63 protein-coding genes (2 of these 63 cut by a window edge) are annotated in these 55068 nt (G+C 61.1%); 20 read left to right on the top strand and 43 right to left on the bottom strand.

Going from position 1 to position 55068, the window contains the following annotated elements; all coding sequences use genetic code 11:
* The 3 genes from HWX91_RS21045 to HWX91_RS21055 all read left to right on the top strand — a co-directional run.
* On the top strand, positions 1-388 hold the final stretch of the coding sequence (locus tag HWX91_RS21045) for an enoyl-CoA hydratase/isomerase family protein (protein ID WP_042276147.1). The gene continues 431 nt to the left of window position 1, outside the view; only the last 388 of its 819 coding nucleotides appear in the window; its start codon lies off the left edge, out of view; its stop codon occupies positions 386-388.
* 200 nt (positions 389-588) lie between these two features.
* A complete protein-coding gene (locus HWX91_RS21050) occupies positions 589-1914 on the top strand; it encodes an epoxide hydrolase family protein (protein WP_028198723.1) in 1326 nt (441 codons plus the stop codon).
* A gap of 74 nt (positions 1915-1988) precedes the next feature.
* Positions 1989-2495, top strand: coding sequence for a MaoC family dehydratase (locus tag HWX91_RS21055; protein ID WP_063778817.1), 507 nt, complete (start codon positions 1989-1991; stop codon positions 2493-2495).
* Positions 2496-2523: 28 nt separating this feature from the next.
* On the opposite strand, the gene HWX91_RS21060 is transcribed toward HWX91_RS21055, so the two are convergent.
* The 3 genes from HWX91_RS21060 to HWX91_RS21070 form a co-directional block, all read right to left on the bottom strand.
* Positions 2524-2940: an organic hydroperoxide resistance protein gene (locus HWX91_RS21060; protein ID WP_028198724.1), complete on the bottom strand. Its 417-nt coding sequence runs from the start codon at positions 2938-2940 to the stop codon at positions 2524-2526.
* 121 nt (positions 2941-3061) lie between these two features.
* Entirely contained in the window at positions 3062-3298 is a 237-nt protein-coding gene (locus tag HWX91_RS21065) for a DUF4148 domain-containing protein (RefSeq protein ID WP_028198725.1), read from the bottom strand.
* Between the two features lie 209 nt (positions 3299-3507).
* Positions 3508-4098 (bottom strand): thioredoxin family protein, encoded by a 591-nt coding sequence (locus HWX91_RS21070; RefSeq protein WP_174459560.1) that lies wholly within the window; start codon positions 4096-4098, stop codon positions 3508-3510.
* 315 nt (positions 4099-4413) lie between these two features.
* Between HWX91_RS21070 and HWX91_RS21075 the strand changes: the two genes are divergently transcribed.
* From HWX91_RS21075 to HWX91_RS21085, 3 genes are all read left to right on the top strand, one after another.
* Positions 4414-5154 (top strand): response regulator, encoded by a 741-nt coding sequence (locus tag HWX91_RS21075; RefSeq protein ID WP_028198727.1) that lies wholly within the window; start codon positions 4414-4416, stop codon positions 5152-5154.
* Between the two features lie 361 nt (positions 5155-5515).
* Entirely contained in the window at positions 5516-6205 is a 690-nt protein-coding gene (locus tag HWX91_RS21080; RefSeq protein WP_052660799.1) for a hypothetical protein, read from the top strand.
* Positions 6206-6228: 23 nt separating this feature from the next.
* Positions 6229-6888, top strand: coding sequence for a hypothetical protein (locus HWX91_RS21085; RefSeq protein ID WP_028198728.1), 660 nt, complete (start codon positions 6229-6231; stop codon positions 6886-6888).
* Positions 6889-7165: 277 nt separating this feature from the next.
* Here HWX91_RS21085 and HWX91_RS21090 read toward each other — a convergent pair whose 3' ends face one another.
* Entirely contained in the window at positions 7166-9178 is a 2013-nt protein-coding gene (locus HWX91_RS21090) for an alkaline phosphatase family protein (protein WP_081833193.1), read from the bottom strand.
* An 802-nt stretch (positions 9179-9980) separates the two neighbouring features.
* Here HWX91_RS21090 and HWX91_RS21095 point away from each other — a divergent pair.
* Positions 9981-11165 (top strand): porin, encoded by a 1185-nt coding sequence (locus HWX91_RS21095; RefSeq protein WP_025496049.1) that lies wholly within the window; start codon positions 9981-9983, stop codon positions 11163-11165.
* A gap of 436 nt (positions 11166-11601) precedes the next feature.
* Here HWX91_RS21095 and HWX91_RS21100 read toward each other — a convergent pair whose 3' ends face one another.
* Entirely contained in the window at positions 11602-13008 is a 1407-nt protein-coding gene (locus HWX91_RS21100) for an ISNCY family transposase (protein ID WP_042276150.1), read from the bottom strand.
* Positions 13009-13255: 247 nt separating this feature from the next.
* Between HWX91_RS21100 and HWX91_RS21105 the strand changes: the two genes are divergently transcribed.
* Positions 13256-13486, top strand: coding sequence for a hypothetical protein (locus tag HWX91_RS21105; RefSeq protein WP_028198731.1), 231 nt, complete (start codon positions 13256-13258; stop codon positions 13484-13486).
* Between the two features lie 205 nt (positions 13487-13691).
* Here HWX91_RS21105 and HWX91_RS21110 read toward each other — a convergent pair whose 3' ends face one another.
* The 22 genes from HWX91_RS21110 to HWX91_RS41125 form a co-directional block, all read right to left on the bottom strand.
* Positions 13692-13841: a hypothetical protein gene (locus HWX91_RS21110; protein ID WP_156034543.1), complete on the bottom strand. Its 150-nt coding sequence runs from the start codon at positions 13839-13841 to the stop codon at positions 13692-13694.
* A complete protein-coding gene (locus HWX91_RS21115; RefSeq protein ID WP_028198732.1) occupies positions 13841-14029 on the bottom strand; it encodes a hypothetical protein in 189 nt (62 codons plus the stop codon). Before HWX91_RS21115 ends, HWX91_RS21110 begins: the two co-directional genes overlap by 1 nt.
* A gap of 21 nt (positions 14030-14050) precedes the next feature.
* The gene (locus HWX91_RS21120) at positions 14051-14392 is read right to left on the bottom strand and encodes a hypothetical protein (RefSeq protein ID WP_028198733.1); all 342 of its coding nucleotides are present in this window, start codon (positions 14390-14392) and stop codon (positions 14051-14053) included.
* Positions 14392-14661 carry a hypothetical protein gene (locus tag HWX91_RS21125; RefSeq protein WP_028198734.1) on the bottom strand — a complete coding sequence of 90 codons (270 nt, stop codon included), beginning with the start codon at positions 14659-14661 and terminating at the stop codon, positions 14392-14394. The genes HWX91_RS21120 and HWX91_RS21125 overlap by 1 nt, the downstream gene beginning before the upstream one ends.
* A gap of 1 nt (position 14662) precedes the next feature.
* Complete coding sequence (locus HWX91_RS21130; RefSeq protein WP_028198735.1) at positions 14663-15040, bottom strand: hypothetical protein; 378 nt, start codon at positions 15038-15040, stop codon at positions 14663-14665.
* The gene (locus HWX91_RS21135; RefSeq protein WP_052660801.1) at positions 15037-15681 is read right to left on the bottom strand and encodes a lysozyme; all 645 of its coding nucleotides are present in this window, start codon (positions 15679-15681) and stop codon (positions 15037-15039) included. The genes HWX91_RS21130 and HWX91_RS21135 overlap by 4 nt, the downstream gene beginning before the upstream one ends.
* The gene (locus tag HWX91_RS21140) at positions 15678-16379 is read right to left on the bottom strand and encodes a hypothetical protein (RefSeq protein ID WP_127837919.1); all 702 of its coding nucleotides are present in this window, start codon (positions 16377-16379) and stop codon (positions 15678-15680) included. Before HWX91_RS21140 ends, HWX91_RS21135 begins: the two co-directional genes overlap by 4 nt.
* A 44-nt stretch (positions 16380-16423) precedes the next feature.
* Entirely contained in the window at positions 16424-16978 is a 555-nt protein-coding gene (locus tag HWX91_RS21145; protein ID WP_028198737.1) for a hypothetical protein, read from the bottom strand.
* Positions 16975-17385, bottom strand: a complete 411-nt coding sequence (locus HWX91_RS21150) for a hypothetical protein (protein WP_028198738.1) — start codon at positions 17383-17385, stop codon at positions 16975-16977. Before HWX91_RS21150 ends, HWX91_RS21145 begins: the two co-directional genes overlap by 4 nt.
* Before the next feature lie 2 nt (positions 17386-17387).
* Positions 17388-17687, bottom strand: coding sequence for a hypothetical protein (locus HWX91_RS21155; protein ID WP_127837918.1), 300 nt, complete (start codon positions 17685-17687; stop codon positions 17388-17390).
* 3 nt (positions 17688-17690) lie between these two features.
* Complete coding sequence (locus tag HWX91_RS21160) at positions 17691-18080, bottom strand: hypothetical protein (RefSeq protein WP_028198740.1); 390 nt, start codon at positions 18078-18080, stop codon at positions 17691-17693.
* A gap of 73 nt (positions 18081-18153) precedes the next feature.
* Positions 18154-18948: a major capsid protein P2 gene (locus tag HWX91_RS21165; protein WP_028198741.1), complete on the bottom strand. Its 795-nt coding sequence runs from the start codon at positions 18946-18948 to the stop codon at positions 18154-18156.
* Between the two features lie 34 nt (positions 18949-18982).
* Positions 18983-19108, bottom strand: a complete 126-nt coding sequence (locus HWX91_RS41115) for a hypothetical protein (RefSeq protein WP_255246805.1) — start codon at positions 19106-19108, stop codon at positions 18983-18985.
* Positions 19109-19344: 236 nt separating this feature from the next.
* Positions 19345-19986, bottom strand: a complete 642-nt coding sequence (locus HWX91_RS21170; protein ID WP_028198742.1) for an ATP-binding protein — start codon at positions 19984-19986, stop codon at positions 19345-19347.
* The gene (locus HWX91_RS21175) at positions 19986-20582 is read right to left on the bottom strand and encodes a hypothetical protein (protein ID WP_028198743.1); all 597 of its coding nucleotides are present in this window, start codon (positions 20580-20582) and stop codon (positions 19986-19988) included. Before HWX91_RS21175 ends, HWX91_RS21170 begins: the two co-directional genes overlap by 1 nt.
* Positions 20579-20881: a hypothetical protein gene (locus HWX91_RS21180; RefSeq protein WP_028198744.1), complete on the bottom strand. Its 303-nt coding sequence runs from the start codon at positions 20879-20881 to the stop codon at positions 20579-20581. The genes HWX91_RS21175 and HWX91_RS21180 overlap by 4 nt, the downstream gene beginning before the upstream one ends.
* 15 nt (positions 20882-20896) lie before the next feature.
* Positions 20897-22906 (bottom strand): replication endonuclease, encoded by a 2010-nt coding sequence (locus tag HWX91_RS21185; protein WP_042276155.1) that lies wholly within the window; start codon positions 22904-22906, stop codon positions 20897-20899.
* Positions 22906-23127, bottom strand: coding sequence for a hypothetical protein (locus tag HWX91_RS21190; protein ID WP_244144112.1), 222 nt, complete (start codon positions 23125-23127; stop codon positions 22906-22908). The genes HWX91_RS21185 and HWX91_RS21190 overlap by 1 nt, the downstream gene beginning before the upstream one ends.
* An 11-nt stretch (positions 23128-23138) precedes the next feature.
* Positions 23139-23321, bottom strand: coding sequence for a hypothetical protein (locus HWX91_RS21195; RefSeq protein WP_028198747.1), 183 nt, complete (start codon positions 23319-23321; stop codon positions 23139-23141).
* A 3-nt stretch (positions 23322-23324) separates the two neighbouring features.
* On the bottom strand, positions 23325-23567 hold the full coding sequence (locus tag HWX91_RS21200) for a hypothetical protein (RefSeq protein WP_028198748.1): 243 nt from the start codon (positions 23565-23567) through the stop codon (positions 23325-23327).
* Positions 23557-23682 carry a hypothetical protein gene (locus HWX91_RS41120; protein ID WP_255246806.1) on the bottom strand — a complete coding sequence of 42 codons (126 nt, stop codon included), beginning with the start codon at positions 23680-23682 and terminating at the stop codon, positions 23557-23559. Before HWX91_RS41120 ends, HWX91_RS21200 begins: the two co-directional genes overlap by 11 nt.
* Positions 23682-23807: a hypothetical protein gene (locus tag HWX91_RS41125; protein WP_255246807.1), complete on the bottom strand. Its 126-nt coding sequence runs from the start codon at positions 23805-23807 to the stop codon at positions 23682-23684. The genes HWX91_RS41120 and HWX91_RS41125 overlap by 1 nt, the downstream gene beginning before the upstream one ends.
* Before the next feature lie 210 nt (positions 23808-24017).
* On the opposite strand from HWX91_RS41125, the gene HWX91_RS21205 reads away from it, so the two are divergent.
* Complete coding sequence (locus HWX91_RS21205) at positions 24018-24467, top strand: DUF3693 domain-containing protein (protein WP_063627889.1); 450 nt, start codon at positions 24018-24020, stop codon at positions 24465-24467.
* 38 nt (positions 24468-24505) lie between these two features.
* Here the strand turns inward: HWX91_RS21205 and HWX91_RS21210 are convergent, their stop codons facing one another.
* The 4 genes from HWX91_RS21210 to HWX91_RS21225 all read right to left on the bottom strand — a co-directional run bounded on the left by HWX91_RS21210 (position 24506) and on the right by HWX91_RS21225 (position 27267).
* Positions 24506-24964: a hypothetical protein gene (locus HWX91_RS21210; RefSeq protein WP_025496050.1), complete on the bottom strand. Its 459-nt coding sequence runs from the start codon at positions 24962-24964 to the stop codon at positions 24506-24508.
* Positions 24965-25143: 179 nt separating this feature from the next.
* The gene (locus HWX91_RS21215) at positions 25144-26211 is read right to left on the bottom strand and encodes a hypothetical protein (protein ID WP_028198749.1); all 1068 of its coding nucleotides are present in this window, start codon (positions 26209-26211) and stop codon (positions 25144-25146) included.
* 66 nt (positions 26212-26277) lie between these two features.
* Positions 26278-26583 carry a hypothetical protein gene (locus tag HWX91_RS21220; RefSeq protein WP_127837917.1) on the bottom strand — a complete coding sequence of 102 codons (306 nt, stop codon included), beginning with the start codon at positions 26581-26583 and terminating at the stop codon, positions 26278-26280.
* 81 nt (positions 26584-26664) lie between these two features.
* Positions 26665-27267 carry a hypothetical protein gene (locus HWX91_RS21225; protein WP_025496052.1) on the bottom strand — a complete coding sequence of 201 codons (603 nt, stop codon included), beginning with the start codon at positions 27265-27267 and terminating at the stop codon, positions 26665-26667.
* Between the two features lie 107 nt (positions 27268-27374).
* On the opposite strand from HWX91_RS21225, the gene HWX91_RS21230 reads away from it, so the two are divergent.
* On the top strand, positions 27375-28571 hold the full coding sequence (locus HWX91_RS21230; protein ID WP_052660802.1) for a hypothetical protein: 1197 nt from the start codon (positions 27375-27377) through the stop codon (positions 28569-28571).
* On the opposite strand, the gene HWX91_RS41375 is transcribed toward HWX91_RS21230, so the two are convergent.
* Positions 28568-28948 carry a hypothetical protein gene (locus HWX91_RS41375; protein ID WP_244207510.1) on the bottom strand — a complete coding sequence of 127 codons (381 nt, stop codon included), beginning with the start codon at positions 28946-28948 and terminating at the stop codon, positions 28568-28570. The two genes, HWX91_RS21230 and HWX91_RS41375, sit on opposite strands and share 4 nt — an antisense overlap.
* Positions 28905-29189 carry a hypothetical protein gene (locus HWX91_RS21235; protein WP_162181306.1) on the bottom strand — a complete coding sequence of 95 codons (285 nt, stop codon included), beginning with the start codon at positions 29187-29189 and terminating at the stop codon, positions 28905-28907. Before HWX91_RS21235 ends, HWX91_RS41375 begins: the two co-directional genes overlap by 44 nt.
* Before the next feature lie 160 nt (positions 29190-29349).
* On the opposite strand from HWX91_RS21235, the gene HWX91_RS21240 reads away from it, so the two are divergent.
* Positions 29350-30468, top strand: coding sequence for a porin (locus HWX91_RS21240; protein ID WP_025496056.1), 1119 nt, complete (start codon positions 29350-29352; stop codon positions 30466-30468).
* Between the two features lie 158 nt (positions 30469-30626).
* Here the strand turns inward: HWX91_RS21240 and HWX91_RS21245 are convergent, their stop codons facing one another.
* Entirely contained in the window at positions 30627-33146 is a 2520-nt protein-coding gene (locus tag HWX91_RS21245) for a penicillin-binding protein 1A (protein WP_028198752.1), read from the bottom strand.
* 1133 nt (positions 33147-34279) lie between these two features.
* On the opposite strand from HWX91_RS21245, the gene fabV reads away from it, so the two are divergent.
* Positions 34280-35476 (top strand): enoyl-ACP reductase FabV, encoded by a 1197-nt coding sequence (fabV, locus tag HWX91_RS21250; protein WP_028198753.1) that lies wholly within the window; start codon positions 34280-34282, stop codon positions 35474-35476.
* A 242-nt stretch (positions 35477-35718) separates the two neighbouring features.
* On the opposite strand, the gene HWX91_RS21255 is transcribed toward fabV, so the two are convergent.
* The 5 genes from HWX91_RS21255 to HWX91_RS21275 all read right to left on the bottom strand — a co-directional run bounded on the left by HWX91_RS21255 (position 35719) and on the right by HWX91_RS21275 (position 40295).
* Positions 35719-36063, bottom strand: a complete 345-nt coding sequence (locus HWX91_RS21255; RefSeq protein WP_025496479.1) for a hypothetical protein — start codon at positions 36061-36063, stop codon at positions 35719-35721.
* Between the two features lie 228 nt (positions 36064-36291).
* Positions 36292-36915, bottom strand: a complete 624-nt coding sequence (locus HWX91_RS21260) for a glutathione S-transferase family protein (RefSeq protein ID WP_025496480.1) — start codon at positions 36913-36915, stop codon at positions 36292-36294.
* A gap of 145 nt (positions 36916-37060) precedes the next feature.
* Positions 37061-38092, bottom strand: coding sequence for a histone deacetylase family protein (locus tag HWX91_RS21265; protein ID WP_028198754.1), 1032 nt, complete (start codon positions 38090-38092; stop codon positions 37061-37063).
* 79 nt (positions 38093-38171) lie between these two features.
* A complete protein-coding gene (gene aguB / locus HWX91_RS21270; protein ID WP_028198755.1) occupies positions 38172-39065 on the bottom strand; it encodes an N-carbamoylputrescine amidase in 894 nt (297 codons plus the stop codon).
* Between the two features lie 192 nt (positions 39066-39257).
* Positions 39258-40295 carry an AraC family transcriptional regulator gene (locus HWX91_RS21275; protein WP_028198756.1) on the bottom strand — a complete coding sequence of 346 codons (1038 nt, stop codon included), beginning with the start codon at positions 40293-40295 and terminating at the stop codon, positions 39258-39260.
* A gap of 186 nt (positions 40296-40481) precedes the next feature.
* Here HWX91_RS21275 and HWX91_RS21280 point away from each other — a divergent pair, with 186 nt between their 5' ends.
* The 3 genes from HWX91_RS21280 to HWX91_RS21290 all read left to right on the top strand — a co-directional run bounded on the left by HWX91_RS21280 (position 40482) and on the right by HWX91_RS21290 (position 43968).
* Positions 40482-41831 (top strand): glutamine synthetase family protein, encoded by a 1350-nt coding sequence (locus HWX91_RS21280; RefSeq protein ID WP_025496484.1) that lies wholly within the window; start codon positions 40482-40484, stop codon positions 41829-41831.
* 40 nt (positions 41832-41871) lie between these two features.
* Positions 41872-43254 (top strand): aspartate aminotransferase family protein, encoded by a 1383-nt coding sequence (locus tag HWX91_RS21285; protein WP_028198757.1) that lies wholly within the window; start codon positions 41872-41874, stop codon positions 43252-43254.
* A gap of 66 nt (positions 43255-43320) precedes the next feature.
* On the top strand, positions 43321-43968 hold the full coding sequence (locus tag HWX91_RS21290; protein ID WP_028198758.1) for a GntR family transcriptional regulator: 648 nt from the start codon (positions 43321-43323) through the stop codon (positions 43966-43968).
* A 14-nt stretch (positions 43969-43982) separates the two neighbouring features.
* Here the strand turns inward: HWX91_RS21290 and HWX91_RS21295 are convergent, their stop codons facing one another.
* Entirely contained in the window at positions 43983-44879 is an 897-nt protein-coding gene (locus HWX91_RS21295; RefSeq protein WP_028198759.1) for a LysR family transcriptional regulator, read from the bottom strand.
* Between the two features lie 154 nt (positions 44880-45033).
* On the opposite strand from HWX91_RS21295, the gene tam reads away from it, so the two are divergent.
* Positions 45034-45810, top strand: coding sequence for a trans-aconitate 2-methyltransferase (gene tam / locus HWX91_RS21300; protein WP_028198760.1), 777 nt, complete (start codon positions 45034-45036; stop codon positions 45808-45810).
* 174 nt (positions 45811-45984) lie between these two features.
* A complete protein-coding gene (locus HWX91_RS21305; RefSeq protein ID WP_028198761.1) occupies positions 45985-46350 on the top strand; it encodes a hypothetical protein in 366 nt (121 codons plus the stop codon).
* A gap of 7 nt (positions 46351-46357) precedes the next feature.
* Here HWX91_RS21305 and HWX91_RS21310 read toward each other — a convergent pair whose 3' ends face one another.
* The 3 genes from HWX91_RS21310 to HWX91_RS21320 form a co-directional block, all read right to left on the bottom strand.
* Entirely contained in the window at positions 46358-47572 is a 1215-nt protein-coding gene (locus tag HWX91_RS21310) for a porin (protein WP_028198762.1), read from the bottom strand.
* Between the two features lie 145 nt (positions 47573-47717).
* Complete coding sequence (locus HWX91_RS21315) at positions 47718-49169, bottom strand: APC family permease (protein WP_028198763.1); 1452 nt, start codon at positions 49167-49169, stop codon at positions 47718-47720.
* Between the two features lie 292 nt (positions 49170-49461).
* Positions 49462-50460 (bottom strand): AraC family transcriptional regulator, encoded by a 999-nt coding sequence (locus HWX91_RS21320; RefSeq protein WP_028198764.1) that lies wholly within the window; start codon positions 50458-50460, stop codon positions 49462-49464.
* Between the two features lie 200 nt (positions 50461-50660).
* Between HWX91_RS21320 and HWX91_RS21325 the strand changes: the two genes are divergently transcribed.
* The 3 genes from HWX91_RS21325 to styD form a co-directional block, all read left to right on the top strand.
* Positions 50661-52646: a primary-amine oxidase gene (locus HWX91_RS21325; protein ID WP_028198765.1), complete on the top strand. Its 1986-nt coding sequence runs from the start codon at positions 50661-50663 to the stop codon at positions 52644-52646.
* Between the two features lie 259 nt (positions 52647-52905).
* Positions 52906-53883 (top strand): hypothetical protein, encoded by a 978-nt coding sequence (locus HWX91_RS21330; RefSeq protein ID WP_127837916.1) that lies wholly within the window; start codon positions 52906-52908, stop codon positions 53881-53883.
* A gap of 196 nt (positions 53884-54079) precedes the next feature.
* A protein-coding gene (gene styD / locus HWX91_RS21335) for a phenylacetaldehyde dehydrogenase StyD (protein WP_028198767.1) crosses the window boundary here: on the top strand, positions 54080-55068 show its 5' portion. The gene runs 490 nt beyond the window's last position; only the first 989 of its 1479 coding nucleotides appear in the window; its start codon is at positions 54080-54082; the stop codon falls past the right edge of the window.

The following is a 55068-nucleotide window of genomic DNA, read 5'->3' on the forward strand; positions in this document are numbered from 1 at the left end:
CGGCGCGACCCAGTTCATCACGCGCTTGATGGGCCGCGGTCGTGCGCTTGAAGTGATGCTGGGCGCGTTGGATTATGACGCTGATATAGCAGAACGGTATGGGTGGATCAATCGGGCGTTGCCGGCCGAGTCGCTTGGCGACTTTGTGGCATCGCTCGCGCGACGCATCTCGCGGTTTCCGGCAGCCGGACACGCGATGGTTAAGGAGCGCGTCAATGCCATCGCGTTGGCCCCCGTCGACGAGTTTCGTCGCGATTCGAATCTGTTCGGTGAAAACGTGCGGTCTCAGCCGGCACAACGCCGTATGGAAGCAGCCATGGCACGCGGGTTCCAGACGCGCGACGCGGAACTGAACCTGAGCCAACTGCTTGGCGATCTCGACGATTAGTTATCGGGCGCATTCATCCAGCGGAAGCAGCACGCGGGTTTCCCCCGGGGAAGTTGACGCCGATATCACGGCATCGCACTTTCCGCCGAAGCGCGGTACCGATCTGGCGCTCAAGGCATGTTGGTATACAGAGGTCGGTCGATTAGCAGATTGTGTGTCTTTCTATTCATTAAGACTACGAAAGTAATAGTGGAGTTTCTGTGTCAGAAATCATCAATGCCCATGCGTCGTCGCGTCGTCGTTTTCTCGGTGTGGCAACGGCGTCGCTCGCTGCAGCGTCACTGAGCCGCTACGCTTTTGCGGAGCCGAATCAATCCGTTACTGAAGTTGCCACTGTGGGAGGCGGCGACAATGCTTCGATTCGTCCGCTCCGCGTGCATGTGCCGGAATCTCAACTCGCCGATCTGCGCAGACGTATCAAGTCGACACGTTGGCCGGAACGCGAGACGGTCACGGATTCATCGCAAGGCGTGCAGCTTGCGACGATGCAAAAGCTTGCGCAATATTGGTCGACAGATTACAACTGGCGCGAGGTCGAAGCGAGATTGAATGCGTGGCCGCAATTCGTGACCGAGATCGACGGGCTGGATATTCATTTCATCCACGTTCGTTCGAAACATCAGAATGCGTTGCCCGTCCTGATTACGCACGGATGGCCTGGTTCGATCATCGAGCAGCTGAAGGTCATCGATCCGCTGACTAATCCAACGGCCCATGGTGGAAATGCATCGGACGCTTTCGATGTGGTGATTCCTTCGCTGCCGGGACACGGCTTCTCGGGCAAGCCAACCGGAACAGGCTGGGATCCGGCGCGAATCGCTCGCGCGTGGACAGTGCTGATGAAGCGCCTTGGCTATACGCGTTACGTCGCGCAAGGAGGCGACTGGGGCAATGCGGTGACGGAACAGATGGCGCTGATCGCACCGCCGGAACTGCTGGGCATTCATACCAACATGCCAGCTACCGTGCCGGATGATATTGCCACTAAACTGAAGTATGCAAGTCCGCCACCGGCCGGTCTTTCGCCGGACGAGAGGCACGCGTTCGATCAGCTCGACTACTTCTACAAGCATGGTCTCGGCTATGCGCAGGAGATGGCGAACCGTCCGCAGACACTGTACGGGATCGAAGATTCCCCGATCGGTCTCGCTGCATGGATGCTCGACCATGATGCGGCGAGTCAGGCGTTGATTGCCCGCGTTTTTAACGGACAAAGCGAGGGTTTGACGCGAGATGACGTGCTCGACAACGTTACGCTCTACTGGGTGACGAATACGGCCGTTTCGTCGGCACGTTTGTATTGGGAGAACAAGCTGAACTTCTTCGCGCCGAAGCACGTTGCGATTCCCGTTGCCGTGAGCGTATTTCCGGACGAAATCTACGCGGCGCCGCAGAGCTGGACGGAGAAAGCGTATCCGAAGCTGATTCACTACAACCGGTTGCCGAAAGGCGGCCACTTTGCGGCGTGGGAGCAGCCGCAGGCGTTTGCGGAAGAAGTCCGCGTGAGTTTCCGGACGCTGCGCTGACCTCGAAGTTGCGAGAGCTGCCTGCAAAGCGCATGGCTCGACATAGGAGCAGAGAGATGACCGATAACATTGGCATGACAGCCCAGAAGCTCTATCTGGAAGACCTCTCCGAAGGCCTTGTGTATGAAAGTGCCGAGGCGAGGCTTGAGCCTGCACAGATCCAGGCGTTCGCCCGCGAATTCGACCCGCAACCCTTTCACCTTGATGACGTCGCTGCACGCGATACTCTGTTCGGAGGACTAGCCGCAAGCGGCTGGCATACGGCCGCCGTCACCATGAGGCTGCTGGTGCAAAGCCTGCCGTTGGCCGGAGGCATCATTGGGGCCGGCGGCGATATCGCCTGGCCGCGGCCCACGCGGCCGGGCGACATACTGCGAGTGACCAGCACCATCCTGACTGTCGAACGGTCCAGGTCGAAGCCCGGCCGTGGCATCGTGACCGTGCAAAGCGAAACACGGAACCAGCACGGCGACGTGTGTCAGCGACTTATTGCACGCCTCGTCGTCTTCGCGCGAACTCACGAAGCAGATGTGGCCAAAGGCGGCCAGAGCCTCAGCGAGACGGACAAAAAGGCACGGTAACGAAAGCACAGTTGGCGCGCGGCGGCGGTTAGACCAGACTGATCTGGACGTCGATGTTGCCCCGCGTGGCTTTGGAATAAGGGCAAGTCCGATGCGCGGCATCCACGAGCGCCTGGGCGACTTCGCGGTCCAGCCCCGGCACGCTGACATTCAGACGTGCCTGCAGGAAATAGGCACCGTCCGTTACGCCGAGATCGACTTCGGCGTCGACCGCCAGATTCGCTGGGAGCCGGACTTTCATTGCGCTGGCCGCAAGCCCGATTGCGCCGATAAAGCACGCGGACCATCCGGCAGCGAACAACTGCTCCGGATTGGTGCCTTTGCCCGCGCTACCGGGCGGCGAGAGCTTAATGTCCAGACGGTCGTCGGAACTGCGTGACGCTCCGTCCCGTCCGCCCGTTGTATGAGTTTTAGCCGTGTACAGTAGTTGGTCGATTTGAGTCATGATGTAATCCGAATGTGTTCCATTTCACAAGGTCCATTCGCGATGAACCATGTGGTCTTTAATCAACAGGATTGCTTATGTTAATGAACGAGGAATGCAACCCTCCATCGGGTTGAGACGGTCAGCTACCTTGGTACACCTTGCGAAGATAGCTGAGCTGGCCGTCGTGCTCGGCTTGCAGCAGCTCGTTGCGAACTTCTGCGCGTGTCTTTTGCATCGCGCCGGCCTCGCTCGGGTTCCATTGTTGAATTTGAGCGGCGCCCGCCGGGTTTGCACTTGCTGCCGGTGCGTCGGATGCGTGTGCGAAACCAGTTGTTGCGAATGTGGCGAAGGCCAAAGCGATCATTGAGGTTTTCATATCGTGCTCCACGAACTAATCAGTTAAGAGGAAGGCGCTGGAATCTGGAATCAACCGCAACCGTTCAACCGGTCATCGGCGAAGTTGCTTATGTCTTGCATCCGGCGTTGATGTATTAAAACGTGCTGACGTATCTGGCTTGTGTCTGGAAACTGGCCCAATTGCAATGTTCTGTGTTCTTTCGGTGCCTGGATACATTGAGATACGAATCACGGGTTTTGCGCCAGCAATGCCTTGATCTTCGCCTCTGTCTGCTCATAGTCGCCTTCGCCGAAGTGCGTGTAGGCCAGCCGTCCATTCTTGTCGACCAGATAAAACGCCGGCCAATACTGATTGTCGTACGCTCGCCACGTTGCGTAGTCGTTGTCCTGCGCCACCGGGAACGTGATGCCGAAGCGTTTGATCGCCGACTCGACGTTGTCGGTGTTGCGCTCGAACGGATACTCGGGTGTGTGCACACCGACCACGACCAGACCCTGATCCTTGTACTTCTGGTTCCAGGTCTTCACGTAAGGGAGTACGTGAATGCAGTTAATGCACGTGTAGGTCCAGAAATCAACGAGTACGACCTTGCCGCGCAACTGCCGCAAGGTGAGGGGATCGCTATTGAGCCATTTATCAATGCCGGTAAATTCCGGCGCGGTAGTGGCCGCGCCGGCGTTGAACTGGCTCGTAGCGGGACGGGCCGCGGCACTGGCCGCGGGACCTCCACCGAGGGTGGCGGTGATGGCGGCGGCACCAGCGGCCACGCTTACGGCGAACAGCGCGATGCGAGGGGTGATTCTGAGTCGGAGGAGCATGTCAGCGTCCTTTGAGTAGTGAGCATGGCTGCATTGGAACGCCCGTTCGTATCTGGCTTGTGTCGGGGAGGGCGACTGGCTGCAATGTTTTGTGTCAGGAGAACATCCGGATACATTGCGATACAAAGCGTCGAGTGCGGTGCTATACAGCAGCCGGGCGCCACGGCGGAGGCCATGTGCAGACCGAACTGCTGCACGGGTCCTGCCATTGCGGAACCGTCAAATTCGAAGTTGGTACCGAGGCACACCCGGTCAATTTTTCGCTGGTGAACGCGAACCGGGTGCGTGTCAATCGTCGAAAGGATTGATCCATTGATTGAAAACCCAGACCACGTGCTGATCGTCGATGACGATCGTGGCATTCGCGAGTTGCTCGCCACCTATCTCGAGAAAAACGGCATGCGCGTTTCGCTGGCCGCCAACGGCCGGCAGATGCGCGCGGTGCTCGAACAGGGTGCGCCGGATCTGATCGTGCTGGACCTGATGCTGCCGGGAGAAGACGGTCTCGTGTTATGCCGCGAACTGCGTGCTAGCAAGTTCCGCACGGTGCCGGTACTGATACTGACCGCCCGCAGCGAAGAAGCGGATCGTATTCTCGGACTGGAAATGGGCGCGGACGACTACCTGTCCAAGCCGTTTGCGGTGCGCGAACTGCTGGCACGTATCCGCTCCGTGTTGCGCCGCGCGCGGATGCTGCCACCCGGCATGCAGTTGACCGAAACCGCGCAGATGCTCGGCTTCGGCGACTGGCGGCTCGATACCACCGCGCGCCATCTGCTCGACGCCGAGGGCACGATGGCCGCGCTGAGCGGCGCGGAGTATCGCCTGCTGCGGGTATTTCTCGATCATCCCCAACGGGTGCTGACGCGCGATCAATTGCTCAATCTGACCCAGGGCCGCCAGGCCGATCCAATCGACCGCTCGATCGATCTGCTGGTCAGCCGTTTGCGGCAACGCCTGCAGGACACTGCGCGCGAACCCCGTTACATCAAGACACTGCGCAGTGAGGGTTATGTGTTTTCGGCGGCCGTGACCATGATCGATAGCGGTCCGTGAGCCTGAATCATCTTTAAAGGTCGAGTTCGCGCATATCCAGTGTCACCATCGACGTCACGTTGCTTTTATCGCCGGCAGGACGGCAACGGTCAGTGCTGCGAAGCAGCATTATTGTCAGGTCATTCGAATTGCCAGTTCGCATCTCCGGCACGCAGGATTGCTGCACGGCCAGATATCGCAGGGCCGACATGCGTCATGGAAGCTGACGCCACCACCTTCTATCCGCGCGTTTGCTGAGGAAAATGCGTACGCTGCATCCGTTCTGCCTCAGCCCACGTATAGAACGTTTGCCGTCCCACCGAGGTGCTTATCGTGGCACTTGAGGAAAAGGCGTCGCGACGGCTTCCTGAGGAGATAATCCATGAAACGGTTCGTTGGCATCCTGTTGGCCGCGGCAGCGCTGGTGACGCTCACTGCTTGTGGCGGCGGCAATGACGTGAGTCCACCGGTGGTTCAGCACCCCGAGAATAAGGCGATCTGGTCGGCACTCGGCGGTGACTCGGCCGCCCCGGCTGCCGTGGCCGGCGTCGTGAACGCGGCAGTCACCGGTCTATTGGCAGATCCCGTCGAGGCACCGTATTTTGCGGCGGTAACAGGCAACACCAGCAAAAGCAGTGCGGCCCATGACACCCCCGCGCGGCTCGAAGCATGTCTTACTTTGCAGTTCGAATCGCTCCTTGGAGGGCCGTACACCTATCCCGGGCCGGTCAAGGTTACCGGTGATGTCGACGCCCAACCGGAAATGTGTCAGGACATGACGACTGCCCATAACGACGTCGGCGTGCCCGGCTGCGTGTTCGATCAGTTCATGGTGGACCTGGTCGCGACGTTCCAGAGCAAGCTACCCGCCGCGGACTTCGCCGCGTTGACCTCGACGACCAATGGAACCTACGCGCTCACCTCGACCAATTCCGCCGGCATCCCGGTTGGCACAAAGTTTCAATATAGTGCAGTGCCGACGCTGTTCAACCTGCGTGGCACCATCACGAGTGCTACGCCCGGCGGCCCGCTTTATCTGCCTCCTACGGTTGCGACATCATGCTCCAGCTAGCGGCGGCGCGAAGCACGCGCGTTATGGCTGGCTTCATTGCAGCGACGTGCGTCAGCGTCGCTGCGATTGGCTGGCTGCATACGTCGCACGGGCGGCAGCTTCTGGCTAAACTCGGCGTCCCGTGCCCAGTCGATACGGTCGACTCGAACGTCGTCCTGTCCATGAGGAACAACGCTATTTCCAGGCAAAGAGGCTCGATCGCGGCACCGGACCGTCCGGCACTCGGACTGCAACTCGATCGCAGTACCGAGTCGGAGGTGGCCGAACAGATGACCCGCGACAACGTGCACTGCGACGAGATTTCACGTGGTTTTCGCTATCTGCGCTGTCGCGGCGTACCGGCGCAACTGCTTCGCACAAACGGCCCGCCTGTGAGCGAAATATGGTTCAGCTTTAAACCGGACCGCACTCTCATGGCGATCAATCTTTACCGCCGGGACATGACTGAATCAGAGACCAGGCAGAGCTGGCGGATCGCTCTGCAAAGTCTGCGCCAAGCCCTTGGCGTTCCGACGGCAATGACCGGGGATACCACCTTGACTTCTCTCATGGAAAAACCCGTGGCGGTCGCAAGGGTGGAATATGCGTATTCAGATTACGTTGCGACGGTCACAGCATCTCACTTGCCATATGGAGGCCTGGCAGTGCGAGAGCAGTATATGTCGGCAACGACTGCGCATTAAGGATGGATGCTTGAAGGGGGCGCCCGACATCACGTCGGGTCTTCCTCGAGCGTGCCTGCGTCGTGTCGTCCGGGAGCGCTGACAAGGTAGCGGCGACCGGGTTTTCAAGGTCGACCTCCGTTGACTCATTACTATAGTTTGCATATGAGCGTCGACTCCGAAGCGCTCATGTCTCGCGAGGGCGGCACAGCGCTGCAGCCAAATGGATTTCCGCGGCACAGCCACCCACGCGTCGTGTCGCGGAACTTCCCGAATATGCCCACTTATCTGAGTCGATTCAGAACGGCCACCAGCCAAAACCACCGCTGTTACCCTCGCCGTTGCCGTCGTGATTATCTCCGCGATTTCCATTGAAATGGAACGAGTCGAAGAGATCGCCGATAGCCGGGGAGTTGGTCGGTACGTACGGATTGCCCGGGAGCTGTACCGGATTCGGCAGATTGTCGCGGCTGCGCGATGTGATCGGAGACAGGGACCAGTTGCGATCGATGAACTTGACGATCGACGCATGATCCGCATATTCATGTACCACACGTCCGCCGCGGGAATACGGCGACACCACGATCAGCGGAATGCGCGGACCGTCGCCGAAAAAATCTACCGGCTGGATGTAGCCCGAATCGTAGTAGCCGCCGCCTTCGTCTGTGGTGATCAGGATCGCTGTTGACGCCCACAGCCTCGGGTTGGCCTGGACCGCATCGACAAGCTTATGCACGAAACCCTCGTACAGACCGAACTTCGACGATTCAGGATGCCCGTCCAGCAGACCACCCGGCTTCACGAACGACACGGCCGGCAAGGTCCCGGCCGTGATATCCGCATAGAGGTCGGTCGTGTCCTGCAGGTGCGCAGCGACTAGCGCCGGATTGCTCATGATTGCGGTTTCGTAGAGAAACGGATTGCAGATGTTGCAGTAGACGCTCGTGGACGGATTGCTGACGAATGTCTTCCAGCCTTCGCCGTAATACTTCCATGATACGTTTTTCGCCAGCAGTGAATCCGCGATCGTACGGACCGGCGAAGGCGGAATCGTGAAGGGACTGCTCGTGTTGACGCTGCCGTCGCCGTTATAGCCTGGGTTGTAGTTGTTGAGCAGATAGTAGGTATTGGCCGCGCAGTTCGCGTCGGGGTGATAGGGCAGCGTGCCCAGGTAATGGCGGATCGCGCCTACCCCTGGCTGCTTCGGGTCAGAACAGTTGCTGTATGTACCCCCTGAGTAACCGTCCTGCGTGTACCAGTTGTCTGTGCCTGCCAGTGGATGAGGATTTTCGATCTGATTGGCGGGCGGAGTCGCAGCGTTGCCGTTGCCATCGGTGTAGTAGAGCGCATCAGCCGTACCGATCATGATGCTGTTCGCACCGGTGCCGCCCATCACCGGTTGGTGATAGTTGTCGCTGATCGTGTATTGACGCGCGAGTTCGGTGAAATAGGGCATATCGCCGGTATTCACGTTGTAATAGCCGAGTGCTGTCGATCCTTCGCCTGTCGTCTGGTCGGTGAAGTTGGCTGGCTTCGGTTTGCCATTCGAGCCGGCGCCGACCGATGTTTCGACCCACGCGAACAGGTCCATTCGGCAGCCGCTGGGGTTGTCGTAGGTCGCCTGCGAGACGTTACAGTCAGACTGCTGCCAGTTCTGATAGAAGCGGTGCACCGGGCTATTCATGTATTGATCGTAGTCCGGACCCACTCGCGAAATCTGGTAGGGGCCGTTCGGCAGGTTGAAGGTGTTTGCGCCAAAGCGTGTATCCGGTACCTGCTGCGGCAAGCCCGACGCGCCGGTCGTCAGATGCATGACGTCCTGTGGCAGGAGTGTCGTCCCTTCTGCCGCCTGCGCCGCTGCAAGGGTTGCGAAGGGCGGGGGGCTGGTGTCGCTCGGGGCGGTTGCCACAAAGCCCGTGTTGGGTGCCGGCAGTACCGTATAGAGCTTCTTGCCGGAAGGGCTCAGATCGAAACGATTAGGGTTGTCGGCTTTCGCGGTGTACTGTGCGGCTACTGCGAAATTGGGTCCGGGTTTGCCGTCCTGCGTGATGATGCCTTTCGAGAGCAGATTCGATACCGTTTGCCCACGTCGCGGGGTGTAGGCGCCGAACACATGATCGAAGGTACGGTTTTCGCCCACGACAACGATCACATGCTTGATCGGCGAGGTCGTTTGAATGGAGGTCGCGTCAGGCTGTTGACTGGCGGAAATGGCAGGGTAGAGTGCGGTGCCGAGCGCCAGTGCAGATGCGCTGCACGTCAGAATGGCTTGCACGAAGGGTTTTCGTGGGATGGTAGCAATACGCTTCATGGATCTCTCCAACGGGATTGACACAGGGCACACCGGGTGGCAGCGAGCGCAATGTGCCGCTTACGGCATGCTGTTTTTCATTACCGCGCGTTACAACGGAGGTAACGTTAGGCTTGCTGTGTGTCCACCAGGAGTTGGAAAGATGTCCGTACCGCGCGAGTCATGTGACGTGGATGACAAATGGCCTTCGATTCATTACAAACGGCGGTGAGATCGACGGACGCGCGTCTGGAAGCGAGTGAAGACGCTCGCTGATCCGTCAGCACTTCGAGCTCCCGATACATCAGATCAGATGAGCGCTGAACGTCATTGCGCCATACCAAAAGAACGCCTCGGCACGTAGCATTGCTGGACCGCCTACGCCCCAATCTGGAAGGTTAACTGATAAGGATAACGTACTGTGCGAGCTGTTGGCCGATCGGGTCGGCCGGATGACTGCCGGCCATGTAGCGCAAGCCTGATGCGCACCGTTGCTTTGATGCGGGACCAAACGCGGTGGAGGGCAATGCAACCTCGGAAGAATGAGTCGTCCGACGCGGTCTACCTCGAGCAAAAACTCGACCGCGTCCGGGCGGAATAGACCTATTTGGCGCGCGATCACTGTTGCGGCTGAGCAACTCGCTATACAAACAAATGGCACTCCAAACCGTTTCTCCATAGGTCGCAAAGCCAGATCGCAGCTCAAATGTTGCGGTTTGATGAAATGGTTGTTTCCTAATTTTTCAGGGCGATTCAGTTTCTGCGCCGGACACGGCTATAGACTGGCTCCGATTGTTCCTTTCACGTCATGGGGTCTTATGTCATGAAGAAGATTTCCCTCGTCGTCACGCTTATCGGAGCGTCTGCAGCGTCCGCTGCCAACGCGCAGAGTTCGGTCACCCTCTACGGCCTGATCGACGCGGGCATCGCCTATACGAACAACGTTCAGAATGGCACACCCAGCCACGGTAGCTCGCGCGTCGCACTCGCAAGCGGCAATATCAGCGGCAGCCGCTTCGGTCTGCGCGGTGCGGAAGATCTCGGCGGCGGCCTCAAGGCTATCTTCGTGCTCGAAAACGGTTTCAACGTCAACAACGGCGCGCTCGGCCAGGGCGGTCGCATGTTCGGCCGTCAAGCATTCGTTGGCCTGAGCCAGGCTCAGTACGGCACCGTCACGATGGGCCGCCAGTATGACTCGATGGTCGACTACGTCTCACCGTTGTCCGGCACGGCAGGCACGTTCGGCGACGCGGGCTTCGCACACGTGTACGACAACGACAACCTGCAACACTCTGTCCGCATGAGCAACTCGGTCAAGTACTCGAGTGTCAACTACGCCGGCCTCCAGTTCGGCGCCCTGTACGCGTTCAGCAACAGCACCAGCTTCGCGGTCGACCGCGCGTACAGTGCCGGCGCGAGCTACAGCAACGGCCCGCTGCGACTGGCCGCAGCCTACCTCCAGATCAACGGCTCGGGGGCTGCGAGCACCCCTGCGGGCACGGCCAATCAGAACGTCGCGGCTGACCCGAGCGAGTTCAAGTCGACCGCTGGCGGCGGCAATCTGACGGCGGATGTGCAGCGCACGGTTGGTGCGGGCGTCGGCTATACGTTCGGCCCGGCGGCGGTCAACTTCGTCTACACGCACAGCCAGTTCCAGAACACGTCCGCGTTCGGCCTGAACCCGGCAGGCGGTTCGACGCACTTCGACAACTATGAACTGAATGTCAAGTACACACTCACGCCGGCGCTGAATCTCGGCCTCATGGATACGTTCACGGACGGTCACCTGAACGGTGTGAGCAAGTCGAACTTCGCCACCGATCCGAAGTGGAACCAGGTCAACGCGATTGCTCGCTACTCGCTGTCGAAGCGCACGGAAGTATACGCTGAGGCGATGTACCAGCACGCGATCGGCAACCACAATGTCGCAACGATGTATAACGCCGGCGGTAACTCGGCGACGAGCAATCAGGTGATGGGCGCCGTCGGCATGCTCACCCGCTTCTAAGTGGCCGTCAGAACTATCGTCCTGCGGCCATCGGGATGAATCGTTGTACAACGACGGCAGGACGAGGCAAACCGCAGTCGGCTCCGGCGTAATAATTTGCCCGCCATCCTGGCGGGCTCCTTTTCATCTGCCGCCGAGCGACTCTCTGGATTTTTGCTTACCGAACTGCTCAGCAGTCTTGATTTCATTACCAGAGCTTAGGCAGGTGGCGCTTCGCACAAAGGGCGAGTCGAAAAGGTATCGACCTGATTCCAATTGAGGCCGTTGAAAGGAAGCGTCAGTGCGACCGTTCATGTCACGGCCATTTCAAGATGTCGTGGTGGCAGCTATATAGAAATGTCGGGTTTTGACGTTGAGTTTGACTCTGTCTTTAACGGTTTGAATCTCACACAGCGTTGAAGGACGGCGCGTGAACGGGCAGGGCGTGTCAGTCCGTTCAGACAGATCCTGCAGACCGACGGCCAGGTTTGCGTGTTTGGTTCGGCTGCCTGCGTTGCGCCAGCTGCACGATCACACCATCAACATCGGCCTGTGTGAACTCGCGCTGCTTCTTCGTGCCACTTTTGCGCTGGTCAGGCTGGACCGCCTCGCCACGGTTCGTGCGCGACGGCGAGCCCGATGCGCGCCGGTTGTCGCGCTGCGCCTGTAGCGCCTGTGCGACCTGCAGTGCATGACCGAGCCGCTTGTGTTCGATCACCGCGCCCTGATCGATCGCGGCGAGCCGGTCGTGAGGCACGCAGGGAAGGGCCGAGCCGTTCGCCCTCACCTCGATGCGCCCGTCCGGATACTCCCACACGTCGATATACCGGTGGATCAGTTTGCGGTTCGCCGGCGTGTCCTCCAGCAGGTACATCACGCGGTCGTACTGCACCGTCAGCGACTTCGTCACACGCCGCAGTTCGCGCCAGGTCAGCAGCGCGTCCAGATCCTCATCGTCACGCAATGGCCGGTGCGCGTCGAACGTGCTCTTCGGGGGTTTCGCAAAGTGCGCGTTATACGATGCGATGAAGGCGGGCGCATACGCGTTCGCGGCGTCAATGGTACGGATGCCGCGCAGCCGCAGCTCCTTCACCAGCCGGTCCTGCAGCGTCAGGTGGGCGCGCTCGACGCGGCCCTTCGCGGAGCTGCTGTTCGCGCACCACGTGTCGATGTTCAGCTCGTACATCGCCCGGCCAAAGTGCGTGACGCCGCGCTCGCCGGTCTGCGTGTGCGTCGAGCGGAACACGCTCGCCTTGTCGCTGTAGAACGCCACCGGCTTGCCATAGCGTTCCAGATACCCGCGCGTTGCCTCGAAGTAGCTGAAGGTCGACTCGGTCGCCGTGAAATGCAGCGCCATCAGCCGGCTGGTCGCATCGTCGACATACACCAGCAGCGTGCACGCCGGCGCCCGTTCCTCGAACCACGGATGCTCGCTGCCGTCGATCTGCACCAGCTCGCCCAGACACGCGCGCCGGGCCCGCGGCTGGTAGACCTTCGGCGGGCGCTGCCGGCGCGGAATCCACAGCCCGGCATCCGTCATCAGATGCCGCACGGTTTCCTTCGACAGTGTGATCCCGTGGCATTCGTGCAGCTTCTCGCAGGCGAGCGTCGGTCCGAAATCGGCGTAGCGCTCGCGGATCAGCGCCAGGGCCTGAGGACACAGATTGACGGGCAACTGATGATTGCCCGGGCGGCCACGTCGGCGTGAAACAAGTCCTGCAGCACCTTCGCATCGATACCGGTTAGCCAGCCGCTCAACCTGGCGCCGGCTCAGTCCGAGCCGCTCGGCAGCCCGCCAGGGCATCAGCCGCTCTTCAACGACCGCCTGGATAACCTTCAGTCGATCCAGTTCGCGCATGCTCATGGTGATCGTTCCGGGTTGGGCCACGATGGACTCCGGCAGTCAGAACCGGCATCCAGCATGAGCCGAAAAAGCCCCAGCTACGACATTACAACTTTGCTCTTACACACGATTTGTTGATAATTTATCTTATGTCAAGTCGCGAAAGCGTCGCGCACGGGACACAGTATCAACCCTCGCTTACGCCGCTTAAGCTTGAAATAAGGTAGATGAAATGCCTCTAATCCCCGCTTAGACAGCGGGGTTTTTTATGCTCGATCTATTCGGCCAAGTCGTTGTTTCGTATGACGATTTAGATGCGTGGGTGTCCGCTCTTGCACCTGGCTTCGCCGGCAACGAATACCGCCGCGCCTACTACATCAAACACTGGAACGTCGCCGACAAGGTCGCCCGCGCCAAGCTGGCCGGCACGTTCGACGCCACCATAGAAAACGCCCGCGCGCGGCGGGCGTTTCTGGCAAGACGGTTCGGCCTGCGTTAGGTCGTCGCGGTCGTGCTGGTCTTGGCCATCTTCGCGCGATACCAGAAGAAACCGTACAGCAGTGCGGCCCCAATGGCGGCGGATTTCCATTCGACTTTAGGCATGGTTTCTCCGTTACTTCTTCAGGAATCGGCCCGTGCGCTTGCTGCGCGCCGGGGTCTTGGTGCGCGTCTTGCGCGCGGTCTTACGCTTGCGAGTTGCCATGTCAGGCTCCCTTGGTGAGTGGTTTCAGTACGATGGTTTCGAGCAGCGTTATGCGCTCTTTCATGTTGCGCAAATCCGCACGGATCGCGCCGTAGGTCGCCGCCGCTGCCAGCACCATCGAGCCGATATTGACGATCACGGCGCTATCCATTACGCGGCCTTTCCTTCGCCGAGGAACACGCCGAGCAGGCCGAACACGCTGGCCGCTGCGGTGCCGACCACGCCGACAACATGCGGATCAGCGCCATTGGCGACGGCCACCTGCGTGGCGACAGCCGCGAGGCCGGCCAGTGCGGCATGCGTGGACGGTTCTTGCAAACGTGCGAAAAATGCTTTCATGGTCTTCCCCTGTGTGTGGTGTTACATCGAGACGTAGCCGCCAAAATTGGTCTGTGCTGCCCCCATCCCCTCAGCCGGCGGCGGCGTAGTGGACAGGCCTGAAACGAGTTGTGTTACCGCTTGCCGCGTGGCGTCGCCCGCCTCGTACCCGGCGTTGACCGGGTTGAAGTTGCCCGCGCTGTCCTGAAACAGCGTCATGCCTGGAATCGACAGCACCGCGCTTGTTAGATTGCCGTCCACGAACTGGAACGCGTCGCCCGCTGCCGAATAGACGCCACTCGCGACGTTCTTGCTACGCAGGCCTAGCACGACCCCCGCGAGCAGGACCGCGCCGAGGATCATCATTTCGGATTTGAGCCGCATTACATGTGTCCAAAGATCGTGCTGTACGCGTCGCCGCCGCTCTGCGTGGCGAGACCGCCCTGCGCCGGCACCGTGCCCCACATGTAGCCCGGTTGGCCGCTGGTCGAGTCCCACACCGAGCGCGTGAAATTGGTTCCGTCCATGCTCGAAAACATGGCCGCTTCACGTGCATAGACGTTGTCGATTGCGCTCGATCCCGAGTGCGAACGCTGGTAGCGGTAGCCCACGTACACCACCAGCGCCAGCAACAGAAGTTCCTTGTTCGTCATGTCAGTATCCGTAGGTTGCCGGCGCAAAAATGCCGTACATGCCGCTCAACGGGTTCACGTTCACCGCGCCCGTCTGCGTGTTGTAGGTCAGCTGTCCCGGATCGACATACGTCCCGCCGATATCGAACGTGCCGTTACCGAACAGCGTCACACCACCCGGCAACTGCTGGCCGCCGCTGGTGCCGGATACGGTCGCCGCCGGGTTGCCGCCGATGTTGTTGATCGCGTTCGAGAGCCAGCTTGCGGCGTTCGAACCGATCCCGCCCTGCCCGCTGGTCGTTGGTGCGCCCGCCGGCTTTGCCGTGCTGCTCTTGACCACCACCAGCAGCACCGCCGCCGCAGCGGCTACCAGCAGAAGTCCGTTTTTATCCATTTTCATGCTGAGTAGTCCCCGTTATCGAACATGCCCATTTCGCTGTTGCGCCGGTTCTGGATGCCGTTCTGTAGCGACGGATCGACCCACGACACCGACGCCTGTGCGATGCCGTCGATACCGTTGCCCGCGTTCACCGAGTCCGCGAATTTCTTGAAGCCGCGCGGCGACATGTTGTAGGCGACGTCGACCAGGGCGTCGAACTGGTTTTGCGACAGCGCCACGCTCACATAAAGCTGTACCCACTTCACCGCGCGCTGTTGCAGATCCGAGGCAAACCACGCATCAGCCTGCGCCTGCGTACAGGTCGCCGGAATATCCGCGATGTTGGTCGAGTAGTGCCCGTAGCCAATCGTCCAGCCGCCATCACCGAGCGCATAGCGCGTCAGGCGCAGGCCTTCGTTCTGCTTGAGCTTCGCCACCAGCGCCGCGCTGGGTTGCATGCTGCTTGCGGGAGTCGGATTGACCATGTTCCACACCGTTGCTGTTGCTTCATCCACCGCGTCCCCGAGAGAGGACAGCGGGTCGGTTGAGTTGTCCGGGTTCGCGCTGTCCGCTGCGTTCGCCTGGCTGTTTGTCCACCACACGTAGGCCGCTGCCGCGAGCGTGCCCGCCGCGATAACGTAAAGCGGCCCCGGTGCCTTCATTGCTCGATACTCTCAATTGAGATAGCGCAGTCCTGATTGACCGTGTTGTTGACGATGCTCAGCCCCCACCCCGGCGCGATGCATATCGGTTGCGTTTCAGGCAACGATGTGTTCTGCGACAGCGACACCAGTCCGCCGACCGGTTGCGCCGCCTGCGTACCGGTCCATATCTGCCCGACTCCGTTAGCGCCGCCCGACAGCTTTGACAGGGAGTTAGCGCCCTGCACCAACCCTGTCGTGTTATTACGGAAAAGCATCATTGCGGCGGATGTTGCGCCTGCCGAGCTTGAAAATCCTGCCCGCTGCACGTAGATGTTTTTGCCGCTTCCAGCCGGGTTCCACAGCATGCATTCGGAATAGACCGCTGCCACCGCCGCCGAATACCCTGTCACCATGAACGCCAGATTTGAAAGGGTCTGCGCCTTGTTGTTGTCGATGATGTTTACGTTGCCGGTAATGGTTGAGTCGTCAATCCGGCCGTCTCCCACCACCACCTTCCCTAGAATCGTCGCGATGCCAGCCGCGTTCAGAAGCGTCCACGAATCAGGCGTTGGCTTGTTGTCCGCGACGCGATACGCCTGCCCCGGAAACAGCACGATCTTGCTGCCGCCCTGTCCACCCGGCGATATGGTTAGCGATGCGTCGCTTCCGCCGTTGCTGCCCGAGACGTACTTGATGTACCGGCCCGGCGAATGCACGACAAAGCCTCCGGCTGTCGTCACGGTGATATCGAACTGTTGCATTACGCATGCCCCTTGCTGAACGCCATCACGCCGACGATGCCGACCACTGCCAGCCCCGCCGCGATGAGATAGCGGTTGTCGTTCTGCGCGGCGACCTGCGTTTTCGCAAGGTCCGCCGCAATCTGAGTGGTTTGCGCTGCGCTCTGCAACGCACCACCTGTCAGCGAATTCGTGAGCGCGGTATTCGCCTGAAGCATCGAGAGCCCAACATCTTCCAGATGCTTCGACGCATCCACCGTGCTGGTGATCGCGGTGTTTGCTACGCTGGTGTTTGCATTGACCGCGCTTGCCGCCGTCGTGCTGTTGCCGTTGATCGCGGCAATCATGGCTTGCATCGCGGCCTGAACCGAACCGCTATCGGTCGTGTTCGAGACGCTGAAATACGACGACGAGTTACCGTCACCGCTGATGCCTACGCCGCCCTGCACTGCGTTGCGCTTGTCGGCGTACGTGTTCGTCGTGTTCGATGAGCTAGTGCTATCGCTCGACTTGTTCGCGGGCGTGACCGGCGCGCCCATGCGCATCAGCGCAATCTGTTGTGGCCGCAGAATCATTGCAGTTCCTTCGTGAGAATCACGCTGGCCCGTTGGTAGCCAGCGCGCTCGAGTTTTTTCATCAGGCCCGCGCGGCGGGTTTCGATGCGCATCTGTTGACAGCCCGCGCACTGCTTTTCGATCAGCGGCAATACCGTGTCGACCAAATCCACGTCCGCCCTGCCGTGCGCCAGCGTGATTTCCGCCGTGACGCCCTTGCGCCCGTGCCGCGCCCGCAGCACGTAGAACGCGACCGGTTCGCCGTCATCCAGCACGCGGAAAAACTCCGCATTGGCGAGGCAATCCACGCCGTCAACCATGCCGCCGCTGGTGTCGGTTTTCGCTCGCATCAGTGGCGATTCATCGAACGCCCGCGCCACTTCGGCGCGGTGCGCATCGGTCGTCGGTTCGTGGCGGATCGTGAGCATGGTTACTTCTTCTTCAATGCGACAATCGCGACCGCCGCGAGGATCACAATCAACAGCGGATCAGTGCCGCCACTGCCGCCGCCGGTCAGATTGCTGGCCGTGTTGGCGAGCCCCTGTGCCAACGTGCTAACCGGATTCGGTGCCGCCGTTGCCGTGCCGCTGCCGAAATTCACCGCCCACCCCGAGTTATCGACGGTGAACGGATTGAACGGCGTGCTGGTGGACACTTCCGGAGCCTGACCGCCGCCAAAGAGTGCCGTGCCGAACTGCGCTGCGGCCTGTGCCGCCATGGCCCAGTACACGGCTTACCCCTTGTGGATCGCGAGCGCGATCACAGCAAAGACGCCGAGAATCATCAGCATCTTGTTGCTGTTGGTCGCCATGATCGATGCGCTTGCAATCGAGCCCGCTGCCTGACCTTGCGCGACGAGACCGGCTTGCGTGGCCTCGTACTTTTTGTAATCGATCTGCTGTCCGGTCGTGTAGATGTTCGTGAACGCCGACAGGCCGTTATTCAGCAGGTTGAACACCCCCGGCGCATAGTTGTAACCAGCGCCCGCCGTGTCCGATGCGCCGCTGATTGCCTGCCCCGTGGCCGGAATGTTGTACGTGCCGTCGCTTTGCGGCCCGATGGAAAACGAGTACTGCGGCGTATCGCTCACGCCATACGCAGCCGGATCAAAAATTCCGTCCATGCAAATCCCCGAAAGAGTAAAAAAGATGCGGCAGGGACAAGGCAGTCAAGCCGCCCTGCCGCGCCCCCCGGCTTTACATGTTGCCCAGCACGTCCAGCACTTCCACCACCGCCGTGACCGTATCCGCCGCGCTGAACGTCGGATTGAATTCGAGCGCGGTTGCGTCAGCGGTCTTGACCGCGTTCGCATAGTTGTTGTCGGCGCACGGGTCGTAGGTGTACAGGTTGGCCTGTGCGGTCTTCTGGTATTCGCCCTGCCAGAAGGTGTTGACCGCCACCAGCACGTTGTCCCAAATCACGATGCCGTTTTTCTTGACTTCGAGTTGGGAGAAGTTGCCGGTGTGCGCGAAGTGCACGCGCTTGATGATCCCGCCGCGATTGGTGATATCGATCAGCTTCATCGGAATCTTGCCGCTTGACGCGAACGCCTGCGTGAACGGAATGTGCTTCGCCAGCACGCCGAGTTGCGACGGCGGCCCGAGTTCCGAATAGCTGTCGAGCGTCGGTGCCGTGGCACCCGAAATGGTCACTTCGACGGTCAGCGACGACACGCCCGAAGCCGTGTTGATGTTGCCGACGTACTGCTCGATCATCGTTTTGGCGCGCGGCTCCGTGAAGTCGAGCGTCAGGAAGCCAGCCGATGCCGTCAGGCCGCGATACTGGTTGATCAGGTCGAGACGCGAGCCCGATTCCTGAAAAATGATCTTGCCGTTCAGTTTGACGTTGACGTTGGTGATCATTGCCTTGGTGAACGTGGTGCCACCCAGCGCGAGAATGATCTTGTTGTACGACATGCCGATAGGCAGGTTGACCGTTGCGACGCCCGAAGCCGTGACGTTGTTGAACGGTACGTTTTTGATGAGCAGCATGTGCGCCCCTTATGTGTGTGGTTGTGTGGGACGCTTACGAGACGATCGTCGTGATCAGCGGCACGTTGAGGCTCGTGGCGATCGGACGAACGATGATCTTCGTTGCGGCGTTGAACGCGAGGTACATTGCGTACGCCCGCAGGATGGCTTTGACATTCATGTTGGGACTCTCCCGTTGAGCGCCGCCCCATGCGGCCCCTGTGTGAGTCCGCAGATTGCAACCGGCAAGCCCAAAACCACGAATGCGCGACCTATGGAACGCGCTCCATAGACACCGGCAAAAGTGCCAATTTCGGCACTAAATATTTTTTGATCTGTGTCGTGCCTGCAACGCGACGTACGGACGAAAAAAAACACCGCCGAAGCGGTGTCTATAGAGCGGTGTCTAGGTCGGTGTCAGATACCGGCGCTGCCGCTCGATATCTGGCCGGTTGACGCGTTTCGCATGATCCATGCGTAGTCGGGTAGCGTCATCAGTTCCTGAGGCGTCGAGCCGACATAATCCGCGACCGTGACCGCATCTTTCCTGTAGTTCAACCGTCCGGTGCGGACGAAATTGCAGTTGCCGAGAAAATCCTTATCGATGCTGGCCGGTCGTTGCGACAGCCCATATATCGTGATCCCGCGCTTGCGCCCTCTCCCGGTCAACTGCCCCCATCCGATAGGCGAGCGCGACGGCGTTGTGACGCTCTTGAGTTCGTCCACCACGAACGTGCAGCGCTCCGCGAAGAACGCGACGCGGCAAATAAAATCGAACTGCTTGACCGCCATCACCGGGTCAGGCGACGGCACAAACACCGTGCGGCATGCCCCGGTCTGCCCCGCCGCCTCAAAGCCGCCCGCCACGTCCTGCACGCGGCCCGTGCGCGTGCCGAAGTCGCCCCACTCATCCTCGGGATCGAACACGATCAGCCGCGTTGGCTTCTGCCGCTCGATCTGCCCTTTGACGTAGTGCGACTTCCCCGAGCCCGACGAGCCCAACACCGCCTCAATGTGCGCTTTCGCGCCAACGCCGTGTTTCGGCGCACGCGTCGCCATCACATTGGCGGGTAGACAGGCAGGCTCTCAGCGGCCCCGGCGAGCGTATCCGCTGCCGTGATATCACCGATGCCCGCCGCGCCCGCTGGCGGGCCGGATTCTGCCGCCGCCGCGCCCTTGACCGTGTTCGGGTCCGTCATGCCGCGCTGTGCATGTTCGAGCGCGAACCGGTCCTGCTTGATCTTGAGCGCGACCGCGCGCGCCGACTGATACAGCACCGGCCCGCAGACCATCAGCGCCACCAGTTCGCACGGGAATGCGCCTTCGACATCCCAGCCGTATTTCTCGAACACGGGCGTAAGCGACGCCGCCATGCGGGCCGAGGTCGGTTCGTCCCACTCCGCGCCCGGTGCATAGCCGCCGATCATGCCGCGCGCGAGGTCGACAATTCCGCACGCGCCCTTGTGGTAGTCCGGTCCCATGTCCGCTTGCGCGCCTGGTGCCGCAGCGGACATTTCCGGATTGAGCGCCGCCGCCGCTTCGGCATCGATTGCGGCCCCGAGTCCGCCGAGCGATGCGAAGCCGGCAGACGACGGAATGTCGAGCGAGGGATTTTCGCGCGGCGGTAGGCCGCCGTCTTTCTTGTCGATGGTCATACGCGCCCCGAGAGAATGTCAAAGGCCGAGCGCGCAGCGCGCGCGGCGGGCTTCACTTCGACCGGCGGCGGTGCCGGCTGTTGCGTGTGCGTGGGGTCCGGTTCCGGCTCCGCGTGGCGCTTGACGCGCGCCATCAGCACGCGGTGCGCTTCGGTGCCCTTCTTCGCGTAGGTCGGCAGTTCGCACCACTGACACGACACGTCGAGCGTGCCCGTTTCCGACTCCTTCGCCGGAATTTCGCGGTTGCAGCACACGCATTGCGTGGTGCCGATGATGGTTTTCTTCGGTCGTGTTTTCATGGTTGGTCCCCTGCGCTACTGCGTTAGATTGCTTCGACTGCCTGAATTAGCCGCGATACTTCCGCGATGTACTTCGCCCCGACTACCAACTCCATTTTTGACAGGTTGGCTATCGCCTCTTTCAGCTTCGCCGCCTGTTCTTTCGCCTCCTCGATTTCCGATCCGATGATCGAATCCCCGTTCTTGTCCGTCTTCATTCACCTTCCCCGTACAGTTATTTACACAGGTCCAAGGCGCGCGCTGCGCGCGCTCAAACCCAAAATCCAAGCCCGAAACCGGGCGGGCACAATAGCCCGCCCGGACTCCCCTGCCGCTCGCTGGTGTATGCATTGCAGGCCGCATGATTTCCCACGTGAAGCGCTTCGACTCCACAGTGACAGTCCGCGGTAAAACGTCGATCCAGTTGCCAATGGCGTCGCGCACCTTCGCCACTTCGAAGTACTCGATACCGACGATTACCGGCGCACCCGTCTCGCCGTAACGTCCGAGCGTCTCGCTCTGTGCCTTCGCAATACGGACGCGGTAGTTTCGTCCGCACGAAACACCACCCTGCGCCGCGACGTAACGATCCCACGCCACCGAAGCATTAGCCCTGCCTTCGAGAATCGCAATCTTGTTGACCGCTCCATGTGCCGCATGTACGAAGTCCGGCGCATCAGACGGAACGCTTTCCACACGGCGTAATTCACGCCACACCGTGACCGGGGGGCCGCCAATCTGCTGGAACTGACGCACGCGCCAACGCGTGGCCCACGCTTCGACGCGGGCAGATGTTTCGAGCGCATCATTTCCTTCAAGGTCCTTTTCAAGGCGGTACCCGTCGATATTTTTGGCGATGTACTTGGCGATGTAGCCGGCGGCGGTGCCTTTGGCCGGATCCATGGTTTTGAAGTCGCATCGCTTCTCCTGCGCGCCCGGTTCATCACCATCCATGGCGAGCGCATAGCGGCGCACCATGGCGCGCACCGTTGCATCGTGCTTGGCTTCATAGAAGAAAAGGCAGTGCCAGTGCGGCGTGCCATCGTGCTGCGGCTCCGCAATCCGGAACCCGTAAAGACTCACCTGTTTGCGCGCGAGCGCCGCACGGATGCGCGCCCACACCTTGGCGAGATACTTCTGCGCTTGGTCCGGTGTGGTGCCATCCCACTTGCCGTTTTCGACGGTTCTGGCGCCCTGCGTTTTCATGCGGTGCATCTTCGACGGACACGTGATCGTCAGGAACAGGCCTGTATGCCCTGCCGCAATGGCGATGCGCTCAAAGCCATTGATTCTCGTCATCAGCTCTGCACGCTTGATCGCGGCGTTGGCCGGCCCCTTGGCCGCCAGTTCCGCGAGCGTGAATTCCTGCTCAGTCTCGAGATTTTTTGCGATGGTCGCCGCGAGCGCGGCCGCGTTGCGTTCGTTCTGCCACTGGCGGTCCAGCACCGACACGCTAGAGGCGTAGCACTCGCGATCGCGCCGTACTAGGCCGAGTTGAATCGCCGCAGTCTCGCGAGCTTTTCCGTGTGCCTTGCGTAGCCTGCCCTTCCACCAGTGCGCCGCAACCATCCGACGCACGGCGGGTTGATCCTCATAACGCGCCGGTTCGGGCGCGTCGATGCCGCCTGACACGCAGATTGCAGCGAGTCGATAGCGCTGCTCAAACGCGTCAATCTCTCCTGATGAGCAATGAATTCCTGCCGCTCTAACAGCGTCGAGAAAAACATCAGTGGCCACATGCTCTTGCTCCGCTTGAATCGCCAGCAGCTTGACGCGGCACTTCTCAGCCATGTCCCAAGCCACGTTACATAGGTCGGTGTCTGATGCGTCGAGCGGCAACGCTTCGTTGACCGGTTTGAGCATCGCCACGTTGGCGCGTAGCTGCTCGTTCGCAATACGGCGTGCAGTCCCCTCGCCTGTCGTGACAAGGGGATTGAACGACGCACGGCGCTTTTCCCACGCCGAAAGCAAACGGGCCGCCCATGGGCGCGGAATCTCCGCGACCATGCTGGCGGCCCATTCGGTTTCGGACGTTAGGCGTTGCATCAGACCGTCATCCGCAGTTGATCGAACGGCACATAGAACTGTTTCGCGCCGTCGCCGTCGATCACTTCGACCAGAGCAAAGCCTTCCGGCACTTGCGAATGACAGGCGTTCGGCGCTTTCGGGCCGACCACCGCTACACGACCGCGCCATCCATCGACGTGCGACAGAAATTCATCCGTCGCCGCGATCAGTACGCGGTCACCTGGCCGAAACTGCGACATGATGACCATGGTTAGCCCAGCCGCTGCACGTCGTCAAAGTTCGCCGTGACGAACTTTTCCTTGTTGTTCGCGTCCGCGTCGAGCTTCACGCTCACGGTTTCCTTTTCTTTGTCCACCGCCTGAATGAGGCCGGCGCGGCCCGCGTCCGGATGCTTGCTATCCGCCTTGATCAGTACCGATTCCCATGCTTGCATGCTCTACCCCTTGATATGTTGTGCGCGCGCACGTTGGAATGCCGCTGGCGCGACGTGCGCGCGCTTCGGTGTCGCTTGCCGGCGGAATTTTGAAAGGATCGGATCGAGCGCCGCGAGCGCTTCGACGCGGGCGCGGTCGCTGGCGGGAGTTCGCCTCGGCGCCCACGCAACCGCGAATGTCCCGGCGGTGCCGATCGAACCGGGCACATAGCCGTAGCTCACGTCTTCGGCGTTTTCAGGCGTCATAGTCAAAACGGTCGTCGTCGTCATCGTCGTTCGTCCACGCGTCCCAAAAGCACAGGCCGATCACGATCAGGCCCAGCACGATCACCACGAACGCCCACAGGCCGATCCCGAGCATTACGCCCCCAGCCAGTAGAAAAAGCGGTTGATCGCGTCGCGCAGCTTCGAACGGCGGAAATACGGGCCGTCGATGGTGTATCCGCCCAGCGCCGTTGAATGAATTTGTGACTGTGTGTTACGCATGACGAATCCCCTTTCGAACCCCAAGCCGAAGAAAATCGGGCCGCCTAAAGGCGAGGATCAATCGCCACAGCGGGGTTCAGGCTGTTTTGTGCGGCCCGACGAACGAACAATACATCAACCGCGCGATACAAGTCAACTGCGCGATACGTTGCGCGCCGTTGATGACTTGCGTAACGTAAACGCTGGGTTCTCTTGACATACGGGGTTTGCATGAAAACAACTGGGGAATATCTGGATGCGGTAAAGGCGAAGCTGGACCTTCCGTCCGACTACGCGACCGCTAAAGCGCTGGGTGTGACGCGGGCCTCTGTGAGCAAGTGGCGACTCGGCCACTCAGTTCCTGACGAACTGGCGTGCGCCAAGATAGCCGACATTATTGGCGTTGAGCCTATCGAGGTGATCGCAGCTTCGCAGTTCGAGCGCTCGAAAGACGAGAACGCGCGCAAGCTGTGGGAGAGCATATGGGGAAAAGCGGCGGGGGCTACCGTAGCGAGCTTGATGCTTGCCGTGGTTGGCTTGTCGGTAGCCCCCACTTCCAAGGCGGCGGAATCTGGTAACAACGTGATCTCTTTATCTTATGTCAAATCAATTATTCCGACTACTCAAATCCAATCGCGCAGTGCGCACTTCAGGTGCCATCCCCGGGCGCCACTGCTGTGACGCCCGGCGACGGGATACATCAAAGCGTCTCCGGTGTCTCAGCGCACCGGTTCGATCTTGAAAGCATCGACCGCTACACCAAGGTCTATGCCTTCACCGCTGCCGCTCAACGCCATCGACGTCGTTCCCTTGGTCAGCACCTGCGCGGTAGCGCTACTTCCTGCGCCGGCCGAAGCACCGGCCTGCGCGTAGCTGCCGAACACATCCTTAATGCTGTAGACATGGGTGATATCGCCGTGGCCGGTGACGTGAAACTTGCCGGCCGTCAGGCCGCCGCCGTGCACGCTGATCGTGACAGCGGCCTTTTGCCCATTATCGCAAGTTACCTTGCCGTGCCCTTGCGCGTGCTGGTAAATCGCCGACCATCCGGACATGCTGAAGGTCAGATGGCATTTCACCGGCGCGCTGCCTGCCTGAGCCGGGGTGGCGATCAAGCCCGTCAGGGCGCCCACGCACAGCAATGTGGCGGCAGTCGATACAAGGTTATGCTTGCTCATAGGAGTCTCCGGGCACATGAAGATAGGTTATTCAGTGTAACCGTCATTCGCATTAAGTCGGCGAACGGCCATCCAACGTCCGTGCAGCGGTGCGGGCGAAGACCGATCCATGGCCAACCCGCAAATGGCTCAGGGAATCCGCTCGCGAGCGCGTTGCGGATCGAAGCGGTCGATGACCGTCACTCGGAAGCCGCTGCCGGCTCAATGCCCTGCGCAGTACCGCACTGATGGCAATGCGGGAAAAAGAAGAAATTCCGGCCACCGCATCCGCATACATTGAAGAGCCTCAATCCGCAATGCACACAGAACGTGGAGTCGTCGCCGCCGAGATTCCATTGTTTTTCGCATGACGGGCAGCGTTTTTTTCCGAGTGAACGAACGGCCTTTTCGTATCCGATCGCGCGCGCACGTTCTCCCTGGTCCTGCTGCAGTTCGAGCCGCTTACGTTCGGCATAGCGCCTGAAGGTCTTCATCATGTAAAGGCCGGCGAATACCGTGAGCGCAATGCCGACCAGGACCCGGACATAGCCGCCGAAATTCGGCAGGTACGGGACCAGTTCAATGAAAAATGCGCTCAATGCAAACAGGCCAAAGCCATACACAAAAGGCCAGTAACGCGCTCTGCGATAGCGGATGAATAACCAGATCGCGACCAGCAGTATCGGTAACGTTAGCGCAAGCCGCAGGCCGAACACCTGCAACTCATAATGCCGGGTCGCCTCGTTGAGGCGCCGCTCGGCCACTGCGTCCACGTCGGCGATTCGCGCGTCCAACTGAGCCTTCCGCGATGCCAGTGTCCGCTGCTGGTCGCCAATCGCATCGATCTGATGCTGCCAGTTGATGGTCACCGCCTGGAGCGCATCCAGCTTGCGGGTTCTGGCCAGAATGTCCGGATCCCTTTCACTGTCGCCCGTCACCGAACGGGTTGCCAGCCAGTTACGGAAACTTTCCTTCTCGTCCGCGTACTCCTTCGCGGCGCGTCCGCGCGCCACCTCCATGGTGTCAGCCTTCTCATCGAGCGCGTCGCGCTGCAATTGCAGATCGCGCCGCGCTGAGTCCAACTGCGCTTTCGCCGGAGCATCTACGAATTGCTCGATGGTTGGCGGCCCGCCACGCGGTGCAAATGCCATATCGCGGATGACGAGACTGCCGAGCATGTTCAGAAAAATGGCGAAGACAATCGCGATCACGCATGAGGCGAGTCGCAGTAGCCGCGCTGGGCTGGTCAGGCCGTCGCTGGAAGTCATCATTGTCGTTGCCTTTGTTATTAAAAATCTGAGAATGATATTTATCGCTTTTCCACGGATCGATTGTTAACGATCCAGGTGCCGATGTCGAATGCCGGCACGTAGCCGGTTGCTATTCGATGCGTATCGAATCAGCAGCACGCGATATTCGCGTTCAAAAGCGCGTTCGATGCCGTCAAAGCGATTATTGCTGCAGCCTTGGGCAAGCCCGGTGTGGCGATGTTCTGTCAAATCAGGCCTGAATGGCGTCTCCATTCCCAATCGAAAATGCGGACCGTTTTCGCTGAGCAGGATATCAACAGCATCCCGACCGAAACAATCGCGAGCGAGGTGACCGATTACTGCCGCACACTGCTGCAGTTCAGCCCGCATGGCACATAACGAAGGCCCGCTCTGGCGGGCATTTTCTTTGATACGGATCGCAAGAGAGGCAGGCGGTTCGCGCGTTTTTTGTTATGAATCGGCCCGGCGGCCCTTGCCTGCTTTCTCCCGCCCCGCCCTCGCCGCCTGGCGCAGTTTTCTTGCTTTAGCCGACTTCACCGCGGCTTCTCTTCCCGGCCATAGCGCCACGCCGACAGCGATCAAAAGCAGGCCAGCGAGGCTGAATCCCAGCCCCATCCCCAGATCCATCTTCCATTCGCCGGTCTCGACCGCTTCGCTTCGCCACGCCAACGAGGGATGATCGGCCGACACCCGCAGTCCTCCCGCAGCGGCTCGGGCGCAAAACTTTCTGGCGAGGGCTTCCTCCTCGGCCGGGTTCACGACGGGATCCGGCCCACGGTTATACCGCGGCGAATCCGGGGGCGTCCAGGTTTCCTGGTAATGCTGCTCGAAACCGCTTCCGTAGCTAAACGCAGCCGTGACTTCCCACCACGAATCGCGCTTGCCATAGCGCCTCGCCAACGAACATTGATCGACGCGCGCCGCGACCGCGGGCCAGTTGCGTGCCTGCCAGAGTGTGGCTGCATCGCAAAGCCCTTTTATGGCAGCAATGAGAACCACCAATCCGACCAGAATGAGCAAAATCGAACGGATAGTGGGAAAAAATATTTTCATTGGATATAGCGCCTCAATGGGCGTGCACGCACGAATAATCACGACGAAATCACGACGACGCGGGATTTTATTATGATGTCGCGCTATGGTATTTCATTGATCTGGCAATGGCCGAAAATACAAACGATTCAACTGAACGGCCGCGCGCGAGTAAGTGGCACATGCTCGCCGAACTCGCGCTCATCGTTCTGGTGACATGGGCGAGCGCGAAGCTATCGCTGCAATGGGGCCTCGCGGGCTGGCTTTCTATCGCGCTGTTCGAATGGCTGCAGAGTCGATTTACCGTTCTCCGTACTCATTGGCTCTCGCTCATCAAGCTGTGCTGGCCAATTGGACTTGGCATCCGCACGGCCCTCGAGGTGCCTCATCTCGTGCTCGGAATACCGGCTGGTATCGGTGTCTGGACGATTTCCGTGCTGGCGCTGGAGGCATTCGAACGGCGCATTGGACTGCAACCGCGCACGGTCGAATCAGAGCCAGCCGTGCAGAACGCCGAGCGTCCTGCACGCGCCGTTCACGACGGCCCGCGTGGCGGCAGCGCCTGGGGCGGTGACGAGCCTGTCCAGACACCCGAAAACGAACCAGTCCGCGTGATCTGTGCGGAAGAGATTGCCATGGGCGGCCCCATTGTCTGCGACTTTCTGTTCCCCGACGGCATCGTGCTGCTCAACGGCGGCGCATCGGCTCGCTTTTCCCACGATGGACGCTACTTCGTGTCTCCCATGCCAAGTCGCGGCACGTGGGGGCTGTACGTTTTCGACCGTCGGGAGCGCGTTCTGTACCACTGCCGCGAGTCGCGTTTCTGGGAACTTGACGAGGTCAGCGAGACAGACGTCAAGGGGCGCGTCAGCCCGCTTACGCACGATCAACCCTCGGTGGCGCCGCTCGCCGAATTGATCGCCACAGCCAGGCCTGAGCGCTTCGTCGCCGTGCAGGACCTCTGGCTACAGGAGTCGCTCGTCGAAGACCTCGCAAAACGGCATGCGCACGAGGAGCCGCCGCCGGGGCCGCCGGGATCGCCGGTTGTCGAATGCCGTCATTGGCTGCCCGAGTCCTTGCGCACGCTCGACGATCCGCTCGCCCTGCTCCGGCGACCGCAAGGCGACATATTTGTCGATGGCGTGGCCACCGGGTTAAAGGTATTTTCGAAAACGCTGACCATCGACTGGTGCGGCGGCGGCCCCACCTTTATCTGCACCGCGATGGCGGCCGACGACTACGCGACGCGTCGCCGTCAATGGAGCGCCGAGCATGGATTCACGCTGATCGACGACACGGCGTCGCCCGTTTCCCCGCAGCCCTAAAACTTCGGATGGCATTCGAAATTCACCGACGATGCGTGCTCGGTCATCATCTCCACGCCGCTTACCGTTTCAGTCGTGACACTGCTTAGCATGCCGCGACGTTCGCAGAAATCGCGCGCCTCGCTTACCGCGTGTTCATGCGCCCGAGCCCAGGCCATCCGGCCGCCGGTCGCGCTCGCCGCAACGGTGTAAGTGCCGGGTTTGTCGGTAGCAACAACATCGGTCGACGATGCACATCCCACAAGGCTCGCGCACGTGGCAATCGCCGCGAGAAGCAGGCGCGCCCGGCCGGCCAGCTGGTTTTGGCGCTGCGATGCCGCGGGTGCCCGCCCCTCACCGGATGGGTGATCTGAAAAAATAGGGTTGAACCTGCTCATCTACATTTATTAACTGTTTTCCAATCCCGAAATTATCCGCAATCAGGCGCGCCAGATCAGCCTCCCCTACTGAAAACACTGTTGCATGCACCTGAACAATCGCCGCCAGGTGCCGCCGGGGCGGAACATCGCCGAGCTTCGGCCGGCCGGACGACTCAGGCGATTGCGTCGCCCTCAGCCGGGTTTCGCCGGGTTCTTCTTGCCATGCAATATCTGCACTCTTCTCATAAAAACAATGCACTGGCTTTATCCCGCCAATTGACTTGAAATTAGCACGGTCATTCCATTTTGCCGCGACCGACCGGGGTCGCCGGGGTCGAAGAATTCGGACCCCACGCGCTCCCGCATGAAGACAGTGCAATCAAGTCCGCTGCAGGCGGATATAAAAAGAGGAGACATGCATGCGTTTTATCAATCATGGCGTTTGCGGAGCGACGCTGATTCTTGCCGCCGGCGGCGCCGCGGCCGCAGAGTCGAGTGTGACTTTGTATGGCGTCGTCGATGCGAACATTCAGTATCTGAGTAATGGCGGCGTCCATTCGTATGCCGAGAAAAGCGGCGGCTCGACCGGTTCCCTGTTCGGCCTGAAGGGTACGGAAGACCTGGGCGGCGGGCTGAAGGCGCAGTTCAACGTCGAAACGGGTTTTAACGTGAACAACGGCGGGCTGTTCGCCGATACCTCCGCGCTCTTCTATCGCCAGGCCTGGGTCGGTCTGAGCAACGACAAATACGGTTCCTTGACCATGGGACGGCAGTACGAACCCAGCTTCCGGGTCATCTACCCGTCCGATCCGTTTCGCGCGAACGAGGTATTGTCGCCGTTTTCGGCCATGGTCCTCGCGGTGGACCGGAACACGCTCTCGACGCAATACGATTCCGGCCGCGCCAGCAATTCAGTCATGTATCAATCGCCGAATCTCAAAGGCCTGCAGTTCTACGGCATGTATGCGTTCTCCGCCACGGTGACGCAGCCCGTGCCGGCCACGACAGGCAACATGCTGAACGTCGCGGCCACCTACTCGGGTTACGGTTTCTACGCCGGCGTTGCGTACGTCAACCAGCACTCCGGACGGGAAACCATTGCCGGTCTGCCGGCCGCGCTGAGCCTGCTGGGCACCGAGCACTTCATTGGCGCGCTCGCTTACCGAATCGGCATCGTGAACTTCCAGTTCAACTATTCCTATAACCGTGCGCAGGACCCGGCGCCCGGGTCGCTGGCCGCCCATCTGGGCACCGGGCACGCGCTGAGCATTGCCGAGTTGGGCGCCACGATTCAGGCCACGCCGGCCGACGTGATCGAGATTGCCGGAGTTCAGCGCAACGTGCGCGGCACCCATGACAACACGCCTGGCATCGAACTGGGTATCGATCATTCGATATCTAAACGCACGAGTTTGTACATGCGGGCGGGCTACATGAAGAACAACGGCACGGCTACGGTGAGCTGGCCGGGTGTGACCGTGACCGCACCCGGAACGAAGCAGATTCTTGCGACGTTGGGCATGACGCACCGGTTCTAACGCGAACCGCCGCGGCAGCGTGGCACGGCAGCTTCGTTGCCTGACGGCGGGTGCGCCTGAAGCAGCCCGCGCGAATCATGGTTTGCCGCGTTCCTGTCGAGCGGCGGCAGGCACGGCGAAGGCCGCGAGGTCGTGACGGCGGAACGCTCGCGAAGCCCTCACGGCGCTGCGCTCGCGCCGGCCGGCGCGCCCGGCAGTGAGTGGGCCGCGCTGCCGTCAGCGTCCGGCGGAGCGATGTCGTCCGGCGTGGGCGTCGGCGCCAAAGCCGGCTCGCCGCTGCCATGCGTCTCACCGTCGACGGAGCCGTTCGCTGCACCACTCACCGCCCCGCTCGTCGGCCCAGGCGCTTGAAGAAGCGGCGGCTGCGCGGCCAACGGTTTCGGTTCGACATCCGCAGCGGACGTCGGTGCGGACGTCGGTGCAGGCGCGGTGGCGGCAGGCACGTGCCGTGTCGTATTGCGCTTGACGACCGGCGCGTCAGTCTTCGTGGACTGCGCTGTGAACAGATGCTGGAACCACGCGCGCAACCTGTCCGAGCGTTCCGCAAACCAGCCCGGCTGCTGATCGGTCGCGAATCTGACCCGGCTGTCGATCAGTTTCGAGCGCTGCGCGCGCTGGAAAAAGTCGCCGACGATTGGCAACGCGCTGTGCGCCCCCTGGCCCCAATAGTCGCTGCGCAAGGTCACCCGGCTGTCGTTGAAACCGACCCACGCGCCTGCCACGAGCTGCGGCTGGATCAGGATGAACCAGCCGTCGGCGTTGCCTTGCGTGGTGCCCGTCTTGCCCGCGACGTCGCCGCGAACGCCGAAGCGGCTGCGAATGCTCGAGCCCGTGCCCCGGCTCACCACGTCGCGCATTACGTCGACGAGCGTGCGGGCGGCGTCGGGGGGCAACTCCTGCTTGGGCGGCACGGGCGCGAATTCTGCCAGCACCTCGCCGTTGCGGTCTTCGATACGCGTGACCATCACCGGCTCCACGTAAGCGCCGAGGTTGGCGATCGTGCCGTAGGCCGAGACCATTTCCTTCAGCGTCACCGGGCTCGTGCCGAGCGCGAGCGACGGCACCGGATCGAGTTCGCTGTCGCGCACGCCCATGGCGCGCGCCAGTCGCGCGACCTTGTTCGGCCCGACCGTTTCCATCAACTGGGCCGTGATCCGGTTGCGCGAATACGCGAGGCCGTCGCGCAGGCTGATGGCGCGCTCGCTCGGTTCATCCTCGTCGCTTGGCCGCCAGACTTCGCCGCCGGCCAGCGGAATTTCGACGGCTTTGTCGACAAACGTGTCGGACGGTTTGGCGCCGTCTTCGAAGGCCGCGGCGTAGACGAACGGTTTGAAGGTCGATCCTGGCTGACGTCGTGCCTGCTGGACGTGGTCGAACGGATCCTGGCTGAAGTCACGGCTGCCGACCCACGCCTTGATTTGACCGTTGCGCGGGTCCATCGCCAGAAAGTCCGCCTGTACCCGGGTCTTGGATTCGCACACCGACTGCACCAGGTTGCGATCGGATGAGACGCGCTTGAGCGCTTCGTCGTCCGTCAGGCCCGCATCTTTCGCGGCGCGGTAGTCGGGGGTTTCGCGCAGGAAAGTTTGCAGCAGATCGCGGCCGTTCGAACAACCCGCGCGCGTACCCCATGCCGAGTTGGCGATGCCTTGCAACTGGTTGCCCTGCAAGGTCACGGCCTGGGTGGCCATGGTTTGCAGGCGTGAGTCGATGGTGGTGCGCACCACGAGCCCGTCGGAATACATGTTGTAGTCGTTGCGATCCGCCCAGGCCGCGAGCCACCTGCGCAGTTGCTGTGCGAAGTGCGGCGCGGGTCCGGGCGGCTCGGTTTGCCGCTCGAAATCGATCCGCAGCGGACGGCGTGAGAGTGTCGCGTAGGCCGCGGGCGTGAGCTTGCCGTACTTGACCATTTGCGCCAGCACCGTATTGCGCCGTTGCAGGGCGCGTTCCGGGTTGAGCACCGGGTTGTAGTAGCTGTTGCCTTTGAGCATGCCGGTGAGCGTCGCGCTTTCCAGCACGTTCAGTTCGCCGGCCGATTTGCCGAAATAGGTTCGTGCCGCCATCTCGATGCCGTAGGCGTTGTAGAGGAACGGCACCGTGTTCAAATAGGTCTCGAGGATCTCGTCCTTGGTGTAGAGCGCCTCGATCTTGAAGGCCGTGATCGCCTCCTTGATCTTGCGGGTCAGCGTGGGCGCACGGCCAATCTCATCGGGGTAGAGATTGCGGGCGAGTTGCTGGGTAATGGTCGAGCCGCCCTGGCGGTCGCCGGAAAACGTGTGCAGCGCGGCCGATGCCGTGCGGCGCCAATCCAGGCCGAAGTGCTGGTAGAAACGGTGGTCTTCCGTGGCGATTAGCGCGTTCACCACGTTTGGCGAGATGTCCTGGAGTTTTACCCACTCGCGGTTCGAGGGCTTGAATTCGGCCAGCAGTTTGCCGTCTGCCGAGAGGATTTGCGCCGGCTGCTCGATTTTCGCCTTACGGATATCGCCGATGCTGGGCGTGAACGGGATCAGGGCCGCCACATACACGACGAAGAGCGCCGGGATTGCGGCGCAGGCCCATGCCATGCCGCGCAGCGTGGGGTGACGCAGGTGCCAGAAGGCTCTGGCGATGGGTTGGTTTGCCAGGGTCAGCCCTTTTTCAAGGGTCTGCAGGAGTTGGGGGATCAGGCGCTTCACTCGAGGGTACCGTTGTCGTTCTGCTTTGACGAAGGCAGCATCGTAGCAGGGGCTGGCTGGTGGTTTTGTTGTTGAGGTGGGTTTTTGGCGTTGCCGTGCTGTGGTCGTGGTCTGTTCTGTTCTGTTGTTGGTCTTTTGGTCTTTTGGCCTTTCCTTGATTTGTTAGTGGTCTATTGGCGTTGCCCCTGTGCGGGGCGGCACTTACTTTCTTTGCCGCCGCAAAGAAAGATAAGCAAAGAAAGCGGCTTACACCGCTAATTCTTAAGCGGGTCCCCCGCGCAGTAGCGGTAGTGGTGCATCTGGAATCTGTGTCCTCGCACATTCGGCGCTGGTGACAAAGGCGTCATACCTCCGGCGGCGCTGCGCGCGCCGATACCCGGTTCATAACACCGCCCGCCAGGTTCTTGCTGCCCCGATTTATCCCGTTCCCGGTTCGCCGTTGCATCGCTGTCACCGGGCGCGGTTTCGCTTTCCCGCTTTCCCTTGTTCCCTTCCCTGATTCGCCGTTGTCTCGCTGCTGCCAGCACAACCGCGGCAGCGATTACGATCGCACCGCGAAAGCGCCACACTGACGTTCCAGTTGAGGTGGGATTCGCCAATCGGAGCGGGAGCGTTTCGCCGAGGCGAAGCCAATGGCTCCCGCTGCGCGAAGCAAACCCGCTGGTTTCCCTGGCAGACCCGTCCGCGACGCACGCAGTGCGGAGTGGGAGCTGATGAGTGCCTTGTCGCTAACGCGGAGTGTGCGGGGGCACGGATTCCAGATGCACCACTGCCGCTACTGTGCGGGGGACCCGCTTATGAGCTGGCGGTGTAAAGCCGCTTTCTTTGCTTATCTTTCTTTGCGGCGGCAAAGAAAGTAAGTGCCGCCCCGCACAGGGGCAACGCTAATAGACCACTAACATATCAAGGAAAGGCCAAAAGACCAAAAGACCAACACCAGAACAGACCACGACCACAACAAGAAAAACCAAAGCGGCACCGCCAAACAAACCCGGCACCGCCAAACAAACCCGGCACCGCCAAACAAACCCGGCACCGCCAAACAAACCCGGCACCGCCAAACAAAATCAGCCCCTGAACAACCCCAAACCCTTCCCCTCTATAATGTCGGCAATTCTGACAAGAGGTGCTTCATGATCATCAAACCGCGCGTGCGTGGCTTCATCTGTGTATCGACCCATCCGACCGGCTGCGAAGCCAACGTCAAGGAACAGATCGAATACGTCAAGACACGCGGCCCCATCGCCAATGGCCCGAAAAAAGTGCTCGTGATCGGCGCCTCAACCGGCTACGGCCTCGCCGCCCGCATCAGCGCCGCCTTCGGCTCCGACGCCGCCACGCTCGGCGTCTTCTTCGAACGCGCCGGCAGCGAAACCAAAGCCGGTACGGCCGGCTGGTACAACACCGCAGCCTTCGAAAAATTCGCCAAAGAAAAAGGCCTGTACGCGACCAGCATCAACGGCGATGCCTTCTCCGATGAAGTCAAGCAACGCACCATCGAAGTCATCAAGCGCGATCTCGGTCAGGTCGATCTGGTCGTCTACAGCCTGGCAGCACCCAAGCGCACGCATCCGAAAACCGGTCAGGTGTTCACCTCAACCCTGAAGCCGGTCGGCAAGGCCGTCAAGCTGCGCGGCATCGACACCGACAAGGAAGTCGTCAAGGAAACGGTCCTCGAACCCGCCACGCAAGAAGAAATCGACAACACTGTCGCAGTGATGGGCGGCGAAGACTGGCAGATGTGGATCGACGCCCTCCTCGACGCCGGCGTGCTAGCCGACGGCGCGAAAACGACCGCGTTCACCTATCTCGGCGAAAAAATCACGCACGATATCTACTGGAACGGCTCGATCGGCGCGGCCAAGAAAGACCTCGACCAGAAAGTGCTCGGCATCCGCGAGAAACTGGCGGCCAAGGGCGGCGATGCACGCGTCTCGGTGCTCAAGGCTGTCGTCACGCAAGCAAGCTCCGCGATCCCCATGATGCCGCTGTACCTGTCGCTACTCTTCAAGGTCATGAAGGAAAAAGGCACGCACGAAGGCTGTATCGAACAGGTCTACGGTCTCTTCAAAGACAGCATGTACGGCGCAACGCCGCACATCGACGAAGAAGGCCGTCTGCGCGCCGACTACAAGGAACTCGATCCCGAGGTGCAGGCACGTGTCCAGGCACTCTGGACCCAGGTGAACGACAACAACATCTACGAACTCACCGACTTCAGCGGCTACAAGACCGATTTCCTGCGCCTGTTCGGATTCGAAATCGCCGGCGTGGACTATGAAGCCGACGTCAACCCGGACGTGCAGATCCCCGGACTCGTGCAGATGTGAGTCTTCGCGGGGCATCCACCGCCCCGCTTCCCCGGCCGCGCGGCAAAGCCCATATGGTTCAGGTCGTCGGTCGCCCGGGCGATGGCGCGCCGTTCGTTTCCGAGGCATTCGGCGGCTCGGTTGCGCCAGGCATCAGCCTTACGCCGCTGACGGAGTGGCTTGCCCGCTCGCAACCGTCTGTTCTCGCGAACGAGATATGGGCGCTAGACGCATTTCGAATGGCGTCGTAGCCGAACTGCCTGTCAACAGGGAAACGCCCCCTGAAGCGAGCGCAGAATGGCGAGCCCGATTGGAAAGTCGTCTGAAATACTCGGATGATTGGCGAAAAACTGGTCGAGCAGCGGATAGACATTCTGGTTGCCGATGGCCAGGTTTTGCGGCGGACAGAACAGCGGCGGACGTTTCTTCGACACCAGATCCCCATTCGCCCAACCCAGCGCGTTGATCGTGCCCGTGATGTAAGCCGCGTACACCGAGTTGTTGTCGGTATGTGCCCAGAGCTTATATTGCGCGGCCGTCATCTCGGCGCTTGCGTTGAGCGTAAAACAGGCTGCCAGCACAGCCAGTGCAAATTTCAGTACCCGCATCTTTCAAACCTTCAATCTGTATCGCGAAACCGGCCATTGTAGGCGAGTCGCGCCGAGCTACACAGAAGCACCCCGCACCTGGTCTTTCGTAAGCATTTGACCGGTATTTTTGTAAGCATTCACTTGCGAACGGACCCGTCACGCCAATGCCGCCTCAGTTCGGCAGCGTCGGGCCTGTTCGCCAAGGCGGCACAACGGAGCGCCGCCCTGGTGGAGTAACCGCGTGGCTTACGGCGTGCCGTTACGGCAATACGCCGGATAGCCAGGACGCGTGGCGAGGCGTGCCATGTAAGCCGTCAGCGCGGGAAAACCGCCATGCTGTAGCGGCGTTTCGAGCCAGCGGTTGATCGAGAGCGCGATCGGGATGTCCGCAAGCGAGAACGACGCTCCGGCGATGAAGGCACCGGTCGTCTCCAGTTGCCGATCGACGATCGCAATATGCCGGGTCCAATTCACGCACGACAGGTCGATCTGCTGACGGTCCTGATGCGCCGGCGAATTGCGGACCAGCGCCAGAAACGCGTAGCTCCATGCCCGATTGAGTTCGCTCGCCTGCCAGTCGATCCATTGATCGCATTTCGCGCGTTCGCAAGGGTCCCCCGGGTAGAGGAACTCGCCTCCATAACGGCCGGCCAGATAACGGATGATCGAGTTGGATTCCCACAGCACGAACTCGCCGTCCCGGATCACCGGCACCATGGCGTTCGGGTTCAAAGCGACGAATTCGGGCACGTTGGTCGTCCTGAATCCTGAGCCCCAATCTTCCCGCTCAAACGGCAGGCCGAGTTCGGTACATGCCCACAGCACTTTGCGGACGTTGATGGATGAGGCTTTGCCTAGTATCTGAAGCATGGCTGGTCGCTGCCCGTTCGGTCGCTATGGAGAAATACACCGGGAATCCGGTTCGAATCGTAGCGTATCCGTGACGTGACGAAGCGGACATGGACACTTTGCGCGCAGCGCACAGGGCCAGCTCGCCAACCTGACTCAAACCGACTCAAACCGACTCAAACCCCACCAGCACATTCACTGCATTCACTCCGATCGCCGCGACCGCATAGCCGCCTTCCATCACGAACAAGGTCGGTTTCCCCAATCGTCCGATCGCCTCGCCGATACGCAGATAGTCCGCGCTGCGCAGCTTGAATTGCGAAATCGGGTCTTCTTCGAAAGTATCGACACCGAGAGACACCACCAGTGCATCCGGCGCGTAATCGGCGACACGCGCGCAGGCCGCGTCGAGCGCCACCGTATAGTCCGCCCAAGCCGTACCCGGTTGCAGCGGAAAGTTGGCGTTGTAGCCGAGGCCGGCACCCGCGCCGGCTTCGTCAGCGTGGCCGAGAAAGAACGGGTACTCAGTGCGCGGATCGCCATGCAACGACGCGAACAATACGTCCGAACGCTGATAGAAAATGCTTTGCGTACCGTTGCCGTGGTGATAATCGACATCGAGAATCGCCACGCGCTTTGCGCCCGCATCGAGGAACGACTGCGCCGCCACCGCAGCGTTGTTGATATAGCAGTAGCCGCCCATATAGTCCGCCGCAGCGTGGTGCCCAGGCGGGCGGCACAACGAGAATGCGCCGCGCGCACCTTCCCTCACGTGGCGCGCGCCGGTGAGCGCCACGTTCACGGCGTCGCTGACGGCGGCCCACGTGCCCGCGGTGATCGGCACACCCGCATCCATCGAGTAGTAGCCGAGCTTGCCGTCGATATCTTCCGGCACGCGGTCCTGGCGCATGCCGCGCACCGGCCATATGAGCGGCAGCGCGTCATGCTTGCGGCCGAGCGCGCTCCATTCGTCCCACGCGCTGCCGAGAAACGCAATGAAGCCTTTGTCGTGAACACGGTGCACCGGATCGAGTCCGAACGATGCGGGCGCAATCACGTCGCCGAGCTTCGTTTCGCGCACCCGTTCCAGGATGAAATCAGCGCGGCTCGGCATCTCGAAGCAAGGCTTCATTTCGCCGTCGATCAATTCCGCGTGGCCATGATGCAGCCGGTGCCGATCGCTATACACAGTCAACATGCAATGTCTCCTCAGAATGCTTGCTGCTCGAATCCGTCACTCAATCCGGCGGGGTCCGTCACACTCGTGGATACGATAGTCACGGTGCCCCCTCCTGCGTCCGGTGTACGCCGTCGCTCGTCGCGAGGATGCCGTAGCAGGCCGGCCGCCGGTCGCGAAACACGCCCCATGCATGGCGTGTCGCGGCAACCGCATCCAGATCGAAACGATGCAGCAGGATCGCGGACTCGTCGCGCCCCGCTTTCTTCACCTGCTCGCCATACTGATCGGCGATGAACGACGACCCGTAGTAGCGCTGCGGGAAGTCGCGGCCTTGCTCGCGGCCGGTGCGATTCGCGGCGATCAGCGGCACGAGGTTCGCGCCTGCGTGGCCCTGCATCACGCGCTGCCAGTGCGCGCTGCTGTCGAGCGACGGGTCTTGCGGTTCGCTGCCGATCGCGGTCGGATAGAACAGCAGTTCGGCACCGAGCAGCGCCATCGCGCGGGCCGTTTCCGGGAACCACTGGTCCCAGCAGATACCGACGCCGAGTGTGCCGTAGCGCGTCGGCCAGACGCGCAAACCTGTGTCGCCGGGCGTGAAGTAGTACTTCTCGCTGTAGCCCGGACCGTCGGGAATATGAGTTTTGCGGTAGCGGCCGAGCACGCGGCCATCGGCGTCGATCATCGCCACCGTGTTGTAGAAGACGTTGCCGGCCCGTTCGAAGAAACTGATCGGCAGGACTACGTTCAACTCGGCCGCGACGCGGCTAAACCGCGTAATGGCGGGATGGCCCTCGAACGGCAGCGCATGACGGAAGTGCTTTGAATCCTGTTCGGTGCAGAAATACGGCAACTCGAACAACTCGGGCAGCAGAATCACCTGTGCGCCTTGTGCCGCCGCTTCACGCACGAGGCGCTCGGCCTCGGCGCGATTCGCCTCGCGATCCCATCCGGGGACGGCCAACTGGATTGCCGCCACGCTGACTGCACGCATCTCATGTCTCCCTTGTATTGGTCTGGGAAAATTCTGCCCGAGGCGCGCGTGAGCGATAGCGGAGAAGCGGTCATCGAGGGGATAAATGTGGCCAATGTGGCCCGGCGTCAGTCGTTCATGACGTGACTTTGCGGCACGAGGTTGCGCCGGCCGAACCGTCGGCTTCAAGGGGCGTTTCGACAGAACCGCCTGTCAGGCGTAGCGGTAATCGCTCGGACAATGGCCCGTCCAGCGGCGGAACGCGTGTCGGAAGCCCGCCGTTTCGCTATAGCCGAGCCGCTCGGCAATATCCGACATCGACAGCCGCGTGCGCGTCAGGTAGTCGAGCGCGAGATCGTGGCGCACGCGGTCGAGCAGCGTCTGGAAGGCGGAGCCGCTGCCCGCCAGGCGTCGTCTGAGGGTGCGCTCCGACACGCACAGCGCATCGGCGAGCGCGCGCAACGAACCGTAGCGGCAGGGGTCGGAATACAGCAGGCGCAAGCTGCGCGCGGTCACGTCGTTGCCCGCCGCGGTGGCCCATTCGCGTTCCAGTTGTGCGCATTGCTGGCGCGACATCAGATAGCTCACCGGCTCGGCGAGCGGCAGCGGTTCGTCGAGCCAGCTGGCCGGAAAAATCAGGGCGTTTTCGGTGGCGTCGAACGTGGCGCGACGGCCTATGCGCGCTTCGTAGGCATCCGCGTGAGCGGGTGCGTTGAACGTCACCTTGAGCGTATCCGGCGCGCGCCGTGCCGACAGCACGTCGCAGACGATCGCCCACATCGAGGCGAGACACATGTCGGTATTGATCACAGCAAGATCCGGCCGGTAGTGATAATCGGCCGCGACGATCGCCGCTTCCTCCGCGTTGCGGCGCAGCGAAACCTTGAAGTAGCTCCCGAGCAGTACGGGAAAGTCCTGGGCGCATTGCAGCGCGTCGCCGAGCGTGGGACTCACCAGCATCGCGTAGCCGAGGATGCCGTAGCTCGAAATATGCATGGCGCGGCCGATGTCGAGCCCAATACGCGTATCGCCGCAGGCGCGCAACGCGTTGGCGAACACCATCAGTTCCTGCGCCTGCGTGACGAGCCCGGACGGTCGCCGCAGGTCGGCCGCGCCGACGCCGCTTCCCGCCAGCAGCAGCTCAGCACTAATCCCCTGCCGCTCCAGCAGTGAGACGGCGGCGGCAATCGTATGCAGGGTCGCGACGCGTTGGGCCGGCGACGGGCGTTGCGAACACGGCGCATCGGTCATGGGCAGCTCTCAGGTTCCTTCGATGAGCCGATGATATTTGATCAAATTTCCCAAAAGGAAAAATCCATGTCATGATTTGATCAAATCTCATGATGCAAAACGTCCAGCTTTCCCGAACAGACAGCGCGTCGCGCAGGCTTCGCCGCCCCGCTTCGCGCCATCTTCATCAACCGACTGGAGTCAACCTTGCAAAGCGACCTACGCGACGATCTACGTGAATTCCTGGAGCATCACCGCATCCACGAGGTGGAATGCGTGATACCGGACATGACGGGCGTGGCGCGCGGCAAGATCGTGCCGAAGAACCTGTTTCTCTCGGAAGGCAAGATGCACATGTCGAACGCGCTGCTGATGATCACCGTCAACGGCGAGTTCGCGGATTTTGAGCGTTTCGTCGGGCCAAGCGATCCCGATATGGTCTGCATTCCCGATCCGAACACGGTTCGGCTCGTGCCGTGGGCAATCGAGCAGGTCGCAGTGGTGATCCACGATTGCGTCGGACTCGACGGCAAGCCCATCGGCATTTCGCCGCGCGCGGTGTTGCGGCGTGTGCTCAAACTCTACGAAGAAAAAGGCTGGCGCCCCGTGGTCGCGCCGGAGATGGAGTTCTACCTGATCGCGCAGAACAAGAATCCGCATGAACCGCTGCGCCCGCCGCTCGGCCGCGCGGGGCGTCACGAAGCCGGGCGCCAGTCGTTTTCGATCGACGCCGTCAACGAATTCGATCCGTTCTTCCAGGACCTGTCGCGTTTCTGCGAGATGACGCATCTCGGCGTCGAAACGCTCGTCCATGAAGTCGGCGCGGGGCAAATGGAAATCAATTTTTCTCACGGCGACGCGCTCGATCTCGCCGACCGCGTGTTCCTGTTCAAGCGGGCAGTTCGAGAAACCGCCTTCCGCCATGGCATTTTCGCGACCTTCATGGCCAAGCCGATGGAGCACGAACCAGGCAGTGCGATGCATATTCATCAGAGCATCGTCGACCGCGAAACCGGTGCGAATATCTTTTCGCTGCCAGACGGCACGGCCAGCCCGCTGTTCTTCAACTATATCGGCGGTCTGCAGAAGTACATGCCGCAAGCCATGCCGATGTTCGCGCCCTACGTGAACTCCTATCGGCGCCTGTCGCGGTTTACCGCCGCGCCGATCAACGTGCGCTGGGGTTACGACAACCGCACCTGCGGCATCCGCGTGCCGAACTCCGGACCGGACGGCCGGAGGCTCGAAAACCGCGTGCCGGGGGTCGACGTCAATCCGTATCTGGCCATGGCGGCCACCCTCGCCTGCGGCTACCTCGGCATGGTCGAGCAGCAGGAAGCGTCGGCGCCGATGGTCGAAAGCGCCTACGACCTCGAATACGAATTGCCGCGTGGCCTCGAAGACGCCCTCAAGGCGCTCCTGAAGTGCGGCGAACTCGCCGACGTGCTCGGCGAGAACTTCGTGCAGGCCTATTGCTCGGTGAAGGAAAAGGAGTTCGAGACCTTCTCGCAAGGCATCACCGCGTGGGAACGCGAGCATCTGCAACTGCTCGTCTGAGCGCGGACAGTTTATGGAAACGTCATTGGAGAAGCAGGATTTGGATACCCGTCACGGCATCAACTGGGAGCGCGCGCAGGCGCTTGTCGAACGAGAGCGCCGCGCTTTTGCGGAGGCCATGCCGGCATCGCGCGCGCTGTCCGAACGCGCCGCGCGCCACCTGTTGTTCGGCGTGCCGCTGCACTGGATGAACGACTGGTCGACGCCCTTCTCGCTCTATGTCGACGAGGCGCGCGGCGCCTCGTTTACCGATGTGGACGGCCATCGTTACGCCGACTTTTGCCTCGGCGACACGGGCGCGATGTTCGGCCACTCACCCGCCCCCGTGGCCCGCGCGCTTGCGGCCCAGGCTGAGCGCGGCCTGACGACCATGCTGCCGGGCGAGGACGCCGCATGGGTCGGCGAAGAGCTGGCGCGCCGTTTCGGCCTACCCTACTGGCAGTTCGCAATGACGGCGAGCGACGCTAACCGCTTCGCGCTGCGCTGGGCGCGCGCCGCGACCGGGCGCAGCCAGATCGTGATCTTCAACGGCTGCTATCACGGCACCGTGGACGACGTATTCGTCGATCTGGTCGACGGCAGGCCGCAACAGCGCGACAGCCTGATCGGCCAGGTGCACGATCTGCTCGAGGCGACACGCGTGATCGAATTCAACGATCTCGCCGCGCTGGAGAACGCGTTGAAAGACGGCGACGTGGCCTGTGTGCTCGCCGAGCCCGCGATGACCAACATCGGCATGGTGCTGCCCGCGGCGGACTACTTGCGCGAGGCGCAAGCGCTCATGCGCCGCTACGGCACGCTGCTCGCCATCGACGAAACCCACACCATCAGCTGCGGGCCGGGCGGTTACACGAGGGCATACGGCCTCGAACCCGACCTGTTCATCCTCGGCAAACCGGTGGGCGGCGGCTTTCCGTGCGCGGTGTACGGTTTTAGCGCCGAGCTGGCGGCCCGCGCGCAACATGCCAAGCGCAGCGCACCGCCCGGCCACTCCGGCATCGGCACCACGCTGACGGCCAACATGCTGGCGATGAGCGCGATCCGAGCGACGCTTGCCGAAGTGATGACCGAGGCCGCCTACGATCACATGTTCGCGCTCGCGGAACGGATCGAGGCGGGCCTGACGAATGCGATCGCGCGTCATGGTCTCGCATGGTGCGTGACACGCGTCGGCGCCCGCACCGAATTCCAGTTCACGCCAACCCCGCCACGCAACGGCTCAGAAGCCGGCCGCCAGCTCGATCCGGAGCTGGAACAGATCGTGCACCTGTACCTGCTCAATCGCGGCGTGCTGATCACGCCATTTCACAACATGATCCTGGTCTGCCCCGACACGTCGGTCGTCGACGTCGACAAACTGGTGTCGATGTTCGACGCCTGCCTGGCCGAACTGACCACGGGAGCCTCTCTGGATCGCGGCTGATCGGGTACGGCCGGCGCTAAACTGTCGGCCTTTCAGCTGTCTCTTTTGGCTTCTGCTTCGAGCTTTATGAAAACTTCGCGCCATCACACGCTGCAGGACCAGACCTACGAAACACTGCGGCAATGGCTGACGATCGGGCGCTTCGTGCCGGGCGAGCGCATCAAGATCCGTCACGTCGCAGCCGAGCTCGGCGTGGGCGAGATGCCGGTGCGCTCCGCGTTGCAGCGCCTCGCGGCCGAGTCGGCGCTGGTGAACGTGCCCAACTGCGGCGTGACGGTGCCGCGCTTATCGAAAGAACAATTCGACGATGTGCTGCGCGTGCGCCTGATTCTCGAAGGCCAGGCCGCCGAACTGGGCACGCCGCATCTCAGCGCGCACGATTTGGAAACGCTGGAAAAACTGAACGATGAAATGGAACAAGCTCTACGCACTACGGACGCCAAGGGCTATCTCGACGCCAACGAAGCATTCCATCTGATTCTGTACCGCGCGGCCGGCTCTCCGCTTCTACTCGAGTTGATCGAAACGGTGTGGCTGCAGGTCGGGCCGATTTCGAACCTCCTATTTGGCGATGCGCAGTTTGCCGGCACACTCAACGATGCGCACGACGAATTGCTCAACGCCGCCAAGGCGCGCGACGCAGCCGGCGTGCGGCGTGCGATCGAACACGATCTGAGTCATGCGGCGCATTGTTTGCGGGCACAGTGTCTGTGAGGATCGGGCTTGAATCAGGCCTTCAACGTCGCCTGTTCAAGAATCATGTCGTACAACGCCTGTGCCGCCGGCGATAAATGAGCCGTCTTGCGCGCCACGAGAACCAGCGTGCGCGAGACCACCGGATGCGTAAGCTCGATGGTGCGAACCGTCGGATACGCACCCTTCTGGATGGCGAGCGCCGGCACGACGGCCGCCCCCACTCCCTGAGCGACCAGACCGACCGCCGTCGAGCTGCGTTGCACTTCATAGAAAGAGCGCAGCGACAGCTCGCTTTTCTCCAGCGCAACATCGAGCAAGGCGCGATTGCCGCTAACCTCGCCCGCAAAGATCAGCGGATAGGGCTGCAATTGCGGCCACGCGATGCGCCGTCGTTTTGCCAGCGGATGATCTTCATGGCAAATCAGCACGTAGCGGTCTTCCGTCAACGGCACGCTGGCGAGATCCGGATGATGCTCGCCGGCGATATTGATGCCGAACTCCACCTCGCGGCGCAACACCGCCGCCTCCACCGCGGAGGAAGCGTGATCGAGAATCTTGATGCGGTTATGCGGATGACGCGCCGCATACGCCTGCAGAATGCGCGGCAGATACTGCACGCCCACGGTCGGCACACAGGCGATCGACACGTCGCCGCGACGGGCCACGCCCGTCTCGCGAATCTCCATCAGCGCATCGGCAAGCTCGCCCAATAAACGGCGTGCCTGAGGCAAAAAACTGCGCCCTATTTCCGTCAGCGCCATGGAACGGGTGGTCCGCTCGATCAGCGTGACGCCGAGAAACGCTTCGAGCTTACGCAGGCGTTGGGTAATGGCCGTTTGCGTGACGTGCAACGAATCAGCCGCGCCCTGAAAGCTGCCGCGATCTGCAATCGCAACGAACGCCTGGACGCCTAGTGTGTCGATTTTCATTAGAAAAATGAAGGAATGGCAATGATAAATTCATTTTACTCCGCCTTCGCCGCCGCACAGAATGAGTGGATTGGATCGGGTCGGCATTGCACGCGGTGAGCGGATGCCGGCGAACATGGCTTGGTGGCCAGGATGGCAGGCAACGGAGGGAAAGATGACTTCATCGACGGATTGGGCGGCAAAACAGTACATGTTGTTCGAAAACGAGCGTACGCGCCCGGTCAGGGATCTGCTGGCGGCGGTCCCGGCAACGACGGTGCGGGTCGCGGTCGACATCGGCTGCGGTCCCGGCAACTCCACCGAAGCGCTGGCGGCCCGCCTGCCCGGCGCGACGGTCAGCGGCATGGACAGTTCCCCGGACATGATCGAGGCAGCCCGCAAACGCCTGCCGCAATTCCAGTTCGACGTGAGCGACATTGCGACGTGGGATGCGCCGGGTCCGTACGACCTGATTCTGGCGAATGCCGTGCTGCAGTGGGTGCCCGATCACGAGCCGCTGTTTGCGTCGCTGGTGAAGAAACTTGCGCCGGGCGGCAGCCTGGCCGTGCAGATGCCGGACAACCTCGACGAACCGGCGCACCGCCTGCTGCGCGAAATCGCGGCGGACGGCCCGTGGGCGCCCAAACTCAAGGGCGTGGAACGCACCATGCGCTATGGAGCCGACTGGTATTACGGGCTGCTCAAGCCGCTGTGCGAGCGGGTCGACGTGTGGCGCACCGTCTACCATCACCCGCTCGCAGGCGGCGCGGACGCGGTGGTCGAATGGTTCAAGGGCAGCGCGCTGCGGCCGTTCCTGGCCGAGCTCGATGACCATGAAAAAGGGGTCTTCCTGGCGCGCTACCGGGATGCGATCGCCAAGGCTTATCCGGCGCTCGCCGACGGCACCGTGCTGCTGCCGTTCCCACGGCTGTTTATCGTCGCGACGCGCTAGCGCGGCCGGGACGGCGGCTCGCTGGCAACCGCCGCCGCACGCTGTTTGCGGTGCCGGAGCCGCCAGGGTCAGTCAGGCATTGCCGCTCGTGAATTCTGCGTGATATTGTGTAACGGAAGCGGAGGACGGCTTGCCGTCCTTACCGGAACGCAATTTACAGCAGCGAGCGTCGCCATGAGTGATGTACGCCATCATCTGAGTCCACGGGACCGTTTGGAGCTGTTGTGCTGGCTCACCTGCGGTTGCCTTGGCGCTTATTACCTGAACGAGGACTGGCCTGACGCGGCGTTTCACGTGCAGGCCGCCCATAAGTGGCTCGACCACCGGTCCCGGGAAGCGGACTGGCTGAGCATCGCCAGGCTGTCGGCCACCGCGCTGGAGATTGCGCGGCGGCACGCCAAATTTGTCGAAGCCGATTGGGCGCGGGACGCCGTCGAGGAAATTCTCGACACGGACGAACTCGATCCCCAGGCGCGGCTGGTGAAGCAGGTGCTGGCGGATTGCCAGAGCGCCCTGGCGGACAAGCGCCTGGCCGATTAACGGCAGACTAGAAATTGTGCCGTATGCCGACGATCACGGAGAGTTGCTTATCCGTGTCCGAGTTGACGATATTCGGAATCTGCGCCAGATTTTCGGTCTGCCCTGTCGCCGGATCGATCGCGAGGCCGGCGCCGGAAGATTTCTGCCCGATCGCCACCGCATAGACCGCTGTCCGCTTCGACAGGCTGTACACCGCCCCCAGGTTGATCTGATGCACGCGCGTTGAGGTACCCCCACTCGGTTTGGCGTCGTTGAAGATATACGCCAGACCAAGCTGCAAATCCGGCGCGAGCGTATACGTCGTGTTCAATTCGGCGATGTCGAACGCGATATCCGCCCCGTCGGGTCGCGCCGCACTCGCGAAATACTGGCTCTGCGACAGCCGCGTGTGCGTGTAGCTGAGCGCGACGCTCGCCTTGCCGAACGCATACGAACCCCCTGCTCCGAAAATCCTCACCTTGCTCGCCTGCTGCAACAGACAATACTGTGCATCGGCATTCGAGCAACTGAAATCGCCGATATACCCGGCAGTGCCGCCTAAGGCCGCCTGCAACGGCTGGTTCAACTCCAGATACCCCGCGCTCAACGACAACGGCCCCTGCGCGTAATTCGCCGCCAGCGACCAGCCCTTGTTCTGCGAAAAATTCCCTGCCACGCCCCCAAGGCTGAACAGCCCGCCAACCGTCAAACCGCCGAAGCTCGGGCTGATGTACTTGATCGAGTTGTTGAAGTTGAACGCCTCGTTGAGGTTGTCGACGTCGCCGAAATGCGAGCCGTATAGCGTCGCCCAGTTATTGCTCGACGCGTACGCGCCCATGTAGTCGGAGAACGGATCGTATTGACGGCCGACCGTCAGCGCGCCGTAGGTGGCGTTGTTCAAACCGACCCATGCGTTGCGGTTGAATAGCGTATTCGATTGCAGCATCGTGCCGCTGCCGATCAGAAAACTGTTCTCCAGCGTGAAGTTCACCGTGGTGCCGCCGCCGATATCCTCGGCGCCGGTCAAACCCCACCGCGACGGCACCAGGTTGCCGCCGGCCAACTGGTAATTCGCGTGGCCGTTGGTGCTGCCGTTGGCGAGCGTCGTCTGCTGGTTGGTCGTGTAGACGACGCCGGCGTCGACCGTGCCATAGAGCGTCACCGAAGATTGCGCATGGGCGCCCATCGCGAGGCCGCACGTGGCCAGCGCAAGCGCCGAGCGCTTGACGAATTTGTCTGCCATATCTCTGTCGAAAGTTAAGTGGTGAAATCAGCAAGAACAACGGGACGAACGACACCGCTCCGCTGCCGTTCGGAAATGAACAGCGGCAGTCGATCGTTGGAACGTAAGGAGGTGGCGCGCGCTGGGTACCTGGCGCGCCCTTCGATTACTGCCCGAAGCGTGCGTAGATATCCGGCCGCTTCTTACGCAAGATGAGACCGATCGCGACGCCGACGAGCGCCACGGCGAATACGATCCAGGGGAAAGATTTGACGATCGGGCTATCGGAGCCGCTGAGCGCGTCGAGATTGCGCACCAGAATCACGCCGATATACAGCAGGCCAATGCCGCCCACCAGAGGCGCGACAAACGAGTGCCATACACGCGTGTCCTTACGCGTCTTGCGGAAGAATGCGATGACGGAAAAACTCGTCACCGCTTGGAGCATCACGATACCGATCGTGCCGAGTGCCGAACTCCAGCTGAATACGATGTTGAACGCATCGCTGCCGGCCGCGATGAAGATTCCGAGCAGAACGCACACCGAGAGTGTTTGCAGATAGCTCGCCACATACGGCGAGCGGTATTTTTCGTGCACCCGGTTGAGGGCTTGCGGCAGGATGCCCTCCAGGCTGAGCGCATGGATATAGCGCACCAGCGTGTTATGGAACGACAGCAGACTCGCGAAGATACTGCTGAGCAACAGGAAGCTCATCACGGTCGTCACCGCACCGCCCAGGTACTTGCCGGATTGTATGAACCAGAAGTCGCCCGGTTGCTTCGTCGCGACCGCGACCACGTCATTCAGTCCGTACGCGCAAACAATCGTCCACGTGACGAAAGCGAAGAAAACGAGGATCAGCATGACCGACACATATGTCGCGCGCGGTACGGTCACCTTCGGATCGCGACACTCCTTACCGTAAATTGCCGTTGCTTCAAAGCCGATAAACGACGCGAAGGCGAACATCACTGCGATGCCGAGGTGACCGCTGAACACATGTTCCGGCGTGAACGGCGCGAGCGTGAGGCCGTTCGGGCCACCGCCGTGCACCACAATTGCAATCGCGAGCAGCAGCAGAATGCCGAGTTCGAGACACATCAGCACGCCGAGCAGCCGGCTATTCAGATCGATGCCGCGAATGCCGGTGAATTGCACCACGGCCACGCAGATCAGCGAGTAGCCGTACCAGGGCATCGCGGTGTGCAGCAGCGGCGAGAGAATCACCGTGCAGAAGAATCCAAACAGCCCGTACAGCGCGATCTGGATAAAGGTGTACGACATCAGCGCGACGAGTGCGCCGGCCATGCCCAGCGGCCGTCCGAGTCCCGCGGTAATGTACGCATAGAACGCGCCGGCGCGCACCACGTGCCGGCTCATCGACGCAAATCCCACGCTGAAAATCAGCAGCACCACGCCGGCAATCACGAACGCGCCAGGAATGCCCGCGCCGTTGCCCAGACTGATCGCCGGCGGCACCGCGCCGAGCATGCCGGTCAGCGGCGCGGCTGCGGATATGACGAGGAACACGATCTGCCACAAGCCCAGCGTATTGCCCTTCAGTTCCACGGGATTCTCCGCGTCGATCAGACGGGTCGGAGAGTAGGGTTCATTCATCGCTGCCTCTATTTTTGTTGGCTAGTCTGGAATTCGCCTAAACCCGGGACATGCTGGTCCAGACGCTCGGTTGACCGACATTCGATACTTCGGTGTGAGCGCATGGTAGGTAGCTAAAAAATAAAGCGTCTTCGCGAACTGCGCCATTTTTTCGATAATCTGCGCCAATGCGCGCTGCCTGGCAGGCGCGGCGGTTCGCAGCAAATACTTAGGATGTTGAAGTTATTTTTCGTGTGACGAATGTGCGCCTTCCTGCTTTCAGCGTGAAAGAAATTTTCGGTGTCAGGAGCGTTTATTGTTTCTTCCAGTTGCGCGTAGCGCGCCACAACACTGTCGCATCGGCATAACCCACGGCGCGAGCGATCGCCGCATTAGTAAGCCCGTCACGTTCAAGCAGTCCTTCCACACTGCGCTGCCGCTCTTCGCGCACGATCTGCCGTACGGAGGTCCCCGCCTCTGCCAGATGCCGCTGCAAAGAGCGATGGGATAAGCCAAGATCTTTCGCGATGTCCGCAACGATCAGTTTTTCGTGAGCAAGCCGCCGCGTGACCAGATCGCGCACCTGCTCGACGATGCTGTGAGGCATCGCATCGCGCGCAATCAGATCCGTGGCATGGCGTTCCATCATGCGCGCCATTTGCGTGTCGGCGCTCTTGAGCGGTGCGTCGAGATCTTGCGGGCGCAGGATCACGCCATTGAAAGGCTGCTGGAAGCGCACCGGTACACGGAAAATGCGTGCGTACGGTTTGAGATCGGCCGGTGCGGCATGCTCGAAATGCACTTCCACCGGATTCCACGCCGCGCCGCGTACGGCGCGAATCATATGGCACATCGTCGACAAGCTGTACTCCGCATCCTGCCGGCGCGGCCATATCTGCGGATTGGCGATCTGATAGGTCCATACCGGCCATTCGCCGTCGCGCAGCAACTCGCAGGTCGTGGTGTTCTGCCACGAGGCAAGCGCGAGGGAGAATTTGCGCATCGCCGCGTTCAAGGTCGGTGACGACAGGAACACGAGACCCGCGGGCCCGAGCTCCGTCAGTTGCAATTCGCTGCCGAGACGCAAGCCAAGCGACGGTTCGCCGAGTACCTCGGCCGTGCGCTCGAAGGCCGCTACATAGCGGGTGAGCGGCAGAATTTCATAGGGGTTCGACAGGAGCTTGCGGCTCATGCCGAACGCTTCGAGCAGCGCGTCGCAATTGGCGCCTGATGCATCGAGCGCGCGCACAATCGGTCCCATTACCGCAGCGCGGATCATCGGGAAACTGCCGTTGAGCGTGACTTTTTTCATGCGGAGCGTCTCCTCTCAAGTCTTCGCTGATGTGCTGCTGTGTCATTGCACCTGGCGCACTTTATCGTTCATTTGGCGCGATAAGCAAGCGCGAAAATAATATTGAGTTCCTACGATTTGCCATCGACTCAGCGTTCGCCGCGCTCGGCTCATCTGCGCGGGACCGCCGTCCGGTCCAGCACAATCCTTACGGGAACCTTATGAATACGAATGCCACGAAAGCCGCTCACGCGCCAGTTCATCCGCTCGATCCACTGAGTCCGGACGAAATGCAGCTTGCCTGCGATCTCGTGAAGGCCGGCGAAAAACTCGACGCGCAGGTTCGCTTTCCGATGGTCGAATTGCGTGAGCCGCCGAAGGCCGAAGTGGTCGCATTCAAGGCCGGCGAGTACTTCTCGCGCACGGCGTTCGTCCTGGCAATCGACCGCACGAACGGTACGATCGTTGAATACACCGTGGACCTGAGAGAAAAAAGAGTCGCCTCGCGCAACGCGTTGCCGTGCGATCGCGCGCCTTACGGCCAGCCGCCGATCATGATCGAAGACTTCATGAACGCCGAGCAGATCGTCAAGAATGACGCCGCATGGCGTGTTGCGGTGTTGAAGCGAGGCCTGACCGAGAAGGATCTGGAGAATGTGCAGGTGGATCCGTTTTCCGCCGGCTGCTTCGACCGCGAGAACGAGAATGGCCGGCGCCTTGTGCGTTGCGTGAGTTACTACCGCGAGAGCGTGACCGATAACGGCTACGCGCATCCGATCGAAGGCGTGGTGGCGGTGGTCGACCTGCTCGAGAAGAAAGTGATCGAACTGGTGGACGACGGCCGCATCATTCCGATTCCGCGTGCGAAGCACAACTACGACACGCCGAGCCTCGGCGAGCCGCGCGGCACGCTCAAGCCGCTGTCGATCAGCCAGCCGGAGGGCCCGAGCTTCAAGATCGACGGCTGGCACGTGAGCTGGCAGAACTGGAACTTCCGGGTCGGCTTTACGCCGCGCGAGGGACTGGTGCTGCATCAACTGTCGTGGGACGACGGCAAGAACACCCGCCCGATCATCTACCGTGCGAGCGTGACCGAGATGTGCGTGCCCTACTCCGACCCAAGCACGAACCACTACTGGAAAAGCGCGTTCGATGCCGGCGAGTATGGTCTGGGAAAACTGGCGAACCAGCTTGAACTTGGTTGCGATTGTCTCGGCACGATCCGCTATTTCGACATTCCGTCCGCTGACGATTTCGGCAATGCGTTCCTGATGAAGAACGCCGTGTGCATGCACGAAGAGGATTACGGCACCCTGTGGAAGCACTATGAGTTCCGCACCGGCGTGTTCGAAATGCGCCGCTCGCGGCGCCTTGTGATCTCCTTTTTCGCGACCGTCGGCAACTACGATTACGGTTTCTACTGGTACCTGTATCAGGACGGCACGATCCAGCTCGAATGCAAGCTGACCGGCATCGTCCAGACCTCGGCCGTAGCTGACGGCGACGCATATCCGTGGGGCGGCATGATTACCGAGAACCTCGGCGGCCCGACCCATCAGCACTTTTTCAATGCGCGCCTGCACATGATGGTGGACGGCGAGCGCAACACTGTGACCGAGCACGAATTCGTGCCGCGTCCGATGGGCGAAACGAATCCGTACGGCAACGTCTTCGACACCACGAAGCGCGTGTTCAAAACCGAAAGCGAAGCCGCGCGCATGGCGAACGGCAGTACGGGACGTTACTGGAAGGTGACCAATCCGAACGTGAAGAACGCCGTCGGCGCCAATCCCGGTTACAAGCTGATCGTGAACGACTCCCCGCTCATGCTGGCGGACGAACGCTCCAAGGTTCGCCAACGCGGCGGCTTTGCTACGCGCCACGTGTGGGTCACACCGTTTGACCCGACCGAGCGCTACGCGAGCGGTGACTATCCGAACCAGCATGCCGGTGGTGATGGCTTGCCGCGTTACATCGAAGCGAATCGCAACATTGAGAACGAAGACATTGTCTTGTGGCACAGCTTCGGACACACCCACGTGTGCAAACCCGAGGACTTCCCGGTGATGCCGGTGGAGTACGCCGGGTTCATGCTCAAGCCGAACAACTTCTTCTCTGCCAACCCGACGATGGACTTACCGTCCGAGCGTGACCAGAACAGCGTTGAAGACGGCAAGTCCGCGGATCATGGCTGCTGCAAGCACTGAGCCGGCGCCGCGCCGCGCGCGAGTTGCGGCTGCGCGCATAGCCGACGCGGCATGCGTGCGTGCCGCGATGGCGGCGGACGCCACACACGCGCTGATGGCGAGCATGGGAGAAGCGGCACGCCGGCCGATTGCGAGCCTGAGAAACCACACAGGCGGGCTAGTGGCGAGCGTGAGTGGCACGGCCTGTGTGTTGCTCGTGAGTGGCGTCGCGACACTGGCGGCGCAAGCCGGCCTTGGTCCCCGAGCCAGCGCGATATGGATGAGCGCGCTGGCTTTGGCAACGATGACGATCGTGCCGTTATTGATGTCCCGGGTCGCCAGAGCGCAGACCACGTTTGCAACGGCAGTGACGCTGACCGTTGCGATGAGTGCGATGAGCGTGGTGCCACCGTATGTGAGCAAGCTGGAGCATTCCGGTGCAATAGCGGCGATGTTTGCGATGGTGGGCGGCGTATTGCTCTGTTGCCGGCGGCATCTTGCCGGCACGTGGGCTGCGCCATCAGGAGATCCCGATCGAAATCGGTACACGAGTAACAGCTCGGATCGATCGAGCGAATCCATCTATGCGACCGGCGCAACGGTGCTGCTTGCATTACTTGCGGGCTTATCGAGCGGCATGCTTGCGCGTTTCCAGCTGGTTGCAATTTGCGGCGTGGGTAGCCTGCAACCGATATGGCAGATCGCACTTTCGCTGGGTGCTGTTTGTGCGTTGTCGTTCATCGCTGACCGATCCGGCAACAACAATCGGATGTTGATTGCGTTGTACGTGTCACGCGCGGCGTTAATCGCAGCGCTTGCCGCAGCAGACGCCCCCACCGCGGCCGTGCTCGCGGCAAGAATATTTGTGATTCTGGACTGCCTGACGATTCCGGCGCTCATGAAGCCACGCGGCAAATCGAGCGGGGTGATAAACGCTGGCTGCCCTGGCGCGGCACATCACGTTGGCATGATATTGGGCGCAACGTTATCGACGACGCCTTATTTTTTCGGTGACGGATTCACGATGCTGTATGTATCGGCCGCGACAGCGAACCTGGCTTGCGCCGTAACGCTAGCGACCGGCCGATGGCCATCACGCAAGCACTTAAAGCACCGCACCCTGGGGCAAACCTATCCGGCGAGCACGAAGTGCGAGTCGGGAAGTATGACTGCCTTGTCACTGAGGCGGAGTGTGCGGGAGCACAGATTCCAGATGCACCACTACCGTAGCTGCGCGGGGGACCCGCTTAAGAATTAGCGGTGTAAAGCCGCTTTCTTTTGCCTACTTTTCTTTGCGGCCGGCAAAGAAAAGTAGGTGCCGCCCCGCACAGGGGCAACGCCAATAGACCACTAACAAATCAAGGAAAGGCCAAAAGCGCCGGATCAAAAAAAACACCCCTACAGGCAAGCCGCAAAAAACCAAGAAACTCAACCCTCACCGGAGCCTCCACAAAATGCCCGACCAGAAAACCGCAGCACATCTTCCCACCACCATGTTCATCAACGGTGAAAAGACCCCTAGCGCCGCAGGCAAAACCTTCCCTATATACAACCCAGCCACAGGAAAAGAACTAGCCCAGATCCCGGACGCATCGGAAACCGACATCGACCACGCGGTCAAAACCTCGAAGGCGGCCTTCGAATCCAACACCTGGCGCAGAATGCCGCCAGCCACTCGTGAGCATCTGCTACTAAAACTAGCCGACCTGATAGAACAGCACACAGACGAACTAGCCACCCTGGAGACCCTGAACCAGGGAAAACTCATCGCCTTCTCAAAGATGCTGGAAGTCTCGGGCAGCGTCCAATGGTTGCGTTACATGGCTGGCTGGGCCACCAAAATCGAGGGTACGACTTTCGACCTGTCGATCCCCTTCCCCCCGGGCACCCGCTACAACGCTTCGACAAAACGCGTCCCGACGGGCGTGGTCGCCGCAATCGTCCCCTGGAATTTTCCGCTGCTGATGGCGGTCTGGAAAATTGCTCCGGCGCTCGCCTGCGGCTGCACCGTCGTGCTCAAGCCAGCCGAAGAAACTCCTTTGACGGCAATCCGTCTGGCCGAACTGGCTCACGAAGCTGGCTTCCCCCCGGGCGTATTCAACGTCGTCACGGGCCGCGGCGAGACTGCTGGCGCGGCGCTGGTCAGGCATCCACTGGTGAATAAAGTCACTTTCACCGGATCAACCGAAGTGGGCCGCATCATTGGTCGTCAATGCGCTGACGATCTGAAGCGGGCGTCGCTGGAACTGGGTGGCAAGAGTCCGGTGATCGTGCTGGACGACTGTGACCCGAAGAAAGCGATTGAAGGCGCGGCAGGCGCGATTTTCTTCAACCACGGACAGGTCTGTACTGCGGGTTCTCGCCTGTACGTTGCGCGATCGATTTACGACGAAGTCGTGCAAGGGATTGCCGCTGTGGCCGACGGTATCGCATTGGGTTCCGG

The sequence above is a fragment of the Paraburkholderia fungorum genome, from assembly GCF_902833645.1.
In the GTDB taxonomy this organism is placed as follows: domain Bacteria; phylum Pseudomonadota; class Gammaproteobacteria; order Burkholderiales; family Burkholderiaceae; genus Paraburkholderia; species Paraburkholderia fungorum.

Coding starts and splice junctions, on each gene's coding strand:
- HWX91_RS21195 (WP_028198747.1), bottom strand. CDS start 23,321: ATGCAAGCATGGGAATCGGTACTGATCAAGGCGGATAGCAAGCATCCG.
- HWX91_RS21150 (WP_028198738.1), bottom strand. CDS start 17,385: ATGCTCACGATCCGCCACGAACCGACGACCGATGCGCACCGCGCCGAA.
- fabV (WP_028198753.1), top strand. CDS start 34,280: ATGATCATCAAACCGCGCGTGCGTGGCTTCATCTGTGTATCGACCCAT.
- HWX91_RS21120 (WP_028198733.1), bottom strand. CDS start 14,392: ATGCGGCTCAAATCCGAAATGATGATCCTCGGCGCGGTCCTGCTCGCG.
- HWX91_RS41120 (WP_255246806.1), bottom strand. CDS start 23,682: ATGCTCGGGATCGGCCTGTGGGCGTTCGTGGTGATCGTGCTGGGCCTG.
- HWX91_RS21330 (WP_127837916.1), top strand. CDS start 52,906: ATGAGCGCGCTGGCTTTGGCAACGATGACGATCGTGCCGTTATTGATG.
- HWX91_RS21295 (WP_028198759.1), bottom strand. CDS start 44,879: ATGAAAATCGACACACTAGGCGTCCAGGCGTTCGTTGCGATTGCAGAT.
- HWX91_RS21240 (WP_025496056.1), top strand. CDS start 29,350: ATGCGTTTTATCAATCATGGCGTTTGCGGAGCGACGCTGATTCTTGCC.
- HWX91_RS21185 (WP_042276155.1), bottom strand. CDS start 22,906: ATGCAACGCCTAACGTCCGAAACCGAATGGGCCGCCAGCATGGTCGCG.
- HWX91_RS21080 (WP_052660799.1), top strand. CDS start 5,516: ATGAAACGGTTCGTTGGCATCCTGTTGGCCGCGGCAGCGCTGGTGACG.
- HWX91_RS21105 (WP_028198731.1), top strand. CDS start 13,256: ATGCTCGATCTATTCGGCCAAGTCGTTGTTTCGTATGACGATTTAGAT.
- HWX91_RS21100 (WP_042276150.1), bottom strand. CDS start 13,008: ATGAGCATGCGCGAACTGGATCGACTGAAGGTTATCCAGGCGGTCGTT.
- HWX91_RS21255 (WP_025496479.1), bottom strand. CDS start 36,063: ATGCGGGTACTGAAATTTGCACTGGCTGTGCTGGCAGCCTGTTTTACG.
- HWX91_RS21135 (WP_052660801.1), bottom strand. CDS start 15,681: ATGAAGGCACCGGGGCCGCTTTACGTTATCGCGGCGGGCACGCTCGCG.
- HWX91_RS21060 (WP_028198724.1), bottom strand. CDS start 2,940: ATGACTCAAATCGACCAACTACTGTACACGGCTAAAACTCATACAACG.
- HWX91_RS21145 (WP_028198737.1), bottom strand. CDS start 16,978: ATGATTCTGCGGCCACAACAGATTGCGCTGATGCGCATGGGCGCGCCG.
- HWX91_RS21130 (WP_028198735.1), bottom strand. CDS start 15,040: ATGAAAATGGATAAAAACGGACTTCTGCTGGTAGCCGCTGCGGCGGCG.
- HWX91_RS21215 (WP_028198749.1), bottom strand. CDS start 26,211: ATGACTTCCAGCGACGGCCTGACCAGCCCAGCGCGGCTACTGCGACTC.
- HWX91_RS21180 (WP_028198744.1), bottom strand. CDS start 20,881: ATGAAAACACGACCGAAGAAAACCATCATCGGCACCACGCAATGCGTG.
- HWX91_RS21160 (WP_028198740.1), bottom strand. CDS start 18,080: ATGGACGGAATTTTTGATCCGGCTGCGTATGGCGTGAGCGATACGCCG.
- HWX91_RS21170 (WP_028198742.1), bottom strand. CDS start 19,986: ATGGCGACGCGTGCGCCGAAACACGGCGTTGGCGCGAAAGCGCACATT.
- HWX91_RS41375 (WP_244207510.1), bottom strand. CDS start 28,948: ATGAGCAGGTTCAACCCTATTTTTTCAGATCACCCATCCGGTGAGGGG.
- HWX91_RS21320 (WP_028198764.1), bottom strand. CDS start 50,460: ATGAAAAAAGTCACGCTCAACGGCAGTTTCCCGATGATCCGCGCTGCG.
- HWX91_RS21065 (WP_028198725.1), bottom strand. CDS start 3,298: ATGAAAACCTCAATGATCGCTTTGGCCTTCGCCACATTCGCAACAACT.
- HWX91_RS21210 (WP_025496050.1), bottom strand. CDS start 24,964: ATGAGCAAGCATAACCTTGTATCGACTGCCGCCACATTGCTGTGCGTG.
- HWX91_RS21070 (WP_174459560.1), bottom strand. CDS start 4,098: ATGCTCCTCCGACTCAGAATCACCCCTCGCATCGCGCTGTTCGCCGTA.
- HWX91_RS21090 (WP_081833193.1), bottom strand. CDS start 9,178: ATGAAGCGTATTGCTACCATCCCACGAAAACCCTTCGTGCAAGCCATT.
- HWX91_RS21315 (WP_028198763.1), bottom strand. CDS start 49,169: ATGAATGAACCCTACTCTCCGACCCGTCTGATCGACGCGGAGAATCCC.
- HWX91_RS21290 (WP_028198758.1), top strand. CDS start 43,321: ATGAAAACTTCGCGCCATCACACGCTGCAGGACCAGACCTACGAAACA.
- HWX91_RS21085 (WP_028198728.1), top strand. CDS start 6,229: ATGGCTGGCTTCATTGCAGCGACGTGCGTCAGCGTCGCTGCGATTGGC.
- aguB (WP_028198755.1), bottom strand. CDS start 39,065: ATGCGTGCAGTCAGCGTGGCGGCAATCCAGTTGGCCGTCCCCGGATGG.
- HWX91_RS21310 (WP_028198762.1), bottom strand. CDS start 47,572: ATGGCAGACAAATTCGTCAAGCGCTCGGCGCTTGCGCTGGCCACGTGC.
- HWX91_RS21275 (WP_028198756.1), bottom strand. CDS start 40,295: ATGACCGATGCGCCGTGTTCGCAACGCCCGTCGCCGGCCCAACGCGTC.
- HWX91_RS41125 (WP_255246807.1), bottom strand. CDS start 23,807: ATGCGTAACACACAGTCACAAATTCATTCAACGGCGCTGGGCGGATAC.
- HWX91_RS21260 (WP_025496480.1), bottom strand. CDS start 36,915: ATGCTTCAGATACTAGGCAAAGCCTCATCCATCAACGTCCGCAAAGTG.
- HWX91_RS21115 (WP_028198732.1), bottom strand. CDS start 14,029: ATGAAAGCATTTTTCGCACGTTTGCAAGAACCGTCCACGCATGCCGCA.
- HWX91_RS21175 (WP_028198743.1), bottom strand. CDS start 20,582: ATGACCATCGACAAGAAAGACGGCGGCCTACCGCCGCGCGAAAATCCC.
- HWX91_RS41115 (WP_255246805.1), bottom strand. CDS start 19,108: ATGAATGTCAAAGCCATCCTGCGGGCGTACGCAATGTACCTCGCGTTC.
- tam (WP_028198760.1), top strand. CDS start 45,034: ATGACTTCATCGACGGATTGGGCGGCAAAACAGTACATGTTGTTCGAA.
- HWX91_RS21305 (WP_028198761.1), top strand. CDS start 45,985: ATGAGTGATGTACGCCATCATCTGAGTCCACGGGACCGTTTGGAGCTG.
- HWX91_RS21200 (WP_028198748.1), bottom strand. CDS start 23,567: ATGACGCCTGAAAACGCCGAAGACGTGAGCTACGGCTATGTGCCCGGT.
- HWX91_RS21230 (WP_052660802.1), top strand. CDS start 27,375: ATGGCCGAAAATACAAACGATTCAACTGAACGGCCGCGCGCGAGTAAG.
- HWX91_RS21205 (WP_063627889.1), top strand. CDS start 24,018: ATGAAAACAACTGGGGAATATCTGGATGCGGTAAAGGCGAAGCTGGAC.
- HWX91_RS21325 (WP_028198765.1), top strand. CDS start 50,661: ATGAATACGAATGCCACGAAAGCCGCTCACGCGCCAGTTCATCCGCTC.
- HWX91_RS21095 (WP_025496049.1), top strand. CDS start 9,981: ATGAAGAAGATTTCCCTCGTCGTCACGCTTATCGGAGCGTCTGCAGCG.
- HWX91_RS21190 (WP_244144112.1), bottom strand. CDS start 23,127: ATGTCGCAGTTTCGGCCAGGTGACCGCGTACTGATCGCGGCGACGGAT.
- HWX91_RS21055 (WP_063778817.1), top strand. CDS start 1,989: ATGACAGCCCAGAAGCTCTATCTGGAAGACCTCTCCGAAGGCCTTGTG.
- HWX91_RS21225 (WP_025496052.1), bottom strand. CDS start 27,267: ATGAAAATATTTTTTCCCACTATCCGTTCGATTTTGCTCATTCTGGTC.
- HWX91_RS21220 (WP_127837917.1), bottom strand. CDS start 26,583: ATGCGGGCTGAACTGCAGCAGTGTGCGGCAGTAATCGGTCACCTCGCT.
- HWX91_RS21265 (WP_028198754.1), bottom strand. CDS start 38,092: ATGTTGACTGTGTATAGCGATCGGCACCGGCTGCATCATGGCCACGCG.
- HWX91_RS21125 (WP_028198734.1), bottom strand. CDS start 14,661: ATGACGAACAAGGAACTTCTGTTGCTGGCGCTGGTGGTGTACGTGGGC.
- HWX91_RS21165 (WP_028198741.1), bottom strand. CDS start 18,948: ATGCTGCTCATCAAAAACGTACCGTTCAACAACGTCACGGCTTCGGGC.
- HWX91_RS21110 (WP_156034543.1), bottom strand. CDS start 13,841: ATGGATAGCGCCGTGATCGTCAATATCGGCTCGATGGTGCTGGCAGCG.